Below are 56,818 nucleotides of genomic sequence, written 5' to 3'. Positions count from 1 at the left end.
ACTCCTGAAATTTGGCGAGAGCTCGCTATAAAGCGAGCTGCAAGACATAGATTGGAACTTATGAATTTAGACTACTTTAATCAAATTAAGATTATTGAAGAGAAGAATTTATAATCATGACATTAAAAGCTATCGCTAAAACAGTAATGTCTGTTCCTTATCATAGATTTTTTGCAAATAAAATAAGGCACGCTGTATTTAGTAGGTTTGCATTAAATGTAGATCAGAGAGATTTTCGGTTATTTACCTTGGACAATGATGCAATAGGTAATAAAGTTCGTGCACAAGGCGCATATGAGCCGGAGGTCTTGGCAGCAATTGATATGATTGCTAAGTCTTATCGGCTACACGACGGTGTTGCACTTGATGTCGGTGCGAATATTGGAAACCATGCTGTGAGTATGTCTCGTGTCTTCTCCAAAGTGATCGCATTTGAACCTGACCCAGTGATGGCCGCCGCATTAAATGCAAATAAGTTATTAAATGGTGCTAATATAAAGATAATAGAAGCTGCTTTGAGTGAAAACGCGGGTAAGGGGTTCCTGAGGCAGCTCCATCCTGGTCATTGTGGAATGCTAGAGTTGGTTTCAGGTAACACCTTAAATCCCAATGGATGTGAAGACACTTGCGTAACCCTGGCACGGGGGGATGATATATTGTGCAATGAAATTTCCACTGATGAACGTATAGTTTTTATTAAAATTGACGTCGAGGGTTCAGAACTAGACGCATTGAATGGTTTGATCGACTGTTTGACTCGTTTTCATCCAATAATATGTTTTGAAGTGCGTAATCCTGTTGAAGGCCAACAAGTAAAGGATTTTTTGGAATCAATTGGGTATGATGAGTATTATTCTATTAGTCGGTCACGTCTGAAAATTCAATATATTCACCGTCTCTTCACTAGTTCAGGACGTTGTAAGAATTACGCTCTGGAAAGCGTAGATCATTTTGAGGATCGACACTATGCGGCTGTTTTTGCGTTTGCTTCATCAAACACAGGTGCATGAGTGAAATTAAGTGGGAGAAAAACATCCTTGCTTAGTAATTTTCTGGCAAATGCCTTAAGAAGCAATCAAACTTTCGCTATTTTCATTCAGGTATTAAGGGTTATCCTGCTCTCCTTTTACCTAGTTGCAGGAGCTAGGCTACTTGGACCCGCTGGTTACGGAGAGTTGGCCACAACGGCTGCACTGACTGCAATTGGAGCTTGTTTGGTTGGCTTAGGTAGTGGAATTGGATTGGTTAGAATAAGCTCCCGCAACATCGCAGCATTTCCCAAGGTATGGGGAGAATGCATTGCAAGTCACTTTATCAGCAGTCTTGTAGTTCTTTGCATCTATCTTGCTTGCGCAAATAAATTTTTCCCTGAGTTGTGGCTTAGTAATGTATTGATTTATATAGGTGTGGCTGAAATTATATTTGTGCCACTCATTTTGGCTGTGGGCTATGCCTTTATGGCAAACGAGCTTTATAGGCTTGGATCTTTAATTCAGATCTTTCCCGCCGTCGCTCGATTTTTATCTGCAATTATATTATTGATGGTTTTTGACACAGTGAGTGTCGAGAGTTTTGCCATCGTAGTAATGCTGTCAGTGCTCATTTGTTTTGCTTGGGCCTTCATATTGGCTTATTTTTTCCTTCCAGCTCCCCTGTTTCCGGGTATTAAGAGGGTGTATTGGACTGGCTATAGCGTCGTTTACGCGAGCTCTAATCTATTGAATAATATTTCCAGTGAGGCTGACAAAATATTTGTCTATCGACTGACTTCGGCTGATCAGGCGGGCATTTATTCAGCTGTAATGCGTATCGTGGTTGCAGTTGCCACACCGTTTGGAGCAATTATCCAATCTAAAAGCCATTATCTGTTTTCTTTGGGGGATGGGATTTCTTCGCGCCATATAAAATTTCTACAGAATTATGCAATTATATTTTTTATCTACGGCGCTATAAGTGGCATTTTTATATTTGTAGTTTCTCCGTATGTTGGCGCTCTGCTCGGTGCTAGATTTAGTGGTGCAGAGAATATTCTTGCGATCATTTCATTATGGATTCCTGTTAATGGTTTTCGTCAACTGTTTGGGGGGTTGTTAACGACGGCTGATCGAGCATGGTATCGTTCTTTTGGAGATATCATTTCAACGATTGTATTTGCTGTTTCGGCGTCTGTCCTCGTTCCTATATGCGGCCTTGAAGGGGCAATAGCAGCAAGGTTGGCCGCTGAAATAATTGGTTTGCTTGTAATGATTATTATTTTCTTTCGTTCAAAGCGTGACTCGGTATGAATATCTCTCAAAGTTATCCTGAATTGAGTGTAATTATTCCGGTATTTAACGATGCGGGCAGTCTGTTGCGTTGCCTTCATGCATTATCGCTACAAAGAAATGGTACTCCTTCATTTGAGGTTGTTGTTGTTGACAATGCTTCCCATCCAGCTTTGGAAATTCATGAAGAATATTCGTTTCCATTGAAAATAGTGTATGAGCCTACACCGGGCTCATATTCTGCTAGAAATACAGGTGTAACTGCTTCAAGGGGAAAGATTTTAGCTTTTACCGATGCAGATTGCGTGCCTGCTTCGGATTGGCTATATTTGGGATATCTAAAAATCTGCGCAGGCAACCATGGTTTGATTTTGGGAGGAGAAGTAGTTTTTCAAATTGAAGAAAATCCTAGTGCGGTTGCTATGTACCAGTATTTAACAGGATTTGGTCAACAAACTAATGTGACGGAAAAAAAATTCTCGGCAACAGCCAATCTTTTCTGCACAAGAATTCAATTTAATAAAACTGGTTTATTTGAGCAAAGACTTTTGTCGGGTGGTGATCGAGAATGGTGTTGGCGTGCCCTCCTGCAAGGAGGGCATATGATGTATTTGCCCGATTTAATCGTAACTACTCGGGTTAGGTCTACCCTGAGAAGTGCTTTTAGGCAGGCACGTCGAGTTGCAGCAGGGCGACGTACCTTACGTGAGCTTGGCTTAACTCATATTGGAACTTCTGCTTTGAATAAGCAGCGCTCCCCTTTTCAAGCAATTTTATGGATCATTTCTAATAAAGATATTTCTATTTTTAATAGATTGAAAGTTCTTTGTATTGCTTTTTTAATTCGGGCTGTTGTTTTTTGGGAAACAGTAAGACTGGCGCTGGGTGCTAAGCCTGAGCGCTTGTAATTCATCACTTCAAAAATTTACGCGGGCTGTCTTTTTTGGCGAAAACCATTTTAAATAAATCGGTGCCTTAAAAATATCAATTTTTTTTGGATTCTATTACACTTTGGATTGGCTTGTTATATTATTAAGTTAATTTTATAAGCAAGCGGTGCTATAAATCTCGATGGCCGCATGGGTGAGGGTTCTGAAACTGCACTGAATTGTTTATTTATTGGTCAAGCCTAAAGACCAAAGACGAGCAAAGAGGTAGACGTTTTTGAAATTTCATGAGACTAACCCAACCTCGTATTAGATGATATTTAAGATCTTCTTGTATGCTTTAACATAGCTGCTAACCATCTGATCTGATGTGAAATGTGATTCTATGCGTTGACGAGCTGCAATTGAGATCTGCGAATAGAATTCCGAGTTATGGGCTAGTTTGCGAGCTGCTGCGGCAAATTCTTGTATATTATCTTGAGAACAAAGGATGCCATTCTCGCCGTCATTTATAATTTCTGGAATAGAGGATCCGCGGGTAGCAATAACAGGTAGTCCACAGGCCATAGCCTCGGCCGCCACTAAACCAAAGCCCTCGCTGCGGGACGGAAAAATAAATGCATCGGCATTATGCATTGATTTTGTGATGGCAATTTCTCCATTTAGTCGCCCTATGTTGTGCATATTTTTGGATTGAATTTTCTCGTCGATCGGCAGTAGTCTAGGTCCCGTATAGTAAAGTTCAAATTCATTCCCTAGTTGTTTCATGATTGGAGTTAGTACTTCAACCCCCTTTCGGCTTATCCAACTGCCTATATATAGTAAACGAAATGGGGTGCGTGTTTTTCTGTCGGTAGGCGGATGAAATAGTTTTGTGTCTACCCCGTTATATATTACATTCATTGGCACATCACATAATGTTTGCTTGGCCATTCTGGCGACGAAGTCGCTCACTGCAGTAACCTCACGCGCTTGCTGCATTATTCGCTTTTCATTTTCTGCAATCCAATGCCGATGATAGTTGGCGCGCAGCCAACCTTTGTACTGAAGCAGCGCAGGATCATGAATGGAATGATGTATTGTGGCGATGATTGGTAAGTTTTTCGGAACTAGGCTGCTGTGTAGCCAGGTATTAATATGACATATGTTGGCCCAACTTGGTGGTTGAGGTGTTTTGGTTGACCATGGCGCGTACTCCGCATGGAGGGGCAGCCAAGTAATCTCAGCTCGTAGCCCTTGTTCCTTTAAATCTGATACTAGGCGCTCTGTAAAAATATCCGTGCCAGTTCCAGTGCGTATTGTGGGAAACCATACGGCAGGCTGAGAAATCATTTTTAAATTGAAATATTTATATGGTTAAATTTTTCGGTGCGGCTCAGCAATCAAAATATATCATTGTCGATCTTTAACGCTTCTGATATCTGGTTTCCAAAGTTAGGCCAAGCAAATTTTTTTGCAAATATGTAACTTGATTTTTCCCAGCGATTTAGTCCGATTGAAATAATTTCTATCGCCATTTGTGCAAATGCATCATAATCTTCTGGGGTAATTAATTCACCTGAAAGACCGGGTGCGACGGCATCAATAATGCCACCTGTTGCAAATGCTAGCGTTGGTCTACCATGTGCTGCCGCTTCAACAGCGACCATGCCAAAACCCTCAGGGTCGCCATTGATTTGTCGAACGGGAAAAATGTGTAAACATGCATTCTCATAAGCGCATGCCAAATCTCCAGGGTCTGTAATTACCCCTAGAAATCTTATATTTTTACCTACGCCTGCTGCATCGGCAGCTGTTTGAATACTTCGGCGTGATTGTAATTTTGCATATAATGCATCCCCCGGAGCATCACCAATCACCGCTAAAATCACATCTGGACACGCTTTTACAATTGTTGGCAAGGATTTCTGAACAAACTCTTGTAAACCTTTTCGCGTAGTAAGGCGCCCGATAGAGATTAGTAATCTCGCAGATCCTAGGCTATGGCGTTTGCGCCATGACGTTAATGAATCAGTTGTTTGACCTTGAGTAGGTAAAGTCACGCCGGGGTGAACGATTTTTATTTCTTCGTTCTTTATCCCTATTTCGCTTGCCATCTTGGCGGTTGGGTAACTATTAGCGATTACGCAGTCCATTTTTCGGATGGACGGGTGCCAAATAGCTCGATAAACTGGATGCTGTACTGCTGCATCTAATCCGTGTAGATAGACGCATGCCCTTGCTCTAGCAAATTTGGAAGCCAAAAGGGCTGCAGGTGCGGTTAATCCACTTCCTGCCAGTACAAATTGTGGCTTCCATGAGCTTGCTATTTGCATTGCTTGCAAACATGATGACATTAGAAATCGAGATAATGGTTTCAGTGCGACTTCTGTCACTGATACATTTGCGGGAGCGAGAGCAGCCGAACCTGCCGGGGAAATAATATGAACATCTGCTTTGCGTGATAGTTCATCTGCGATGTGCCAATTAAGTCGCTCCATTCCCCCAATCAATGGGGGCAGATTTCGAGTAATAATAAGAATACGTTTGCGAGACATTGATCAGGCTGCAATGATGGATTCGCTTGGAATTAGGCGGCCTCTGGTGTCTATTATCAATTGACTATTTTTTTGAATTAGATCGTAGTCAAATTTATCGTGGTCGGTTGTAAGCACGATGCAATCGAAATTTTTTATATTTTCCGCTGTTAATATCACTGATTCGAGATCGAAATAGTATTTTCTTGTTCGCGGGAAAAGTGGAATGTGAGGATCGCTATAATCTACTTTGGCTCCTTTTGTCTGAAGTAGATCTATGATAACTACTGCTGGAGACTCTCTTGTATCATCTATATTTTTCTTATAGGCTAAGCCTAGTAAGAGAATTTTGCTTCCATTAATAGATTTGCCTTTGTTGTTAAGGGCATCAGCTATTTTGTTGACAACCCAATGGGGCATGTAGTGATTGATTTCACCTGCCAGCTCAATAAATCGAGTGTTCACGTCATACTCGCGTGCCTTCCAGGTGAGATAATAGGGGTCGATGGGGATGCAGTGCCCACCAAGACCTGGTCCGGGCTTATAAGGCACAAATCCAAAGGGCTTCGTCGCTGCAGCTTCTATGACCTCATGGATGTTGATCCCCATCTTGTCTGCCACGATCTTCATTTCATTGACCAAGCCGATGTTCACGCTGCGATGAATGTTTTCCAGTAACTTGGTCATTTCAGCAGCTTTTGGACTGCTGACTGGTACCATGGTTTGAATGGCATATTCATAGAGGCCGATGCCAAGTGACAAACAGGTGGGTGTCATCCCCCCGATAATTTTCGGAATATCCTTGGTCCCGTAGTGAGGGTTTCCTGGATCTTCTCGCTCGGGCGAAAAAACCAAAGCGCAGTTTTGACCCGGTATGAGCCCTCGTGACAACAAGCGTGGCGCGAGAATTTCTTCAGTTGTGCCAGGCCACGTCGTGCTTTCCAAGCTCAAAAGCTGGCCCTCGCGCATATGGGGAAGCGCAGCCTCTACAGTGTTGATGATGAAGCTCAGGTCGGGTTCTCGGTGTTTGTTCAGCGGTGTTGGCACACAGATGATCAATGCGTCGACCTCTGATACGCGTCCAAATTCGCTTGTCGCATTGAATCCTTGCGCTTGCGCATGAGCAATTGTTGATGTGGCAATGCGCTCGATATAGCTCTTTCCGGTGTTGATCGCATTGACCTTGACCTGATCGATGTCAAAGCCTAGTACCTTAATGCCTACTTCCGAGAAGCGTAATGCTAGTGGAAGTCCTACATAACCTAGTCCAAAAATGCCAACGGTGGCTTGGCGGGTTGCGATCTTCTCTTGCAATGCCGCCAGTGCAGGCGTTTTGCACAAATCCATGGATGGAGCGTTTGACATGTGAAATGATTTATATTGATCTGATAGTTCAATCGGCGGGGCTATGCAACATATGTGCCCGACTTGCCCCCTTGCTTCTCCAGCAACCGAACACCACCAATGACCATCGCTTTGTCTACCGCCTTGCACATGTCATAAATCGTCAGCAGCGCGATCTGTGTGGCGGTGAGCGCTTCCATCTCGACGCCGGTCGGGCCTACGGTCTCGGCGCGGGTGTGGCAGCGGATGGCTTGCTGCGCCGAAGCTATCTCGAACTCCACTGACACTTTCGTCAACGCAATCGGGTGGCACAACGGTATCAGCTCACTGGTCTTCTTCGCCGCCATGATTCCGGCGATGCGGGCAATGCCCAGCACGTCCCCTTTTTTGGCAGTGCCCGCAGCAATGATGTCCAAGGTGGTCGCCTGCATGGTGATGAAGCCCTCCGCGATCGCTATGCGGTGGGTGTTAGGCTTAGCGCCTACGTCGACCATATGGGCCTGGCCCTGGGCGTCGAAATGGGTGAGTTCAGTCATAGTGCTTCCGTGTTCAATGCGTCACAAGCTGCAATACAGGGTGCAACTTGTGCAGTGGTGCTTCATCATACGTGTTGGCGTTCATGCATGATGGCGGGGAGCGCGCCCCGGGCTGGCTCTCGCCTTGATGCAGATTCAGCCTCTGTTGCAGCACGGATTATTGATGTCTACATGGTTTTTTAAACGCACAGCATGTGCATTGCTCGCGGCCCATATGGCGGCAGTGGCCGCCCTGGCCCCCCTGCAGGCGCGGGCCGATACCAGTTTGCCGGCGATGGGCGAGGGCGCCGAGATGACCACCAGCGAGGAGCGGCGCCTGGGGGATGACATTGCGCGCGAGATCTACCGCGATCCGCAGTTTCTGGATGACGCGATTCTGTATGAGTACGTCAACGGCATCTGGCAAGAACTGATGCTGGCGGCGCGCCAGCGCGGCACCTTGACGTCTGAACTGCAGGAACGCTTTGCCTGGCAGGTGATGCTGATCCAGGATGCGACCGTGAACGCCTTTGCGTTGCCCGGCGGCTTTATGGGGGTGCAGACGGGTCTGGTGGGTGTGGTCGGCAGCCGTGATGAGCTAGCCTCGGTGCTGGCCCACGAGATGAGCCATATCACCCAGCGCCACATTGCGCGCATGCTGGCCCGCCAGTCGCGCATGACGCCGGTGATGATTGCCGGCATGATCCTGGGCGCGTTGGCCGCGAGCAAGAACCCGGCTGCAGCCCAGGCGCTGATGGTGGGCAGCTCGGCTGCGGCCATCCAGTCGCAGCTGAACTTCTCACGCGATATGGAGCGCGAGGCGGACCGCACCGGCATGAGCCTGATGCCGCCTGCCGGCTACTCGCAAGCGGGTTTTGTCAGCATGTTTGAAAAGCTGCAGCAAGCCAACCGCATGAACGACAACGGCAGCTGGCCCTACCTGCGCACCCACCCGCTGACGACCGAGCGCATTGCCGATATGCAGTCACGCTTGCCGGCCGGTGCTGCACGCAAACCGCAGGACACGGGTATGGTGGCGCAGATGATGTCGGCCCGGGCCCGCATACTGTCAAAGCCTGAGCCCCAGGTATTGCACCAATGGGTGCAATTGACCACGGCGGCCGATTTTGCCAACCGCTCATTGGAGCAGCGGGCAGGTGTCTGGTATCTGGCCGCCATGTCCCAAAACCAGCTGGGGCGCCATGCTGAAGCGTTGGCCGCATTGGACCAGCTGGATGCCACCGTGCAGGCCCATCCCGATGCGATGCGCCAGGCGCAACTGCTGCGCGCTGATCTGGCATTGCGCAACCGCCAGCCGCAGGATGCGTTGGCGGCGCTGGCCAAGATCCAGCCACTCAAGCCCCCAGCCAGCAAGGCAGGTAGCACCTCGGTGACCGTCAGCAATGCGATGACTGGCTTGGTCAATGAGGCGGTGATCACGCAGGGCTCGGACAAATCGCTGAGCATCCAGGACAGCAGCCGCGATGTCTTGCTGCCGGAGGTCAAGGCCGTGGTAGGCGACGATGCAGGCCAGAGCAGTGACCGGCCCGAGCTGGTGCTGGCTGCACAGGCCTTGGCGCAGCTGCCTGCCACAGGTTTGACGGCCTATGACGGAGTGTTGCGCCAGACCAGCAGCCGCCTGCAGACCCTGGTGGTGCAGTGGCCCAAGGATGCGGGGGCTTGGCTTGCATTGTCATGGGTGCTGCGCCAGCAGAACCAGCCGCTGCGCTCCATCCGTGCGGAGGCCGAGAGCCGGGCTGCACAGTATGACTATCCCGCAGCGGTAGACCGCCTGCGCGCCGGGCAGGACATGGCACGCAACAGCCCCAACCGCAACGACTACTACGAGGCCTCGATCATCGACACCCGCTTGCGCGAGATGCAATCACTTGCCAAGGAGCAGGCGGCCCGTAAGTGATTCGATGACGAGGCTGATGATGGAGTAGAGCACCGAGCCGATCAGCGCAGCCCAAAATCCGTGCACCACAAAGCCGCTGCCTGCGATGCCGGACGCGGCCCAGAACATCAGCGCGTTGATGACAAAGATGAACAGACCCAAGGTCAGGATGGTGACGGGCAGGGTCAGCACGATCAGCACGGGCCGCACTATCGCATTGCACAGCCCTATCAGCAGCGCTGCAATCAGCGCCGCGCCAAAGCTGCGGACTTCCACGCCACTGTAGAGGTAGGCGACACAGAGCAGGGCGACTGCGGAGAGCAGCCATTTGAGCAGGATCTTCATGCGGACATAGCTTACTGCATAATTTCGCGCAGGTCATGTGCAGAAGACAGACGCGCATGGCACATAAATGGGTGAAGGAATGAGGGAAAAATTCAAAGCGGCCGGAATTCATTTTTTGGTGGGCCTGGTGCTTCTCAGTGCCGTGTTCTGCCTGATCTACTTTGTCTGGTACCCGGCGCCTTTCTACCAGCTCTCAGGTGGCCAGGACCTGATGGAGTTGATTTTTGGCGTAGACCTGATTCTGGGACCGCTGCTGACCTGGGTGGTCTTCAACAAAAAAAAGCCGTTGCGCACCAACCTCTTGGATGTTGCCGCCATTGCCTGTGTGCAGCTGGCAGCGCTGGGCTATGGCGTCTACACCGTGCTGCAGGCGCGGCCGGTCTTTCTGGGGTTTGAGTACTACCGCTTTCGCGTGGTGCATGCCAATGAGCCCGATCCGCAGGAAATGCGCAAAGCCATTGCGGTGATTCCCCATGGTTTGCCGCTGTGGGGCCCGAAGATGCTGGGGCTGCGCAAGCCCGCAAACAATCAGGAACAAACCAGTTCCACCATGCTGGCATTGGGCGGCATTTCCGAAGCTGCCCAGGCAAATCTATGGGTGCCCTATGAGAAGGTGGAACCCAAGGTGTTGGCACAGGCGCATCCGGTGCAGCGTCTGATAGACCGCTTCCCGAACCAGGCTGACAAGATCCAGAAGCTGCTGGCCGACCACCAGTTGGCATTAGAAGACGCGGTCTATGTGCCGCTCATTGTCAAGGATGCATTCTGGACAGTGGTATTGGACAAGAACCAGTTGGACAAGCCGTATTACCTCGACATCGACTCGTTCGAGAACTGAAAAGCATAAAGCGCCCGAAGGCGCTTTTGTGGGGTGGTGCGGCTGATGGCTTACGCGCCGTCGAGCACCAGGCTAAAACAGATACCCAGAATGCCCAGCAGCGAACCTGCCAGCTTGGCAGGGCGTGGCACAAAGTCGGCTGATGGCGGCTCGGAGATGGCCTTGGGGCGGCGCCAGTCCAGCACTTCGGCCTCGGGGTACTCGGCATGCAGTTGGGCGGTCATTTGCTGAACGCTCACTTCCGAGATATGGGTCGAGACGCGGGCGCGCTGCAACTGAGCGCTTTGCGGGATCAGGCCCTCAAACAGGTTCTTGGCCCACTTGTTGCGCCACTTTTCGAGGGTGCTGCGATTGCCCCAGCGGCTGGCCCTGCGGGTGATCTTGGGGGCGCAAGCCACCAGCACCCAGTGCTCGTCGTTGATGGTTGCGCGCTCGTTCAAGCGCTGCAGGGCAAAGGCGGCATCATCTACAAAGACTATTTTTACGTTCATCCAAGTGGCCTAAGTGGGGCTGGCAGCGTGGGGCTGCCAGCGGTGGTGATAGAGGGCGGGTATAGGCTTAGTGTACGTTGGCCGCCGGGAGTTCCTTGGCTTTTTTGCCGGCCAGCCATTTGCCCAGCACCAGCACGATCAGTGCGCCAGCGGCAGCGGCAGCATAGTGCAGGGTCTTGCTCTGGTCGATCTTGAACATCCAGGTCCACTTGTCCGGGTTGGCAAACACGGGGTCGGACACCAGCATGCCACCTGCAATCCAGCCCAGCAGCATGCCGCCGGCGGTGATGACCATTGGGAAGCGCTCCATCAGCTTGATGACCAGCTGGCTGCCCCAGACGATGATCGGGATTGAGATCAGCAGGCCCAGGATGATGAGCAGCATGTGGTGCTCGTCACCGGCGTTCTGTGCGGCGCCGGCAATGGCGATCACGTTGTCCACGCTCATCACCAGGTCGGCCACGATGATGGTCTTGATGGCGGCAAACAGGCGGTCGCTGCCCTGGATGTTGCCGTGGTCTTCGTCTTCAGGCACCAGCAGCTTGATGCCGATCCAGAACAGCAGGATGGCGCCGACAAACTTCAGGAACGGCAGGGCCAGCAGGAACATTGCGAACGCGATCAGGATGACGCGCAAGATGATCGCGCCAGCGGTACCGAAGATGATGCCTTTGCGGCGCAGGTCAGGGGGCAGCTTGCGGCAAGCCAGTGCAATCACCACCGCGTTGTCCCCGCCGAGCAGGATGTCGATGATGATGATTTGGCCCAGTGCAATCCAGAAGGGCGCGTGCGTCAGAAAATCCAAGTCCATGTAAGCACCTAATTTTTGAAAAAGCGGCCCATGCACCATGCACAGACCAGCCAGTAGGGTGTCGTTACAAGTCAGGGAGGCGACGTGGTTCGGCGTTGACGCTAGAAATGGCCAACAGCCGGGGCAGTAGCTTCGAAAGACCTGTGGTGCGGCACCATGGTTTTCAAAGGTCTTGCTCAGATCATGTGGGCCATGAACCTAACGCGCCGGAAGCCGTGAGGCTTCGTACTGACGACGCATTACATGTCGCTGCGCTTGCCGCAGGCAACGCACCGACGGGAGCTACTCCCCTTCGTCAGCGCGTATTGGAACACAAACACGGCGCTTTGGGGTGACAAAGACCGGGCCAGCGCACAGAGTATTCCCGCATGTTTGTGTTTGCCCACACCTGTGGATAACAAGCTGTGAACAAGTGGGTGCGGGCTGGCGTTTGGTGGTTTGGTTGATGCAGGGCTATCATCCCCGCAGCTATGGAATCCATCCACCTGAATGATCTGGAAGCGGCCATCAACCACTGGCGCCAGCGCGCGCCCAGTGGCCCGGGTGCGTCGCTGTCACCCCAGGTTGCTGTGCTGGCCGAGGTGTATGCGCGGATGGTCTACCAGCGCCAGGATGCGGTGGAGGCCCGCGAGCTGGGGGATGCCGCGATGCGGGCCTGGCTGGATTGGTGGGAGACCACACCGGACACGCCCTGCATCGCCATCTGCTCCACCAGCCAGGGCGATGAGGTCTGCAAGGGCTGCGGCCGCAGCTTCGACGAGGTGCAGCACTGGCTGGCCTACACGCCTGTGCAAAAGCGGGCGGTGTGGCGGCGCATCACCGCGCAGGGCACGGCCTGGCGCTTCAACCGCTATGCGGAACGTGCGCGTTCCGCAGGCGGCATCATTTCCAGCGGATAGGTTCTACAAAGACGGTGCCCTTGTCGCTGGACAAGGTCAGCTGGCCTTCCTGGATGGTGGCCTGCAGCTGCATGCTGCGCTCGGCCAGGTCGGCCAGCGATTGCGACACCTCCGTCGGCAGGCGGAACACTTCGAGCTTTTCCTGGCGCGCGAGCTTGCCTTCCAGGCCCTTCCACCAGATCTCGGCCGCATGGTTGAAGCAGTAGACCAGCATATGGTCCGACTTGTTGCAGGCCTTGGTGATCGGCTTTTCTTCGGGCTGGCCCACTTCGATCCAGATGCGCTTGGCGCCGGTGAAATCGGTCAGGTGCACATCGGGGTTGTCCGGGTCGGACAGGCCGGCGCCAAAGCCCAGCGTGCCGTCGCCGTTGCATAGGTCCTGCAGCTGGTGCGCGTTCAGGGCCAGCGCCACCAGGCGCACCATCATGCGCTCGTCGGTTTCGCTGGGGTGGCGCGCCAGGGTCAGGTTGTGGTCGGCGTAGTAGTTGTGGTCGATATCGGCAATCGACAGATTGGCCTTGTAGATCGTGGATTTGATAGCCATGGGGCAGGGTCTGGTGACGAAGCCTGGGCTTCGGGGGTGAATCCGGCGCGCCCGGCAGCCGCATTGCGGTCCGCCGGGCGGTGAGAGAAAAGGCAAGAGGCCAGGGTGTACCTGGCCTCTGGGGGCGCACGGGCTTAAACGCGCTGGGCCAGCTCGGTGGCCTTGCCGATGTAGCTGGCCGGGGTCATCGCCAGCAGGCGTTCCTTGTCGGCCTGCGGGATCTCCAGGCTGTTGATCAGCTGGTGCAGGTCTTCGGCGCGCACCGTCTTGCCACGGGTGACTTCCTTGAGCTTTTCGTAAGCGCCTTGCACGCCATAGCGGCGCATGACGGTCTGGATCGGCTCGGCCAGCACTTCCCAGGCATTGTCCAGGTCTTCGGCCAGGCGCTCTTCGTTCAGCTCCAGCTTGTTCAGGCCGGTCATCAGCGAGGTGTAGGCCAGCGCGGCATAACCGGTGGCCACGCCGATGTTGCGCAGCACGGTGGAGTCGGTCAGGTCACGCTGCCAGCGGCTGATCGGCAGCTTTTCCGACAGGTGGCGCAGCAGTGCATTGGCCAGGCCCAGGTTGCCTTCGGCGTTTTCGAAGTCGATGGGGTTGACCTTGTGCGGCATCGTGGACGAGCCGATCTCTCCAGCCTTCAGGCGCTGCTTGAAGTAGCCCACCGAGACATAGCCCCAGATGTCGCGCGACAGGTCGATCAGGATGGTGTTGGCGCGGGCAATGCCGTCAAACAGTTCGGCCATGTAGTCATGCGGCTCGATCTGGATCGAGTAGGGCTGGAAGGTCAGGCCCAGGCCCTGAGGTTCGTGCTTTTCCACGACGTTCTTGCTGAAGCTTTCCCAGTCGAAGTCGGGCCAGGCCGACAGGTGGGCGTTGTAGTTGCCCACCGCGCCGTTCATCTTGGCCAGCAGCTTGACGTTGGCAATGCGGTCCATCGCGCCTTGCAGGCGCACCACCACGTTGGCCAGTTCCTTGCCCACGGTCGTGGGGCTGGCGGTCTGGCCGTGGGTGCGGCTGAGCATGGGCACCGCAGCGTACTGGTGCGCCATCTCGCGCAGCTTGAGCACCACGCGGTCCAGGCCAGGCAGGATCACCTGGTCGCGGCCGGCGCGGATCTGCAGCGCATGGCTGGTGTTGTTGATGTCTTCACTGGTGCAGGCAAAGTGCACGAACTCGGCCGCCTTGAGCAGCTCTGGGCGCGCCTCGAACTTGCTCTTGATCCAGTATTCCACCGCCTTGACATCGTGGTTGGTGGTCTTTTCGATGTCCTTGATCGCCTGCGCGTCGGCTTCGCTGAAGTTGTTCACCAGGCCGTGCAGGTAGCTGCGTGCACCTTCGGACAGCGGCGAGAACTCGGCAAAACCGGCATCGGACAGCGCGATGAACCAGGTGATCTCCACCTGTACGCGGCGATGCATGTAGCCGAATTCGCTCATGATCGGGCGCAGGGTGGAGAGTTTGGAGGCGTAGCGGCCATCCAGCGGAGAAAGGGCGGTAAGGGAAGACAGGCTCATGGGCCGCTATTGTAGGAGCGGGGCGTTTGCCGCATCTACAGTCTGGATTTGCCTATTTACAATCTGCGGGTGCGGATACCCGCAAGGCCCTCCACGCCGTCTGCCGGCTGGAGGTCACCTGGTGACCGAACGGACACCACCAGCATGGGTTTTACTGCTATGAAATTGCTAGGAAGTCTGACCAGCCCATTTGTGCGCAAGGTGCGCGTGGTACTGGCTGAGAAAAAACTCGATTACCGCCTGGAGACGGTGGATGTCTGGGGCGACAGGGCGACGATTGCCATGGTCAACCCACTGGGCAAGGTGCCCTGCCTGGTGCTCGACGATGGCTCGGCGCTGGTGGATTCGCGCGTGATCGTCGAGTACCTCGATACCCTGTCCCCCGTAGGCCGTCTGATTCCCAGCCTGGGCCGCGAGCGCGCTGAAGTGCGCAGCTGGGAGGCGATGGCCGATGGCGTGCTCGATGCCGCCGTGCTGGCCCGTATGGAATATGCCTTTGCGGGCCGCACCGAGCTGCAGCGCAGCCCCGCCTGGGTGGAGCGCCAGCTGGGCAAAGTCTGGGCCGGGCTGGACGCGATGAGCCTGGGCTTGGGCGAGAAGACCTATTTTGCCGGCAACGGCATACATATCAGCCTGGCCGACATCGCCGTCGGTTGCTGCCTGGCATGGTTGCGGTTCCGCTTCCCGGAGCTGGACTGGGCAGGCCGCTACCCCCAGTTGGCCCAGCTGCTCGATCGCCTGGAAGCCCGGCCCAGCTTTGCGGCGACCCAGCCCCAGGGCTGATCCACAGCGCTTCTCTGCGCAATGCTCTGCCGGGCTCTGCATGCCGGCTTGCCCGGGCCGCGTCCTCCCGTTTGGCGGCGGTCCGGCAACCCATTGCTGAATATTCTCCGGGCCTGCGGACGGTGGCTGGCAGCGCGCAGCCAAAAAAAGGCCCAGCCGTTGAGGGCTGGGCCTGGGTATAAAAAAAGTTGCGAAGCGTCCCGAAGTGAATGATAGAGAGGGAGGGAGGAGAAGCACTTCAGGTTTGCAGTCATGCCGTTAGGGCCTGAAAGACTTCGCAACATTAAAACCGGTATGAAAAACTATGCCTATCGCTTTCCCTCAGTACAGAGATGGATCGCCGGTTTAAGTTTCCAGCGCTGATGCTAAATGTATTGTAAACAAATAAATAATTTGTTTCTTTCTGTTATCATTTGTCGAATTAATGGCTGCCTGAGTCCTGATAGTACATTGTTTTGGTGGCGCTTGCACGTAAGTGAATGCTAGCGAATGGCAGCGTCACAGTATAAACCCTTATGAAAACCCGAGTTCCATCAGCCTTTCTACAGGGTTTATGTGCTCTGCAACACCGCCTTCCACAGCGTTCTTACCGTCTGTTGTTCCTCCAGCAACGCAGTCTCCGGCACCTGGGTGGGCGCCTCGTTCAAGCGGGCCAGATGCTGCACACGCCGCAGTGCGCGGTAGGCATTGGCCGCCGCCTCACCCATACCGGCAGGCAGCAGACCTGCGTTTTCGGCGCGGCGCAGCAGACTGATGTTCCCCAAGTTGGGCCGCAATTGGGGATTGCAAGCCGAATGCAGCAAAACCAGGTACTGCACGACAAATTCCACATCCATCATGCCGCCGACGCTGTGCTTGACATCGAACAGGCCCGCCGGCACCTTGTGGGCGCTGCGCACGCGCTCACGCATCGTCGCGATTTCACTGCCCAGCGCCACCGCATCCCGGGGCGCCGTGATCACCGCCTCGCGCACCGCGTCAAAGCGCGCTGCCAGCTCGGCACTGCCCATCACAAAGCGGGCGCGGGTCATCGCCTGGTGCTCCCAGGTCCAGGCGGTGTTGCTGCCGCGCTGCTGCTGGTAGTTGGCGTAGGACTCAAAGCTGGTGACCAGCAAGCCGGAGTTGCCGTTGGGGCGCAGCGCGGTGTCGATCTCGAACAGATCGCCCTCGCCGGTCTTGACGGTGAGCCAGCTGATCAGCTTGCGCACGAAAGCCGAGTAGACCTCGGGCGCGCGTTCGTCGTCGTCATCGAACACAAACACGATGTCCAGATCGCTGCCGTAGCCCAGCTCTTTGCCGCCAAGCTTGCCGTAGCCGATGATGCCGAACTGCGGCTCTTCGCGGTGGGCGCTCTTGAGCCGGCCCCAGCACCAGCGGGTCGTCACGCGCAGCACGGCGTCAGCCAGTGCCGAGAGGTCATCGGCCACCTGCTCGACGGTGATCTGCTGCTCGATGTCGCGCGCCAGGGTGCGGAAGGTCTCTGCATGGTGGGCGCGGCGCAGCAGGTTCAGCAGGTTCTCGTCATCATCTTCGGCAGTCGATTGCAGCGCGGCGCGGCGCCGCTCCAGATCGGCCTCAAACTCCTGCGGACTGAAACGCTCATGCATCAGCGCATCGCTGGCCAGCTCGTCGATCACGCCGGGATGCTGCAGCATGTAGCGGGCAGGCCATTTGGCGGCGCCCAGCATGTGCATCAGCTTTTCGTGCACGGCCGGGCGTTCCTGCAGCATCGCCAGATAGCTTTCGCGGCGCAGCAGTGATTCCATCCAGTCGGCCAGCCGCACTGCGGCGATCTCGCTCACCTGGCCCTGGCCCAACCACTGGGCGGTGCGCTGCAGCAGCAAGACCAGGCGGCCCCGGCCGGCATCGCTCAGGTAGCTGTAGCGGGGGTTGCGCTGCCACTGCAGCACGCGATCGCGCACCGCCTCGGGCAGCTTGGGCAGCACCGTTTCCAGCTCCGGGGCGCTGGCCGCTGCGCCCTTGGCGCCGCCGCACTGGCCGCTCTTGCAGGCCTCGTTGCCGCCCAGCAGCTTGTCAAACTCCTGGGCGACCAGCTCGCGGTGGGCATCGAGCTGGTGCAAAAAGCGGCACTCGTCGTCATAGCCCAGAGTCTGCGCCATCCACCGCAGGTCGTCATCGCGGGTCGGCAGCACATGGGTCTGCTGGTCGTCCAGGTACTGGATGCGGTGCTCCACCTTGCGCAGGAAAACATAGGCATCGGCCAGCGCCTGCGCTGTCTCGGGTGCCATCAGGCTGGCGCGCTCGAGCCGCTGCAATGCCTCCAAGGTGGCACGGCAGCGCAGCTCGGGGAACTGGCCGCCCCGCACCACCTGCAGCAGTTGCACGATGAATTCGATCTCGCGGATGCCGCCACGCGAGAGCTTGACGTCGTTGGCGCGCTCGGGATGGCCCGCGCTGCGCTTGGCCGCATGCTCGCGGATCTGGCGGTGCAGGCTGCGCAGCGAGTCGAACACGGCGTAATCCAGGTAGCGACGAAACACAAAGGGCAGCACCGCGCCGCGCAGCGCCTGCACATTGGGGGTGCGGATATCGGCCAGCGGTGCCACGATGCGGCTCTTGAGCCAGGCAAAGCGCTCCCATTCGCGGCCATGGGTCTGCAGGTAGTCCTCCAGCGCTGCCACCGAGATGGCGGCCGGGCCCGAGTTGCCATTGGGCCGCAGCATCAGATCGACGCGGAACACAAAGCCGTGTTCGGTGGTCTCTCCAATCAGCTGGTAGATCAGCTTGACCGCGCGGATGAAGTACTCATGGTTGCTGATCTTGCCCCGGCCATCGGGCTGGCCCTGGGTCTCGCCCTCTTGCTCATAGATATAGATCAGGTCGATGTCGCTGGACACATTGAGCTCGCGCGCGCCCAGTTTGCCCATGCCGATCACCCACAGTTGCACCGGGTTGCCCTCGGCGTCGCGCGGTGCGCCATGGCGGCCGTCAAGCTCTGCGCGTGCTGCGGTGCAGGCGGCGTCCAGTGCCAGCTCGGCCAGCTCGGTCACCCCTTGCGTGATGGTCTGCAGATCAGCCTGCGCGTCGCAGTCAAGATGCACCAGACGCTCCATGACCAGCTGCCGAAGAATGCGCAGCGCAGCGCCCAGCGCATACCCCTGGGCCTGCAGCGCCGCCAAGGTAGCGGCCATCGTTGCATGGCTGGGGGCACCACTGGGCAGCAGATCCAGCAAACCCTCGTAGCGGCGGTGCAGGCGCTGGATGAAGCGCGAATGCTCAGACAGAGGCAGGCTGGCCTGCGGGGGCGTGATATCCGTGTGTGCCATAGCGCTTTATCGACAATGTCCTGCGGCAGAACTGTTCAAATGCTCACATATGCGACGCGAGCGAGGGACTTGCCGCGGGTCATAATTTCGCTTTCCCCTAACTGATTGGACTCGATTGACTGTGCGCGCGCCCCGATTGCTTAAGCTCGCTGCCAAGCTGGTGCAATGGTCTGTGGGCTTATTGCTGGGCTTGGCGCTGCTGCTGGCACTGGCCGTGGCGGCGCTGCATTGGTGGATTGTGCCCCGTATCAATGACTTTCGCCCGCAAGTGGAATCTCAGCTGTCACAGGCGCTCGGCGTGCCGGTGCGCATTGACCGTCTGCAGGCCGAAGGCCATAACAGCCTGGTGCCGGCGATCGCGGTCAAAGGGCTGCGCATCGAGCAGCCCGATGGATCCACAGGGTTTACCCTGGATACGATCAAGGTGGCGTTGTCGGTGCCGTCGCTGCTGCGGCTGCGGACCGAGCAGATCGTCATCGACGCGCCGCAGCTGACGGTGCAACGCGCTGCCGATGGCAGTGTGCGCGTGGCCGGCGTGCTGGTCGATACCTCGCAGGACAGCAACAGTGGCAGTGCTGGCGACTGGTTGTTCCGCCAGCGCGAGGTGCTGCTGCAAGGCGGCAGCATCGTCTGGGATGACCAGCTGCGCGGCCTGCCCCCCGTCACTTTCAGCGATGTGCATCTGCTGCTGCGCAACCCGGGCCTGCGCCACGAATGGCAATTGCGCGTGCGCCCTCCCGAAGACTGGGGGGATACGCTGGAGCTGCGCGGCCGCATGCACCAGCCGCTGTGGGCGCTGCACGATGGCAACTGGAAGCACTGGAGCGGTCAGGTCTATCTCGAAGCGCTCCAGCTCAATGCTGCGGCGATGGCGCCCTATCTGCCGCCTGCGGTGGGTCTGCAGCAGGGCCAGGGCTCGGCAAGGCTGTGGCTGGATGTGACGCGTGGCAAGCTTGCGAACGGCACCGCCGATGTCGCCTTGCGCGATGTGGGCGTGCGCCGCCAAGCCACCGCTGCCGGGGATGACAAAGCGGCGCAGGGCTCGGTGCTGCTGCTGCGCTCGGTGCAGGGCCGCATCGGCGGCGCTGCCGATGACAGCGGCTTTCGCTTGCTGACGGAGAACCTGGCGGTCGAATCGGCCAACGGCGAGCAATGGCCCGGCGGCAGCGCCCGCATCAACCACGTCTATGCGCAGGGCAAGCAGCCCAGCGAGACCGAGGCCAGTGCCCAGTCGCTCGATATCGCCTCCCTGGCCCAGCTGGCGCGGCTGCTGCCCATCCCCGACAACGCACGCCAGTGGCTGCAGAGCAACCGGCCGACCGGTCTGATCCGCAGTGCATCGGCCCACTGGCGCGGTGATATCGACCGCTGGCAGGACTGGCAGGTCAAGGCCGATGTGGGCCAGCTGGCTTTTGGCATGCCGGCTGCGGCACCCAAGGCCAATGCAGCGCGTGACCGCCATGGCGGCCTGGTGCTGGCCGCCGGGCAGCCGCACGTCGGCCTGCGCGGGCTGGATCTGGCCATTGAGGCGCGCGCTGGCGGTGGGCAGGCCAAGCTGCGCTTTGCCGATGGCGCGCTCTACCTGCCTTCGGTCTTTGAAGAGCCGTTGCTGCCAATCACCTCGGCCAACACCGAACTGCAGTGGACGGTGCAGGGCGATCGCATCCAGATGCAGTCCGAACGGCTGGAATTCGCCAATCCGCATGCGGCGGGCCATGCGCGCTGGAGCTGGCACACGGCAGACCCGCAGAAGTCAGGCTCGCAATCGCGCTTTCCCGGCATTCTGGAACTCAAGGGCGTGCTTGACCGGGCCGATGGCACGCAGGTGCACCGATATCTGCCACTGCATATTCCGCCCGATGCGCGCCACTATGTGCGCGATGCCGTGCTGGCCGGCCAGGCCAGCAATGTGCAGTTCGAGATCCAGGGTGACCTCTGGGAAGTGCCTTTTCCCGATTCGCGCCATGGCCTGTTCCGTATCGTCGCGCCGGTGCGCGATGTGCGCTATGCCTATGTGCCCAACTCGCACCTGCACCCGGGCGACAAGCCCTGGCCCGAACTCCATCGCCTCTCGGGCGAGCTGGTGTTTGAAGGCAACGGCATGCAGGTCAACAAGGCCAAGGGCATTCTGGACGGCAACGCGCGCATCGTCGTCGACCAGACCAGCGCGCAGATTCCCAATTTCCACGAGACCCGCGTGCTGGTCAATGCGCAGGCCCGTGGGCCGCTGGCGGACATGCTCTCGACCGTGCGCGGCAGTGCCATTGATGCGCTGACCCAGCATGCGCTGGCGCAGACCCAGGCTGATGGCGATACCCAGTTGCAGCTCAAGCTGGACCTGCCGGTGCATGAGATGGCGCAGTCCAAGGTCGAAGGCAAGGTACTGCTGCCGGGCAACCGCATCCAGTTCCATGATGACTCACCGGTGGTGGAGAAGGTCACCGGCGCGGTACAGTTTTCCGAGCACGGCTTTGCGCTGCAGGATCTGCAGGGCCAGGCCTTTGGGGGGCCGGTGAAGTTTTCCGGCGGCATGGATGTCAGTGGCATGCCCGCAGGTGCGGACCATGGCCCCCGGCTCAAGGTGCGGGCCCAGGGCGTCGCTACGGCGGACGGTCTGCTGCGCGCCAAGGAGCTGGGGCCGGTGGTGCAGCTGGCGCAGTGGGCCCAGGGCCAGGCCGCCTACCAGCTGGACATCGGCATGGCCCAGGGCGTGCCGCTGGTGGAGGTGCGCAGCGATCTGGCCGGCATGGCGCTGGCGCTGCCGCCACCGCTGAAAAAAGCCGCCGACGAGATCTGGCCGACCCAGTTTGCCAGCACCGTGCCCGATGCCCCGCGCGCCGCGCTGGTGCGCCAGAACATGCAGCTGGAAGTGGGTGGCCGCCTGCAGCTGCGCTATGTGCGGGATATCAGTGCCGATGACAACATCCCTGACAAGGTCGTCAGCGGTGTGCTGCGCCTGGGCGCCGGTGCGCTGACCTTGCCCGCCAAGGGAGTGATTGCGGAAGTGCAACTGCCCCAGGTCGATGTGCAGGAATGGCAGGCGCTGGCCCAGCGCATCAAGGCCATGGCGCCGCCTGCGCGGGCCCCCGCTGCCGAGGGCGCTGCGGCCTCGCCGCCCGCCAGCGACGCGTACCAGGCTTTCCTGCCAGACCATTGGGATATTCGCCTGGGCACCGTGCAGGTGCGCGGGATCGACATCCATAACCTGCACCTGAGCGGCTCGCGCACGGGGCAGCGCTGGCGCAGCCAGGTCAGCTCCAGCCTGCTCGATGGCCAGCTGGAATACGAGCAAGAGGCCAAAGGCCCGGGCACCATCCGTGCGCGCCTGAGCCAGTTGCGCGTGGGCCAGGACGGCGCCGACAGCAAGCCCGGTGCCAGCCACGATGACGCGCCCGAGCAGGAGCCGGGGCAGTTGCCGGCACTGGATGTCGTGGTCGAGGACTTGCGCTGGCGCCAGCATTCGGTGGGGCGGCTGGAGGTGCAGGCGGTCAACCAGCGCCAGTCCGACAGCTCCTGGTGGCAGCTGAAAAACATGGTGCTCTCGAACGATGCCGCCAGCCTGCAGGCCAGCGGTGATTGGGGCGCCAAGCGCAGCAGCGCCGGCGGGCGCCGCACCGAGCTGGAAATGCGGCTGGACCTGAAGGACACCGGCGCGCTGCTGGCCCGCCTGGGCATGGCTGGCGTGGTGCGCCAGGGCAAGGGCGCGGTACAGGGCCGCATCGGCTGGACAGGCAGCCCGGTGAGCCCCGACTACAACAGCATGGATGGCAAGCTGCATGTCGATGTGGGCCAGGGCCAGTTCCTCAAGGTGGAGCCTGGTGCCGCCAAGCTGCTGGGCGTGCTCAATCTGCAGGCGTTGCCGCGCCGCCTGACCTTGGATTTCAAGGATGTGTTCAGTGCCGGTTTTGGCTTTGACTTTGTGCGCGGCGATGTGCTGGTGAGCGACGGCGTGGCCTCGACCACCAACTTGCAGATGAAGGGCGTCACCGCCGCCGTGCTGCTCGAAGGCCGTGCCAATCTGCGCGACGAGACGCAGGACCTGCATGTGGTCGTCATTCCCGAGTTGAACACCACGACGATGGCGCTGGTGACCACGGCCATCAATCCGGTCATCGGCATCGGCACCTTTTTGGCACAGGCGCTGTTCAAGGGGCCGTTGACGCAGGCAGTGACCCAGGAGTTCGAGGTCAGTGGCTCCTGGTCGGAGCCCGAGGTCAAGCGCCTCAACCGCCGCCAGGAAGCCGACCCCAACGCCATCGGCACGCCGCATTGAGCGCCCGGCCCCTGCTGCGCTGAGTCACCTTCGATATCCGCAAGTGCCGCCCCAGGTCGGAGCTTACGGATAATAGCTGCCAGTTTCTCTTGCAGGATGCATCGATGAAAGTAGCCGCACTCCAAATGGTGACCAGCACGCGCTGGGAGCACAACCGCGCACAGGCCTGGCAGTTGCTGCAGCAGGCCGCCGCCGCCGGCGCGGAGCTGGCGGTGCTGCCCGAGTACTTCTGTCTGATGGGCCAGCGCGATACCGACAAGCTGGCACTGGCCGAGGCTTTTGGCGAAGGCCCGATGCAGCAGTTTCTGGCTGACAGCGCCCGCAGCCTGGGCCTGTGGATCGTCGGCGGCACCCTGCCATTGCAGGGGCCCGATGCCGACCATGTCTACAACAGCAGCTGCGTCTACAACCCGCAGGGGGACTGTGTGCTGCGCTACGACAAGATGCACTTGTTTTGCTATGCCAACGAGCGCGAGTCCTATGACGAGCACCGGGTCATCGCGCCGGGCAGCACCCCGGTGCAGTTTGACCTGCCCAGCCGCGATGGCCACCGCTGGCGCATTGGTTTGAGCATCTGCTACGACCTGCGCTTTCCCGAGCTGTACCGCCTGCATGCGCAGGCCGGTGCGCAGCTGATGCTGGTGCCCAGCGCCTTTACCTACACCACCGGCCAGGCCCACTGGGAGCTGCTGCTGCGCGCGCGGGCCGTAGAAAACCTGGCCTATGTGCTGGCAGCAGCCCAGGGCGGCCAGCATGAGAACGGCCGCCGCACCTGGGGCCACAGCATGGCCATCAACCCTTGGGGTGAGGTGATGGCGCTGCAGGCCAGCGAGCCTGGCGTGGTGCTGGCCGAACTGGATTGGGCGCAGCTGCAGCGCTGGCGCCAGCAACTGCCGGCCTTGCAGCACCGCGTATGCTGATGGCGCATTGGGCGCAGGCACTGGCGCAGCGCTGGCACCAGAGCTGGCGCCGCTGGTCATTGTGGTCGGCACTGGTGCTGCTGGTGGCAGGCACCCTGGTCACCCAGGTCTGGCTGGCGGGGCGCTATGAGATCTCCGAAGTGCAGCAGCGCCTGGACCGGGAGGCCCAGGATGCCGTCAGCGACATCCGCAGCCTGTTCAACGACAACGTCAACCGCCTGCGCAGCATGCCACGCTATGACAGCGATGTGATGGCCTGGCAGTCGGCGGCCGCGACCATCCTGCGCAACCAGCGCGATCTTGCCCATATCGAGTGGCGCAACCCGCAGTTGCAGATCGAGGCCAGCGAGGAGTCGCCTTATCTGAGCCTGCAATGGTCGGCGATTGACCGCACCGGCATGAACACCGAGAGCCATACCGCCTGCCTGCGTGCCCGCAATACCGGTGCCGCCTCGTATGCGGGCAGCTATTTCCTGTCGCAGGGCAATGGCACCGGGCTGGAGCTGCTCGAGCTGTGCGTGCCGGTGATCACTGGCGACCAGTTGCACGGCTTTGCCGTGGCCACCTACATCCTGCAGAACGTGCTGTCGGACCTGGTCAACGAGAGCCTGCGCCGCAACCATGAGCTGTCCTTCACCGAGACCGATGGCACGCGCCTGGCGATCGTCAGCACCCCGCGGCGCGGCACGCGGGTGTTCACCTCCAACCAGCTGCTCGATCTGCCCGGCGTGGCGCTGATGCTGCGGGTGGACAGCTGGCATGCGGCGCCGAACGTCTTCCCAAACGTGCTCACCGCGCTGGTCACCGGCATGTCGATCGCGCTGATCACCGTGCTGGTGGTGCTGGTGCGGGACAACCGCCGCCGCTTGAAGGCTGAGCGCGACCTGGGCGACGCACTGGCCTTTCGCAAGGCGATGGAGGACTCGCTGGTAACGGGGCTGCGCGCGCGCGATCTGCATGGCAAGGTCACCTATGTGAACCCGGCGTTTTGCGAGATGGTGGGGTTCTCGGCCGAGGAGATTCTGGATCCGAGCAAGGCCACGCCTTATTGGCCGCCCGAGATGGCGCCTGAATACGCACGCCGCCAGCAGATCCGCCTGTCGGGCCATCTGCCACCGCCGCGCGAGGGCTATGAGTCCACCTTCATGCACAAGGATGGCCGGCGCTTTCCGGTGCTGATTTTCGAGGCACCGCTGATCAATGCCGCCGGTCTGCATACCGGCTGGATGAGCGCCTTTGTCGACATGAGCGAGCAGCGCCGGGTCGAGGAACTCTCGCGCGCCTCGCAGGAGCGCCTGCAGGCCACCGCGCGGCTGGCGACGGTGGGCGAGATGGCCTCGCTGCTGAGCCATGAGCTCAACCAGCCGCTGGCCGCCATCTCCAGCTATGCGACGGGCATCATGAACCTGCTGCCCGAGGGCGCTTCGCCCGATGAGGTGCAGGAGCACCTGCCCGATGTACGCATGGCCGTGCAGCGCATGGCCTTCCAGGCCGAGCGCGCGGGCAAGGTCATCAAGAGCGTGCACGGCTTCGTGCGCCGGCGCGACCAGTCGCGCGAGTTTGTGCAGGCCTCCGAGCTGATGGATGCGGTATTGCCCTTGGTGCGGCTGCAGGCGCGTAAACTCTATGTCGATGTGGCCACCGAGCTGGCGCCCGGCTTGCCGGCCGTCTTCTGTGACCGGACCATGGTCGAGCAGGTGCTGCTCAACCTCAGCCGCAACGGCATGCAGGCCATGGACTATGGCGGCACGCACCCGCGGGTGCTGCAGATGCTGGTACGGCTGGCGCCCAGCGGCGATGGCCGGGCCTGGGTGGAGTTTGTCGTGGCCGATGTGGGCGAGGGAATCACCGAGGAGGTGGCCGCGCGTCTGTATACGCCGTTCTTCACCACCAAGGACGAGGGCATGGGGCTGGGGCTGAGCCTGTGCCGCACCGTCGTGGAGCAGCATGGCAGCCATTTGCGCTACCTGCCCAACCAGCCCCGTGGGACCATCTTCAGTTTTACCCTGCCAACCTGGCGCAACGATTGAAAGTTCAGAGATGCAGCCGCTAGTGAATGCGACCGTGTATATCGTCGATGATGATGCCGAGGTGCGCGATGCGCTGGCCTGGATGCTGCGCTCGCGCCGTTTGCTGAGCGAGAGCTTTGCGTCGGCCGAGGCCTTTGAAGCCATGCTGCGCAGCCGCCCGCCGCAGGTGGACCCGGCCTGCGCTCTGTTGGATGTGCGCATGCCCGGCATGAGCGGGCTGGCGCTGTTTGATCGCCTGGTCGAGATGGATGTGATTGCCGCCTTGCCGGTGATCTTCCTGACCGGCCATGCGGATGTGCCGACAGCCGTGGCCACCGTCAAGCGCGGAGCCTTTGATTTTTGCGAAAAGCCGTTCTCCGACAATGTGCTGGTCGACCGCATCGAGCATGCGCTGCAGGCATCGAGCGCTTACCTGGAAACCTTGCGCTCGCAGCAAGGCGTGCGTGAGCGCGTGGCCGAGCTGACAGACCGCGAGCAGGCGGTCATGCGCCTGGTGATCGATGGCCTGCCCAACAAGCTGATTGCCGATGAATTGACTATCAGCGTGCGCACGGTCGAAGTGCACCGCGCCCGGGTGTTTGACAAGATGCAGGTCAAATCAGCGGTGGAGCTGGCCAACCTGCTGCGCGACCTGGCCTGAGACAGCCGCCAGCGCAAGGCCCGCAAAAAAGGGCGCCAGTCCCACTGGCGCCCTTTGTGCATTCCGCACAGCCTGGTATTAGCGGCCTTGCTGCACCTCACCCACATAGATCTCGACGCGGCGGTTGTGCGCGCGGCCGGCCGGCGTGTCATTGCTGGCCACGGGCTGGCGCGAGCCCATGCCCTGTACTTGGATACGCGCGCCGTTCACGCCGCGCTGCGTCAGGTAGTTGCGTGCGCTCTCGGCACGGGCCAGCGACAGCGGGTCGTTGATGCCGTCGTTGCCGGTACTGTCGGTGTGGCCGATGATGCGCACCTGGGCGTTGGGGTTGTTGCGCAGGCCTTCGGCAAAGCGGTCCAGGATGGGGGCGAAGTTGCCCTGGATGTCCGAGCGGTTGGTCTGGAACGAGATGTCGCTGGGGATGTCGAGCTTGAGCTGGTTGTCCGGCGTCTGGGTCACCACCACACCGGTACCCTGGGTGGCTTGCTCCATCTCCTGCTTTTGCTTTTGCATGTGCTGCGACCAGATGTAGGTGCCCAGTGCGCCGATGCCCGCGCCGATGACGGCGCCCGAGCCTGCATGGCCGCCAGCAATCGCACCGACGGCAGCGCCGCCCAGGGCACCCACGCCGGCGCCGGTGGCCGTCTGGCGTTGCGTGTCGGACATGTTGGCGCAGCCGCTCAGAATGGCCAGGCTGGCAACGGCAGAGACTAGAATTTGTTTACGCATGCTTGAACTCCTCTGATGCAAGGGCATCCCCGGAAATGGGGACGGCCGTGGATGCAAATTGTGGGCAGTAGAACTGCCAAATGCCAGAGACAAAGTTCAAAAATGGTAAAAATGACGGCAATGAGCGGCCATGTCCTACGATTTGCGCAAGCTAGTCGCGAGGAGGCTGCTCATCTTTGCTTACGATTTCCCCTTTTTTGCGACCGGCAAACATCGTCCACCAGACGATCGCCACCAGTATGACCAACGCCAATAGCGCTTCCAGCAATATCAGTCCCATCGGTACCCGCTCCTTACGTACGCTGTCGATGGCTGCGATTGTAGGAATTCTGGCCGCCTGCTCCAGCCAAGTCCCTTTGGACCAGCCGTCTTCGCCGACCACCCGCCCGCCGGTATCGGGCAGCATCGAGGTGCTGCCACCCGATGCCAATGAGCCGCTGCCCCCGGCGATCCAGCAGGCCAAGAGCCGCTGGGTGCCGGTGCACTGGTCGTCGGTGCCCGGTCTGGAGCAGGACAACCTGGCCGATGCCTGGAATGCCTGGATCAAGAGCTGCAGCCGCCCGCCCGCGCCGTTTGCGCAGTTCTGCTCCGAGGTGCGGCGCATGAGCCTGGCCTCGACCGAGGAGCAGCGCGCCTGGATGGTGTCGCGCTTTCAGCCCTACCGCGTCGAATCGCTTGACGGCAACCCCGACGGCATGCTGACCAGCTATTTCGAGCCCATGCTCGATGGCACGCGCCAGCCAGGCAACGGCTATTCGATCCCGTTGTACCGGTCGCCGGCCACGCTGGGCTCGCGCAAGCCCTGGTTCAGCCGCCAGCAGATCGAGACCCTGCCGCAGGTGCAGGCCGAGCTGCAGGACAAGGTCATTGCTTGGGTCAACGACCCGGTCGACGCGATGGTGCTGCACATCCAGGGCTCGGGGCGGGTGCGCATCCAGGAAGCCGATGGCTCGGTGCGCCTGATCCGCGTGGCCTATGCTGCCACCAATGACCACCCCTACAAGAGCATCGGCAAGTGGCTGCTGGACCAGGGCCTGGTGCGCGATGCCACCTGGCCGGGCATCAAGGCCTGGATTGCCGCCAACCCGACCCGTGTCAATGAGCTGCTCTGGAGCAACCCGCGCTATGTATTCTTCAGGGAAGAGCCGCTGTCGCCACTGGATGCCGAGTTTGGCCCCAATGGCGCCCAGGGTGTGCCGCTGACCCCGGGCCGATCGATTGCGGTGGACCGGGGCAGCATTCCCTACGGCACGCCTGTCTGGCTGTCTTCCACCGGGCCCACCGTGCAGCTCAACCGCCTGGTGATGGCGCAGGACACGGGCAGTGCCATCCTGGGTGCCGTGCGCGCCGACTACTTTGCCGGCTGGGGCCATGAGGCGGGCGATTTTGCCGGCCGGGTCAAGCAGCCGCTGCGGCTGTGGGTGCTGTGGCCCAGGGGCGTGGCCAAGCGCTGATCTCCGCAAATAGTAGCCACCCAGGCCAGCCGCCCAGGCTGGCCTTTTGCATGGTGGCGGCTCGGATAGGAAAGGGGATCAACGCGAAGGCGTGCCCTTGGGGTTTGCCGTCATCGGCAGCGGCAGGGCGCTGCTGGATTTGACCTCGCCCAGCGAGAAGGTGGTGTGCACGTCTTTCACGTTGGGCAGGTGCAGCAGCACGTTGCGGATAAAGCTGGAGAAGCTCTCCAGGTCCTTGGCGACCACCTGCAGCTCGAAAGTGCCCGCGCCGCTGATGTAGTGGCAGGACGTGACCTCGGGCAGCAGGCGGATCGATTCCTCCATGCGCAAGGTGATGTCGGCGGTGTTCTGCGCGGCATCGACGCGCACAAAGGCCAGCACACCGAGGCCGAGCTTGTGGCGGTCCAGGGTTGCGTGGTAGCCGGTGATGTAGCCGGCCTCTTCGAGCGCACGCACCCGGCGCCAGCAGGGCGCGGCCGACAGGCCCACACGCTGGGCCAGTTCGGCATTCGTCAAACGGGCGTTTTTTTGCAGCTCGTAGAGGATGGCCCAGTCGAATTTGTCAATTTGGTTCATTTATTGTCATTATTGAGCAAGATTCTTTCAAATACTAGGTAAACCCCGGCAAGGAAAAGAATACTTTATTCTCGCTGCCCGTCATACACTGCAGCGATGAAGGCTGGGGTGTTTTGCCCCGCCTGCTGGACTTGGTTCCAGCTTCTTATAACGCCCCACAATCCCGGACCTGCCACAAGCGGCCACCGGGGGCTCTCCCCAGGAGACAAGACGATGAATGCCTCACTCCCCGAGTCCGTCCGCAAAGCGCTGGAAACCGTCACGCTTGAGGATAAGTACGCACTGGCCCATGGCCGTGCCTTCATGAGCGGGGTGCAAGCCCTTGTTCGCCTGCCGATGCTGCAGCGCCAGCGCGATGCATTGGAAGGTCTCAACACCGCAGGCTTCATCAGCGGCTACCGTGGATCGCCTCTGGGCGGCTACGACCAGGCGCTGTGGGCGGCCAAGAAGCACCTCAAGGACAACAACATCGAGTTCCAGCCCGGCGTCAACGAAGAACTGGGCGCCACCGCCGTCTGGGGCACGCAGCAGCTCGACCTGTATCCGCAGAGCAAGAAGTTCGACGGTGTCTTCGGCATCTGGTACGGCAAGGGCCCGGGCGTGGACCGCAGCGTGGACGTGTTCAAGCATGCCAACATGGCCGGCACGGCCAAGCACGGCGGCGTGATTGCGCTGGCCGGCGATGACCACATCAGCAAGTCCTCGACGGCGGCCCACCAGAGTGACCATATCTTCAAGGCCGTGGGCTCGCCGGTGTTCTTTCCCTCCAGCGTCCAGGACATCCTGGACATGGGCCTGCATGCCTTTGCGCTGAGCCGTTTCTCCGGCGTCTGGTCGGGCATGAAGACGATCCAGGAGATTGTGGAGTCGTCGGCCAGCGTCTCGGTGGACCCGGACCGGGTCAACATCATCACCCCCGATGACTTTGTGATGCCGCCTGGCGGCCTGCACATTCGCTGGCCCGATGCGCCTCTGGAGCAGGAAGCGCGTCTGATGGACTACAAGTGGTATGCGGCACTGGCGTATATCCGTGCCAACAAGCTCAACTACAACGTGATCTCCACGCCGAATGACCGCTTTGGCATCATCGCCAGCGGCAAGGCCTTCAATGACACGCGCCAGGCGCTGATCGACCTGGGCCTGGACGATGACACCTGCCGCCAGCTGGGCATCCGGCTGCACAAGGTCAACGTCGTCTGGCCGCTGGAGGCCTCCATTACCCGCGACTTTGCGATGGGTCTGCAGGAGATTCTGGTGGTCGAGGAAAAGCGCCAGATGATCGAGTACCAGCTCAAGGAAGAGCTGTACAACTGGCGCTCCGATGTGCGCCCCCATGTGCTGGGCAAGTTCGACGAGATCGAGGGCGACCACTCGGGCGGCGAGTGGTCGGTGCCCAACCCCAGCAACCACTGGTTGCTTCGCCCGAAGGCCGACCTGACCCCGGCGCTGATTGCGCAGGCGCTGGCCAAGCGCCTGAAGAAGCTCGGCGTGCCCGACGACATCGTGCGCCGCATGGATGCGCGCCTGCAGGTGATTGCCGCGCGTGAACAGGGTCTGAAGGACAGCAAGCAGGAGTCGGTGGACCGCCTGCCCTGGTTCTGCAGCGGCTGCCCGCACAACACCAGCACCCGCGTGCCTGAAGGCAGCCGCGCGGTGGCCGGCATCGGCTGCCACTACATGGTCAACTGGATGCCCGACCGCAACACCAGCACCTTCACGCAGATGGGCGGCGAAGGCGTGACCTGGGTCGGCCAGGCGCCGTTCACCACCGACCAGCATATTTTCTCGAACCTGGGCGATGGCACCTACTTCCACAGCGGTTTGCTGGCCATCCGCCAGAGCATTGCCTCGGGCGTGAATATCACCTACAAGGTGCTCTACAACGACGCGGTGGCGATGACCGGTGGCCAGCGCGTGGGCGAGCGCCCCGAGGGCCACTCGGTGCTGCAGATCATGACCAGCCTGTTGTCCGAAGGGGTCAAGAAGCTGGTCATCGTCAGCGACGAGCCGGAAAAGTATGACGGCGTGCAGCTGGGCGCCGGTGTGACCGTGCACCACCGCGACGAGCTCGACCGCATCCAGCGCGAGTTCCGTGAGCTCAAGGGCACGACGGCCATCATCTACGACCAGACCTGCGCGACCGAAAAGCGCCGCCGCCGCAAACGTGGCACGCTGGCCACGCCGGCCAAGACCGTCATCATCAACGAGGCGGTCTGCGAAGGCTGCGGCGACTGCTCGGTGCAGTCCAACTGCCTGTCGGTGGAGCCGGTCGAGACCGATTTTGGCCGCAAGCGCAAGATCAACCAAAGCACCTGCAACAAGGACTTCTCCTGCGTCAAGGGCTTCTGCCCGAGCTTTGTCACCATCGAAGGCGGCCAGCTCAAAAAGGCCAAGAAGGAGAAAAAGGGCGATATGGCCAAGCTGCCTGCGTTGCCCGATCCCGTCCTTCCCGTGGCCACCCAGGCCTGGGGCATTGTGGTGGCGGGTGTGGGCGGCACGGGTGTGATCACCATTGGCTCGCTACTGGGCATGGCCGCCCACCTGGAGGGCAAGGGCGTGGTCACGCAGGATGCGGCCGGTCTGGCGCAAAAGGGCGGCTCGACCTGGAGCCATATCCAGATCGCCAACTCGCCCGACGCGATCTACACCACCAAGGTGGACACCGCCAAGGCCGACCTGGTCATCGGCTGCGACCCCATCGTCGCGGCCAACAAGACCACGTTGGCTGCCATGCAGCAGGGCCGTACCTTTGTGGCGCTCAACACCCATGGCGCGCCCACGGCGGCCTTCGTGCACAACCCGAACTGGCAGTTCCCCGAGGCGGGTTGCGAATCGGCGATCCTGGCGGCCGTGGGCCAAGAGGGTGTGGGCATGTTCGATGCCGAGCACATTGCGACCCAGGCGCTGGGCGACAGCATCTATACCAACCCGCTGATCCTGGGCTATGCCTGGCAAAAGGGCCGGGTGCCGCTGTCCCATGCCGCGCTGATGCGGGCGATGGAACTGAACGGCGTGCAGGTGGACAACAACAAGGCTGCGTTTGAATGGGGCCGCCAGTGCGCCGCCAACCTGCCCCAGGTGCAGGCCATGTTTGCCGCCCAGCAGGTGATCCAGCTGGTCAAGAAGCCCTCGTTGCAGGAGCTGGTGGCCAAGCGCGTGGCTTTCCTGACCGATTACCAGGACAGCGCCTATGCCGCCGACTACGAAGCCTTCGTGAACAAGGTGCATGCGGCCGAAGCCAGGCTGGGCAGCAGCACCCGCCTGTCGCAAGCGGTGGCGCGCTACCTGTTCAAACTGATGGCCTACAAGGACGAGTACGAGGTGGCGCGCCTGCACACCACGGCCGAGTTCAGCGAGAAGATTGCCAGCATGTTCGAGGGCGACTACAAGATCGTGCACCACCTGGCGCCACCCACCACGGCCAAGCGCAATGACAAGGGCGAGCTGGTCAAGAAGGCCTACGGCGGCTGGATGCGCAAGGCCTTTGGTGTGCTGGCAGGACTCAAGGGCCTGCGCGGCGGCGCACTCGATGTCTTTGGCCGCACCGAAGAGCGCCGCACCGAGCGCGCACTGATCCAGGAGTACCGGGCATGCATCGAGGAGCTGCTGCAGCGCCTGAGCGCCGAGCGCCTGGCGCTGGCGGTGGAAATCGCCAGCATCCCCGAAGACATCCGCGGCTACGGCCATGTCAAGGAACGCCACCTGGCCGCCGCCCGCAGCAAATGGCAGCAGCTGATGGCACGCTGGCGTGCGCCTGCCGATGACGCAGCGGCAGCCGCGGCTGCTGCCAAGCCCGAACCGGCACAGGTATGAAGCCCGGTTGACGGGTGAAAGGGAGTGGATCGAGCCGCCTGTGCGCCAAGCCAGGCGGCTTTTTTGTCAGCGGCTGCAGCAAACGGGCGTGACAAATTTGTCACAGCGCGTGGAGCAGGGCGGTGCTCGCGGCGACTTTGGCGCGTAAATACCACTTAAGCGGCAGTATCTGCCATAGTGGCTTCTACCAATGCGCTGGCATGAAAGCTGCTTAATTCCATGAAAACAACCGGAAAAACCAGAGGCATCCAAGGTATTGCCTGGGTGTTCGCAGAGGGGCACGCATACAATGCTTCTCTTTGGGTCTTGGTTTTGGTCATCCAGGCAAGGCCTGCATCCACGTTGGGAGCTTCATTTGTTTATCTCTTCTGCTTTTGCCCAGACCGCACCGGCTGCTGCTGCCTCCGGCGGCATGACCTCCACCCTCACCAGCATGCTGCCCTTGGTGCTGATGTTTGTGGTGCTGTATTTCCTGATGATCCGTCCTCAGATGAAGCGCCAAAAGGAAGCCCGTGCCATGATCGATGCGCTGGTCAAGGGCGACGAAGTGGCCACCAATGGGGGCCTGGTGGGCCGCGTGGTGGGCCTGGACGAACAGTTCCTGCAAGTAGAGTTGGCCCAGGGCGTGGTCGTGCAACTGCAGCGTGGTGCTGTGGTGCAGGTGCTGCCCAAGGGTACGCTGAAGTAATCCATCGTTGAAACAGCAATTGGCGCAGCATGGCTGCGCCTTCTATTTTGCGTAAGGTAAGAGCGCGATCATGAACCGTTATCCGGTCTGGAAGTACGCGATCATTGTGATCGCGCTTCTGGTAGGGGTTGTTTACACCCTGCCCAACTTTTTTGGTGAGGCGCCTGCTGTCCAGGTCGCCTCGGTCAAGGCCACTGTCACCGTGGATTCTGCATTGCAGCAGCGCGTGGAATCGGCGCTGGCCGATGCCGACGTCAAGCCGCTGAGTATCGCGCTGGAAAACGGTTCGATCCGCGCCCGCTTCGACAAGGAAGACGAGCAGCTCAAGGCCAAGGGCGTGCTCGAGCGCGTGCTGATCCCGGACAGCAACGACCCCTCCTATGTGGTGGCGCTGAACCTGATCTCCCGCTCGCCCGCCTGGCTTACCGCCCTGCATGCCAAGCCCATGTACCTGGGTCTGGACTTGCGCGGTGGCGTGCACTTCACCTTGCAGGTGGACATGCAGGCGGCGCTGACCAAGCGCACCGAAGCGCTGACCAGCGATGTGCGTCTGGCGCTGCGCGACAAGAAGATTCGCCACGGCGGTGTGAACCGCGAAGGCCAGTCGCTGGAAGTGCGCCTGCAAGACGAGGCCACCGCCACGACGGTGCGCAACCTGATTGTGGACACCATGCCGGACCTGCAGGCCAATGTGGTCAGCACCGGCGGCGCCTATGTGGTGCGGGCCAACATCAAGCCTGAATCGCTGCGCAGCGTGCAAGAGCAAGCGCTCAAGCAGAACATCACGACCTTGCACAACCGTATCAATGAGCTGGGCGTGGCCGAGCCGGTGATCCAGCAGCAAGGCTCCGACCGCATCGTGGTGCAGCTGCCCGGTGTGCAGGATCCGGCACAGGCCAAGGACATCCTGGGCCGTACCGCTACCTTGGAAGTGCGCATGGTCGACGACAGCTCGGACGCACGCGCGGCCGAAATGGGCACCGGCCCCGTGCCGTTTGGCTCTGAAAAATACAGCGACCCGCATGGCCAGTCCATCGTCGTGAAAAAGCAGGTCATCCTGACCGGCGAGAACCTGAACGACGCGCAGCCCGGCTTTGACAGCCAGACCCATGAAGCGACCGTCAACCTGACCCTGGATGGCAAGGGCGCGAACATCTTCAAGGACGTCACGCGCGAGAACATTGGCAAGCGCATGGCCATCCTGCTGTTTGAAAAGGGCAAGGGCCAAGTGGTGACCGCCCCGGTGATCCGCTCCGAAATCGGTGGCGGCCGCGTGCAGATCTCGGGCAGCATGTCGACCAAGGAAGCCAGCGATACCTCGCTGCTGCTGCGCGCCGGCTCGCTGGCCGCGCCGATGGAAATCATCGAGGAATACACGATCGGCCCGAGCATGGGTAAAGAGAACGTGGAAGCCGGTATCAAGAGCATCGTGGGGGGCTTCATCGCGATTGCCGTCTTCATGTGCATCTACTACATGGTCTTTGGCGTGGTCTCGACCATTGCGCTGGGCGTGAACGTGTTGCTGCTGCTGGCCATCCTGTCGATGCTGCAGGCTACGTTGACCCTGCCGGGCATTGCCGCCATGGCGCTGGCCATCGGTGTGGCCATTGACTCGAACGTGCTGATCAATGAACGGGTGCGCGAAGAACTGCGCGCCGGTGCGTCACCCCAGGCGGCCATCCATGCCGGTTATGAACATGCCTGGCACACGATTCTCGACTCCAACGTCACCACCCTGATCGTGGGCCTGGCGCTGCTGGCCTTCGGCTCCGGCCCGGTGCGCGGCTTTGCCGTGGTGCACTGCATCGGCATTTTGACCAGCATGTTCTCGGCCGTGTTCTTCTCGCGTGGCCTGGTCAACCTCTGGTATGGCCGCCGCAAGAAGCTCAAGAGCGTGTCGATCGGCCAGGTCTGGAAGCCCGAGGGCGAAGACCACCGCTCCGTGGCATCTGCTAAACGTTAAGGAGGAAGACCATGGAATTCTTCCGTATCAAAAAAGACATCCCTTTCATGAAATACGCGTTGGTGCTCAACGCGATTTCGGTCATCACCTTCGTGCTGGCGGTGTTCTTCCTGACCACCCGTGGCCTGCACCTGTCGGTGGAGTTCACCGGCGGTACCGTCATGCAGGTGGCCTACGAGCAGCCTGCCGATGTGGGCAAGATCCGCGAACAGGTCGCCTCGCTCGGCTACCAGGACATCCTGGTGCAGAACGTGGGCAGCGCCGACCGCGTGATGATTCGCCTGCCGATTGAAAAAGGCGTGACCACGGCCCAGCAGGGCGAGAAGGTCATGGGCGCGCTGAAGGCGGCCGACCCCGGCGTGACCTTGCTGCGCAGCGAGTTCGTGGGCCCCTCTGTGGGTGAGGAGCTGGTGCACGGCGGCCTGATGGCGCTGGCTGCGGTGGTGCTGGGCATCGTGATCTACCTGGCGATGCGCTTCGAGTGGAAGTTCGGTGTCGCCGCTGCCATTGCCAACTTGCATGACGTGGTGATCATCCTGGGCTTCTTCGCCTTCTTCCAGTGGGAGTTCTCGCTGGCCGTGCTTGCCGGTGTACTGGCGGTGCTGGGGTACTCGGTCAATGAATCGGTGGTGATTTTTGACCGGATCCGCGAGGCATTCCGCAAGTTCCGCAAGCTCAGCACGCCCGAAGTGATCGACCACGCCATCACCTCGACGATGAGCCGCACCATCATCACCCACGCTTCGACCGAGGCGATGGTGCTGTCGATGTTTCTTTTTGGCGGCGCCAGCTTGCATTACTTTGCATTGGCGCTGACCATTGGTATTCTTTTTGGTATCTACTCGTCGGTATTCGTGGCCGCGGCCATCGCGATGTGGCTGGGCGTCAAGCGGGAAGACCTGGTCAAGGTCAGCCAGAAGGACCTGGACCCGAACGACCCCAATGCCGGGGCCACGGTATAAAGATCGATAAAGGGATGGGATTTCTGTGGCTGTTGCACCTTCGCATCATCGCAGCTGGCAAAAAAAGCTCGCCCGTGAAGCGCGGCTGAGATTTGTCGGTGGTTTGTGCGCGGGTCTGCCCGGGGTGGCGGCGCGCTTGCGCGCCGAGCTGCTCCAGATCATCGCGCGGCCCAGCACCGATCCCTCCCGCTCGCATGTGGCGCTGTCTGCCGCGATTGCCGAGTTTGACAGCCGCCAGCAAGCCTGGCTGGACAGCGCCAACAAGCTGCTGCGCCAGAGCCTGCTGGCTGGCGAGCCGGCCCCCGAGCCGGTGGCTGCGCCCCCGACCATCACCAGCTTGGAGCTGGTCAGCAACGAAGCCATCGAGGGGCGCATCATCGCCTCGCGCCTGGCAGCCCAGCTGCTGGAGCTGGTCGCAGCCGAGCTCAACAGCGTGCGCCGCGTGACCCAGTTTCTGGAAGACCAGGAGCTGGGCCCCGCCGACGCCCTGCGGCCCGAGACCTGGTGCCTGCGCCTGATCGAGGCCTGGGAGGCGGCAGGCCTCAGCCGCAAGACACTGGATCTGCTGTGGGCGCCGATGCTGGAAATCCTGGCACCGCTGGGCATCAGCGTCTACACGGCGGTCCGGCGCTTCTACGACGAGCAAGGCGCTGCCACCGAAGACGAGCTGCGCAGCTACCGCATCAAACGCACGGAAACCGAACGCCCCGCAGCGGCTGCCGCCGCCATGGCTGCCGCTGCTGCCCAGCAGTTGGCGGGTATGGCGGCAGCACAAGCGGGTGCGGTCTCCGGTGTCGCCAGCATGCCCTCGGGCTTGATGCCGGCAGGCGGTGCCGGTTGGGCCGCGATCGGCGCAGCGCGCCAAAAGAGCCAGGGCGTGCTCGCGCAGCTGCGCGGGTTCTTGCAGGGCGTTGCCGGTAGCCGCTCCAATGGTGGCCCCACCTCGGTGCGCGCATCGCTGGGGGCAGCGGGTGGCTATGTGATCTCGCCGGCGCTGCAGCACGCACTGGTGTCGCCGCCCACGGCGATCCAGTCGGCCTGGTTCCATACCGCGCCGGCCGATGACGATATGGACGCCGTCCAGGTGGTGGCACCGGTGGCGTTGGCGGTGCGCCAGCAGTCCTCGGCGCTCAAGAGCGTGGCCTCGTCCGACGAGGAAAAGGCGATCATCGAGATCATCGCCTTGATGTTCCAGAGCATTCTGAACGAGGACCGCATTCCGGCCGGTATCCGCATCTGGTTTGCGCGCCTGCAGGTGCCGGTGCTGCGCGTGGCGCTGGCCGAGCCGGCGTTCTTCAACGACACCGAACACCCGGCGCGCCAGCTGATCGACCGCATGGGCGCTTGCGTGCTGGGCTTTGAGGCGGCCGCGCTCAATGGCACGACGTTGGAGGCCGAGGTCAAGCGGGTCGTGCAGGTCATCGAGCAGTACCCGGACACCGGCAGCCGCGTGTTCCAGCTGGTGCTCAAGGAATTCCAGAAATTCCTCGAAAAGAACCTGACCGGCCAGACCGCGACCGCGCGCGAACTGGTCAGCCTGGCCCAGCAGATCGAGCAAAAGGAGACGCTGGCCATCCAGTACACCATCCAGCTGCGCGACATGCTGCTGGAGATGCCGGTCGACAGCGATGTGCGGGAGTTCCTGTTCAAGCAGTGGTCCGATGTGCTGGCGATGTCGGCGATCCGCTTCGGTGCCGAGCACGAGAACACACAGAAATTCAAGAAGGCGGCGCTGGACCTGGTCTGGTCGGCATCGGCCAAGCCCAGCAAGGAAGAGCGCGCCCGGGTGATCCGCCAGCTGCCGCTGTTGCAGACCGTGCTGCGCCAGGGCCTGACCCTGTCGAACATCGTCGGCGAGCGCCAGGACGAAATCATCAAGAGCCTGATGGATATCGTGGCCGAGGCCTTCCTGGCCAAGACCAATGAGATCCCGCAGGAGCGCATCATTGCGCTGGCAGAGCGCCTGGCCCATCTGGAAGACGCACTCGACGAGGTGGTGACCGAAGAGTATCCGCTCAGCGCCGAGAGCATCGAGCTGATGCTGGGCATCGACACCAGCAGCATCCAGGTGATTGCCGACGATGGCGCGCTGGTGCAGCCCGAGGTACTGGAGTGGGCGAAGAATCTGTCGCTGGGCAACTGGTTCCTGCTGGACCACAATGCCAGTCCGCTGCAGGTGCAGTACGTCTGGCACAGCCAGCACAAGCAGCTGCACCTGTTTGCAGCGCTGAGCGGCTCCTGCTTTCTCTTCCAGATGCGGCGCATGGGCCATTACCTGCAGGCCGGCCTGCTGCTGCCGCGCGATGCCGAAGGCATCACGGCCCGTGCCGCGCGCGATGCGCTGGCCAAGATCGAGGCCAACCCCGAACGGCTGTTGCAGTAAGCGGCTGCGGGTCTAGCCTGCCGCCAGGCGCTGGAACAAGCCGCCCGGCAGGCGCGCCACCCGGCCTTGCAGCTCCAGCTCCAGCAGCTGAATCTGCAGGCGGGCGATATCGATGCCGGTACGGCTGCACAGGCTGTCCAGATCGACCGGGTCAAAACCCAGTGCCTGCAGCAAGCCCTGGTCTTCATGCCTATCGTTGCTGGCCGCTGCGCCAGAGGTATCCACCGGCGCAGGTTCTGCGGCTGGCACCCGGGCCGCAGCGCCCAACGCAGGCAGTTCTTCCAGAATATCTTCCACCGATTCCACCAGCTTGGCGCCCTGGCGGATCAGCGCATGGCAGCCTTTGCTCTGTGGCGCATGGATGGAGCCGGGGATCGCAAAAACCTCGCGCCCCTGCTCGCTGGCCAGGCGGGCGGTGACCAGCGATCCCGAGGCGGTCGCAGCCTCGACCACCAAGGTGCCGCTCGCCAGACCCGCTATCAGGCGGTTGCGTTTGGGAAAGTTCTGCGCCAGCGGGGGTGTGCCCAGGTGGTATTCGCTGACGATCCAGCCCTGCTCGGCAATCTGTGCAGCCAGCGCATGGTTGGCGCGGGGGTAGACCCGGTCAATGCCAGTGCCGATCACGGCGATGGTGGCGGGCTGCCGGCCGGTTGCAGCTTCCAGCGCACCGGCATGGGCAGCGGCATCGATGCCCAGCGCCATGCCGGAGATGACGGTGATGCCCTGGCGCACGAGGGTCTGGGCAAAAGCACAGGCATTCTGCACGCCCTGTGGCGTGGGGTTGCGGCTGCCGACCATCGCCAGCGCCTTGTGCGGCCATGCGAGACCTGGCCCCTCGAACCAGCGGGCATGGCCGGTGATGTACAGCAACACGGGCGGGTCGGCGGTTTCAAGCAGCGCGGGCGGGTAGCCGGCGTCGCCCAGGGTCAGCACATGCCGCACCAAAGGTGCTGGCGCGCTGGCCAGCCAGCTCCAGGTGGTGGCCTGCAGCGCCTGCAGCTCAGCGCTGGGGTTCAGCAGCGCCCGCGCTTGCGCAGGTGTGATGCAGCTCTCCAACTGTGCCGCAGTCTGGGCCAGTACCGCACCCGGCAGGCCAAAGCGCGCCAGCAGACGCCGGATGCCGGTGTTCCCCAGGCCAGGGGTTGCTGCCAGGCGTATCCAGTCGTGCAGCTCTTGTTCGGTCATGGGGCCAGCGCTGCGGTGCCGTCCACTGCGTCAGGGGCGGTAGTCGGGCGAGATCAGCGCGTCGCCGACCTTCACCCCTTCCTTGGCTTCAAGGATCAGCGCGTAGGACACCTTGTCGAAGGTGCGGAAGACCATGGCCAGGCCATTGGCTTCGTTGGGCAGCTTGATGACGGTCTGGTCGCTGTCGGTCTTGTCCTTGATGCGCGCGCCGCGTGTCATCAGGCGGAAGACATGGCCGAGCTCGACACCGTCGGCCTGGCCACGGTTGATCGCGATCACATTGTTGCGCGATGCATAGGCCACGCTGTTGCTGCCGTAGATCGACATCACGCTGCCCTGCAGATGCTCATCGGGCGCATGCGGCACATAGCTGGTGACCTGGATGCGCGGCATCGGCAGCAGCTTGTCGCCGACGCGGATTTCCTCCTTCACTGCGGTGATATCGAGCGATGCGGGCACCGGATCGGTGTGCGCATTGCCCTTGGCGTCCAGGGTCGTCTCCTGGCGCTCGCCCGCCATCAGTTGCACCTTGCCGAGGTACTGCGCTTCATAGCCCAGGATGGCATTGGTTTCCGGGTCGGTCATCGGCACGGCATTGCGGAACACGCGGTAGTACTGGCGCTCCTGCCCCATCTCCAGCGACTGGTCGGCCGAGCGGCCATAGACACGGTCGCCGGGCGACAGCAGCGCGCGCTCTTGCGCGGCACCGACCAGGCGCGGGGCTTTTTCGCTCTCGCCGGCGGACAGCACCTCGGGCTCCACCAGGAAGGCCTCGATCAGGCGCTGGTTGACAGCCGGCAGCGCGGTGCCGGACAGGCTTTCGCTGCGCACGCGTGGCGAGATGCGGATGACTTCCTCCTCGCCCGAGCGCGACGTGACCAGACGCGCCATGCCATTGCGGCGTTCCAGGTACAGGGTCTGGCCGGGGTAGATCAGGTGCGGGTTGGCAATGGTCTGCAGGTTCATGCCCCACAGCGCGGGCCAGCGCCAGGGTTGCTGCAGGTAGACGCGCGAGATGTCCCACAGGGTGTCGCCACGCTTGACGACATAGGTATCGGGTGCATTGGCGGCCAGCTCGGCCTCGGGGATGCCCTGCGCCGCCACTTGCTGGGCGGTGCTGCGTTGCTGCGCGGTGACCGGCAGCTGCGCAGCCGGCGTGGCGGCCCAGGCACTCAGGCCGGCGCAGGCCATGCAGGCGGCTGCAATGGCGCTGCTGCGCAGCTGGTGGAACAGGGGCGTGGTGGATGCTCGCATGGCCGGGTGACTCCCTCTCAGTCGCTGGCAGGCCACAGTGGGCCTACTGTCAATGTTTGTAATTGCCTCTGATTCTCGGGCCAAGCCCTTGATCGATCAATGATTATTGCAAGGCATCCGGGCATTGAAGCGCAAAAGTGGCGAAAATAACGACATTCACAAGTGAAAACTATGTCTATCCTCCCGATTCTCTGCTACCCCGATCCCCGTCTGCACAAGGTCGCCAAGCCCGTGGCCGTGGTCGATGACCGCATCCGTACCCTGGTCCAGGACATGCTGGCCACCATGTACGACGCCAGCGGTATCGGCCTGGCAGCCACGCAGATCGACGTGCATGAGCGCGTGGTGGTGATCGATGTCTCTGAAGAGCGCAACGAGCCGATGGCCATCATCAACCCGGAAATCATCTGGGCCAGTGACGAGAAGCAGGTCGGCGATGAGGGCTGTCTGTCGGTACCCGGCATCTACGACGGCGTGGAGCGTTCGGTAGCGGTCAAGATCAAGGCGCTCGACGAGCACGGCAACAGCCGCGAGATCGACGCCGAAGGTCTGCTGGCCATCTGCATCCAGCATGAGATGGACCACCTGCTGGGCAAGGTGTTTGTCGAGTACCTGTCGCCGCTCAAGCGCAACCGCATCAAGTCCAAGCTGGTCAAGCAGCAAAAGCGCGAACTGGCCGACGCCAAGGGCTGATATGGGCACCACGCGATCTTCACGGAGCTGGCTGCCTGGCCGCGCGTGGGGCGCGATGGCCTTGCTCATCCTGTGCGCGGCCCTGGCTGGCTGCGCCTATCCGACCCAGTTCAAGCCCGGCACCCCGCAGCAGGAGGTGCTGAGCAAGCTGGGGCCTGCCAATACCGTCAAAAAGCTCGATGGCGGCGGTGAGCGCTGGCTCTACACCACCCAGCCGATGGGGCGCGAGGCCTACCAGCTGCAATTTGGTGCCGATGGCCAATTGCAGACGACCACCCAGGTGCTGACGGCCGGCAACTTTGGCGCGATCCCGCTGGGCCAGTTCACGCAGCAGCAGCTGCTGCAGGATTTTGGCCCGCCGATGGAAATCACCCGGGTCTGGAGCTTCACGGGACAGGTCTGGACCTACCGATTCTGGGACAATGGCATCAAGCGATTCGCGCATGTGCACGTCGATCCGCAAGGTGTGGTGCAAAAGCTGATGTTCATCGATGAGCCCCTGCCCGAGCCCCGCCAGCGTGACTGAGTGCCGCTGTGCCTGGGCGGATCGCCGCTTGCCCCTTACTCCCCCTGAAAAGACATGAAAGTAGTTTTCGCCGGCACGCCGGAATTCGCCCGTGTGGCGCTGGAGCAGCTGCTGGCCGCCGGTCATGAGGTGCCGCTGGTGTTGACCCAGCCGGACCGGCCCGCCGGCCGAGGCATGAAGCTGCAGGCCTCCCCAGTCAAGCAGTGCGCGCTGGCGCACGGCATTGCCGTCAGCCAGCCGCTCAGCCTGCGCTTGGATGGCAAATACCCCGAAGAAGCGGCCGCCGCGCGCGCAGCGCTGCTGGCCGCCCAGCCCGATGTGATGGTGGTGGCGGCTTACGGATTGATCCTGCCGCAATGGGTGCTGGACTTGCCTGCCAAGGGCTGTCTCAACATCCACGCCAGCCTGCTGCCGCGCTGGCGCGGTGCCGCACCCATTCACCGTGCGATCGAGGCCGGTGACGCGCAGACCGGCGTCACCATCATGCAGATGGACGCGGGTCTGGATACCGGCGACATGTGCCTGGTCGAGGCGCTGGACATTGCCCCCCGGGACACCACCGCCAGCCTGCACGACAAGCTGGCAGCGCTGGGCGGCCGCATGCTGGTGCAGGCGCTGGCCTTGAGCCACGAAGGCCGCCTGCAGCGCGAGCCGCAGCCGGCAGAAGGCATCACCTACGCGCACAAGATCGAGAAGACCGAAAGCGCGATCGACTGGTCAATGGGAGCGGAACAGATCGATCGCCGCGTGCGCGCCTTCAACCCCTTCCCGGCAGCCTCTACCCACGTGGGAGACGAGGTGGTCAAGATCTGGGCGGCGCAGCCCGAGCGGCATTCGCCCGCCGAGGCCGTCCCCGGCCAGGTGCTGGTGGCGGATGACCAAGGCATCGTGGTGGCCTGCGGCGAAGGTGCGTTGCGCATCAGCGAACTGCAGCGGCCCGGTGGCAAGCGCTTGCAGGCCGCAGATTTTCTGCGCGGCCATGCGCTGCAACCCGGCCAGGTTCTGGGCGACGGCAGGCCATCCGTGGCAGCTCCATGAGCCTGCACCACCGGCGCCGCGCGATCGACCACCCCAGTTTCCGTGCCGGCGTGGTCGACATGTCGGGCACGGCCGTGGGCATTGCGGCCTGGGCGCTGGTCACTGGCGTGGCGATGGTCAAGGCGGGTATCTCCGCGCCCATGGCCATCTTCATGTCCCTGGTGGTCTATGCCGGCAGCGCCCAACTGGCGGTGCTGCCGCTGATGGCGATGGGCTCGCCGATGTGGGTGGTCTGGTTCACGGCGGCCTGCGTGAACCTGCGCTTTGTCATTCTGTCGAGCATGTGGCGCAGCTATTTTGCGCACCTGCCGCTGTGGCACCGCCTGTGCATTGGCTATTTCAGCGGTGATGTGATCTTTGTGGCCTTCATGCGCCGCTACACCGCGCCGGTGGCCAAGCCCCAGCAGGTGTACTACTTCTGGGGCGCCTCGTCGCTCAACTTCATCACCTGGCAGGGCTTCTCGATCGCCGGCATCCTGCTGGCCAATGTGGTGCCGCTGGAGTGGGGCCTGGGCTTTGCCGGCGTGCTGGCGCTGTTGGGCGTGCTGTACTCGATGCTGATCGACCGCGCCACCAAGGTAGCGGCGCTGGTGGCCGCGACAGCGGCGATTGCGGCCTACGGCATTCCGCTCAAGCTCAACATCCTGGTAGCAATTGCCTGCGCCGTCACCATCGGCCTCCTGGTCGAGGCGGTGGACCAGCGCGGCCGCAAGCCCAAGATCGTGGTCGTCGCCAAGAACAAGCCGCTGCCGTCGCCCGGGCCCGAGCAGCCCGACGATGGCACGACAGCCGTGCCCGTGCGTGAGGAGCATGTGCGATGAGCCAGGACGACTGGGATCTGCTGTACCAGCTGACCGCCATTGTGGGCCTGACCGTCATCACCGTGGTCACCCGTGCGTTCTTCATGATCCCGAAGAACGAGCTGCCGTTGCCCGACTGGCTCAAGCGCGGCCTCAAATACGCACCGCTGGCGGCCCTGATGGCCGTCATTGCGCCGGAGCTGTTGATGGTCAAGGGCGAACTGACCAAGACCCTGCTCGATGCCCGCATTCCGGCAGTGATCTGCGCGACCATTTATTACTTCAAGAAGCGCGGCATCCTGGGCACGATTGTGGTGGGCATGGCGGTCTACCTGCCTTTGCATATCGGCCTGGGCTGGTAAACCTGCGAAGAGACGCCGGCGCGACCGCCAGCTTGGGAGAGGCTGGGCAGGCCTCTACAATGGCGGCCATGCTCGGCCGCTCCCAAGGCCTGTGCCCCAGTTTCTAGACTCTTTGGTAGCCATTCCCATGAACATCCTTCGTTTCTCCGACCTGTGTGCCCAAGGCAAGGTGCAAGGCCAACGCGTTTTCATCCGCTCCGATCTGAATGTGCCGCTCAACGACGCGGGCGAGATCACCGAAGACACGCGCGTGCGTGCGTCGGTCCCTGCGATCGAGATGGCGCTGAAGGCCGGCGCTGCCGTGATGGTGACCAGCCACCTGGGCCGCCCCACCGAAGGCGCCTTCAAGCCCGAGGACTCACTCGCCCCCGTCGCCCAGCGCCTGGGCCAGCTGCTGGGCCGCGAAGTGCCGCTGATCGCCGACTGGGTCGATGGCGTCAACGTGGCACCCGGCCAGGTCGTGATGCTGGAGAACTGCCGCACCAATGTCGGCGAAAAGAAAAACCTGCCCGCGCTGGCGCAAAAGCTGGCCCGGCTGTGCGACATCTATGTGAATGACGCCTTTGGCACGGCCCACCGCGCCGAAGGCACGACCTACGGTATTGCCGAGTACGCGAAGACCGCCTGCGCCGGCCCGCTGCTGTCGGCCGAGATCGATGCCATCACCAAGGCACTGGCAGCGCCAGCGCGTCCGCTGGTGGCCATCGTCGCGGGCTCCAAGGTGTCGACCAAGCTGACCATCCTGCAATCGCTGTCCAGCAACGTGGACCAGCTGATCGTCGGCGGCGGCATCGCCAACACCTTCATGCTGGCTGCGGGCTTGAACATCGGCAAGTCGCTGGCCGAAGCCGACCTGGTCGGCGATGCCAAGGCGGTGATCGATGCGATGGCCGCTCGCGGTGCCGATGTGCCGATTCCGACCGATGTGGTCGTCGCCAAGACCTTTGCTGCCGATGCCGAGGCGACCATCAAGCGCGCCACCGATGTGGCCGATGACGACCTGATCCTGGATATCGGCCCGGAGACGGCCGCCCGCCTGGCCGAGCAGCTCAAGAAGGCCGGCACCATCGTCTGGAACGGCCCGGTGGGCGTGTTCGAGTTCGATGCGTTTGCGCACGGCACCGAAACCTTGGCGCAGGCCATTGCCCAGTCGCCCGCGTTCAGCATTGCCGGCGGTGGTGACACCTTGGCCGCCATCGCCAAGTACGGCATCGAAGACAAGATTGGTTATATCTCCACCGGAGGTGGTGCGTTTTTGGAAGTATTGGAAGGCAAGACCTTGCCAGCTTTCGAAATTCTGCAAAAGCGCGCCGCAGGCTGAGCTTTCAGGGCGGGCAAATGACCGTTCCAAAGTGTGAGCAAAAACAACAAAATGCATGGCTCTGTTCGCACTTTGGATCGTTTCTCTTGTCTTGGCACCACCACATCTACAACAATGGATGCAAGCCTGGGCGGGTGTTGGCCCGTCGGCTATCTAATTCCGAGGAGGGAAACATGGCTTTGAAAAAGACCATCGGAGCGGCGGCGCTGGCAAGCGCCGTGCTTGCGTTGACGGGTTGCGCGGTAGAGGCGCCCGTTCCATACGGCGCCAACTATGCGCAGCCAACCCAGATGAAGGTGCGTGCCGCAGGCCACTGGGACCTGATGGCCAGCGAAGTGGTCGCTGACACCCTGGCGACGCTGGAGCGCAATGGTCTGAACGCCAAGACGCCCTTGTATGTGGCCCTGCCACAGAACGCCAGCGCCTTTGACAGCGTGTTCCACGACCTGGTCGTGACCAAGCTGGTGCAGCATGGCGCATCGGTCTACACCACCCCGGGCCAGCAACTGGAGGTGAGCTACGACGCCAAGATCGTGCACCACAACCTGCAGCAGGCTGGCAACTGGGCCTATGAAGGCGACAACGGCCAGGCCATCGCTGGCGTGAGCCCGACCATCGGCACCGACTACCAGGCCGCCACCATCGCTGGCGCTCCGGCTTACTCCGAAGTGCTGCTGACCACCACGGTGCTGCGCCAGGGCCAGTACGTCGCGCGCAAGTCCAACGTCTACTATGTCGACAACGCCACGGTTGGCCAGTTCGCCAAGACGCAAGCCTACCGCGCCGTCAACATGAAGGTGGTGAACCAATGATGCGGCGACTGACCACCCTTGCTGCTGTGGCCTGTGCCACTGTGCTGGCGGGTTGCGCCAGCTGGACCGAGCCTGCCCAGCCCGTGAGCACGGTGCGCAGCGAGCCTACCTACCAGTCCGCCGATGCCAGCATCTTCCTGGCCAACAGCCAGGATGCGATCAACAAGCTGACCGCCTCGGTCGCGCCGCAGTCGACCGGAACCGGCCCGGTGCTGGTGGCCACCGTGGTCAACGTGAACAACATGGGCGCCTCGTCGCCCCTGGGCCGCACCTTGTCCGAGATCTATGCCAACCAGATGGCTGCCCGGGGCTTCTACGTCAAGGAAGTCAAGCTGCGCACCGATCTGTATGTGCGCGAAGGCACCGGCGAGCTGCTGCTGTCGCGGGAGATGCGCGACATCGCCCGCAGCCAGAACGCCTCGATGGTGCTGGTCGGCACCTTCTCGCCGGCGGCCAACTTCACCTACGTCAGTCTCAAGCTGGTGCGTACCGAAGACAGCCGCATCCTGTCGGGCTACGACTATGCCTTGCCCAACGACCGCGATGTGACCCGTCTGCTGAACGCGCCTCGCTGATCCCCTGCCGGGCCCGCGCCCGGCTGCTACAAAGAACGCACTCCCCTTGGGCAGTGCGTTTTTTTTATGGTCGGAACGGCCGGCGTTGACAGCCGCCATCACAGGCTGGCAGAATCCAGCCTCCCTCCTGGCGCGACATTCGATCCCGTCGGCCTGTGTGTTTCCCAGACCCGCTGCCGGCTTCAGGTTTTCCAGTCCCGATCTGCGCGCCTGCGTGCTTCTTGCACACCTCCCCGCCAACGCTGCGTTGGCACATCTTTGATGGATCAGGTGCCGAACCTTGTCGTTCGGCGCCACGGCATCCGTCTGTCTTTTTCCTATCCCTTTCTCACTCTCTCACGTCTGGAGCTTCGAATGATGATTCGTCTGTCCAAGTCCGCCATGGTGCTGGCCATGGCTTTCTTCGCCACCTTGGTGGCTTTTGGCAATATCACCGACTACGCCACCAACTTTGCCTTTGTGCACCATGTGTTCCTGATGGACACCACCTTCCCCGGCAACGGCATCATGTACCGCGCCATCGAGGCGCAATGGCTCCACCGCCTGGGCTATGCCGGCATCATTGCGCTGGAAACGCTGACGGCCGTGCTGTGCTGGATCGGGGGCAGCAAGCTCTTGCGGGCCCGCCATGCCGATGCCGCCGGCTTTCGCGCCGCCAAAAAATGGGCGATTGCGGGGCTCACCCTGGGCTTTCTCACCTGGCAGGTGGGCTTCATGTCGGTGGGCGGCGAGTGGTTTGGCATGTGGATGTCCAAGGAGTGGAACGGCGTGCCCGATGCCTTCCGCTTCTTCATCACCTTGCTGCTGGTGCTGGTCTACCTGACGATGGACAACGACAGCCTGGCCGAACCCGTGCCACCTGCAGCCCGCTGATACCAGCGGCCCAGGACGGCCTCGTGCAGGCTCAGCCGCGTGCCCGGCTGGGCCAGAGCACCGAGGCAATGGCCAGCACCATCAAGGCCACCGCGGTCCAGTCCTGCCAGTGCAGGATCTCACCCAGCCACCAGGCGCCGCTGAAGACGCCGAGCACGGGGATCAGCATCACGCTCAACGTGGACGCCAGCGGTGGCAAGGTGCGCACCAGAAAGAACCAGGCCACCTGGGCAAAGCCGATCACCAGCACGGCATTGAACAGGATGGTGCCCCAGGCCACCGGGTCGGGCGCATGCCAGCGTGGACGCTCGAGCACCGTGGCCAGCAGGCACAGGCAGGCGGTGGTCATCACCGTCATCCAGAAGGCCAGGGTCAAGGTAGCGGCCGGGATGCGGGTGCGGCGCAGCAGCTGGGTGCCCAGCGCCCAGCTGGCCGCCGCCAGCAGCATCAATGCCACGCCGGTGGGCTTGCCGCCGAGCTTGTCCATCTCATTCCACAGCAGCAGCAACACGCCGCCAGCGGCAGCGGCCACACCCATCCAGGCGCGCGGGGGCAGCCGGTCGCTGAAGAACAGTGCGCCCAGCGCTGCTGAAAAAATAGGCATGGTGTAGCCGAGGATGGCCGCCCGGCCACTGGGCAACAGCGGGATGGCCACGATGATCAGCGTGTGCCACATCACCATGTTGAAAAAACCCAGCACCAGCAGCGGGCCCCAGTAACGGCGCTCCAGCCGGAACGGCACCTTCAGCGCCACCAGGCCCAGCGCCAGCAACGGCAGACCGATCAGCATCGACAGCGCGCGAAAGCTCAGCGGCGGGAAGTGCTGAACCCCTGTTTTCATCACCGGCCAGTTCAGGCCCCAGACCAGGGTCAGCAGGCCCAGGGTCACCAGTTGTTGTCTCGACAGCGTAGGCATGGGCTGCGATTGTGCCTGCAATCCCCGTGTGACGCAGTCAGCCCTGCGCAGAGCGGGGCCCCTGGCCAGCTTTTACAATAGCGGCCATGCCTTTCATCGACCAGCTGCGCGCCGCAGCCACCCAAAACAACTCCATGCTGTGCGTGGGCCTGGATCCGGAACCCAGCCGCTTTCCCGCCACGATGCGCGGCGATGCCAGCAAGATCTATGATTTTTGCGCAGCCATCGTCGATGCCACCCATGACCTGGTCAACAGCTTCAAACCGCAGATCGCCTATTTTGCCGCGCACCGCGCCGAGGACCAGCTGGAAAAGCTGATGGCCCATATGCGCCGCGTGGCCCCGCAGGTGCCGGTGATTCTCGATGCCAAGCGCGGCGATATCGGCTCGACCGCCGAGCAGTACGCCAAGGAAGCCTTCGAGCGCTACGGCGCCGATGCGGTGACCTTGTCGCCGTTCATGGGCTTTGACTCCATCACGCCCTATCTGCAGTACGAAGGCAAGGGCGCCTTCCTGCTGTGCCGCACCTCCAACCCCGGCGGTGACGACCTGCAGGCCCAGACCTTGGCCGACGTGCCCGGCCAGCCGCCGATGTTCGAGCATGTGGCGCGCCTGGCCCAAGGCCCCTGGAACACCAATGGCCAGCTCGGCCTGGTCGTCGGCGCTACCCGCCCGCAAGAGATCGAGCGTGTGCGCGCCGTCGCCCCGCACCTGCCGCTGCTGATTCCCGGCGTTGGCGCACAGGGCGGCGATGCGGTGGCCACCGTCAAGGCGGCCCGCATTGGCGGCGGCCCGATCATCATCAACTCCTCGCGCGCCATCCTGTACGCGAGCAGCGGCGAAGACTTTGCCAGCGCCGCGCGCGCCGCTGCGATCAAGACCCGCGATCTGCTGAACGCCGTGGAATAAACACACCCCAGGCCCAGGACAACAGGGTCCGTGCTGCACGCTGGCACGGACCCTGCTTCTTTTCCGGGACAGTGCGCGGGCCTCTTGCGCTAAGACACAATGCGGCCTGCCGCTTTTCCTCTGACGACGCTCCCACCCGCCACAAGGATTCCCGATGCTCCCAGCGCTTTTTTCTCGCCCCCGCCTTGCGGCCACCGTCGGTCTGATGGCATGGGCGGCCAGCATGGCGGCAGGCGCCCAAGCAGCTGCGCACTACCCGAGCAAGCCCATCACCTTGGTGATTGCCTACCCGCCCGGGGGCAGCACCGATGCGGTGGGCCGCCTGGTCGGCACCGAGCTGGCGCAGCGGCTCAAGCAGCCGGTGGTGATCGAGAACCTCGGCGGTGCCGGCGGTGCGATCGGCGCGCAGAAGGTGGCCCGGGCACCCGCCGATGGCTACACCCTGCTGCTGGCGGCCAACAACGAGATGGCGATTGCACCGCTGATCAACAAGGCCATCAAGTACCGCGTGTTTCAGGATTTCACGCCCATCAGCTTGGTGGCGACGCAGCCGATGGTGCTGGTCGCGTCGCAGGCCAGCGGGGTCAAGAACACGCAGGCGTTCCTCAGCCTGCTGCGGCAGAACCCCGGCAAGTACAGCTATGGCAGCTCGGGCGTGGGCACAGCGCTGCATATCGCCGGTGAGATGGTGCAGCAGGCCGGCGATGTGACGATGGCCCATGTGCCGTACAAAGGCGTGGCTCCGCTGACCAATGACCTGCTGGGCGGCAGCCTCGAATTTGGCGTGTTTGTGCTGTCCTCGGGCCTGCCGCACATCCGTGCCGGCAAGGTGGTGGCGCTGGGCACGACCGAGGCCAGGCGCTCCCCCGTGACGCCCGATATCCCTGCGTTAGCCGAGACTTCGGCGTTTGCCAAGGTCGATATCAACAGCTGGTTTGCGCTGATGGGCCCGGCCAAGCTGCCACCCCACGTGCTGGCTGCGTTGCGCGGGGCGCTGGCCGACACGCTGCAATCGCCAGGTTTTCGGGCCAAGCTCGAAGCCAGTGGCAACGTGGTGGCCGCACCGGGCCAGGACATGGGCGCTTTCTTGAAAGCCCAGGTGGGCAAGTACCAGCAGATCGTCGAGGCTGCGAAGATCGACGACCGCTGAGCTAGCGCCGCGCCGCCTGCAGCCAGCGGCCGCCCCAGACCACGACCACCAGGGCCAGCACGACAAACACCGCGCCGGCCCATTGCCAGGCCGTCACCGTCTCGCCCAGCACCAGCATGCCGGTGGTCAGCCCGATCACGGGCACGCAGAGGCTGAAGGGCGCCACGCGGTTGGCGGAGTAGCGCTGGATCAGCTTGGTCCACAGCCCGTAGCCGACGATGGTGGCCACCCAGCCCAGGTAGGCGATGGAGGCCCAGGCCAGCCAGGGGATCTGCTGCCAGGTCTCGGCATGCAGCCACTTGCCGACGCTGCCCTCGTCCAACCAGGCGCTCAGCCCGATGAAGGGAATGATCGGCATCAGGCTGCTCCAGGCGATAAAGCTCACCGGGTCGTAGCGGGCGTTTTCCTTTTGCGCCAGGCGCACCACCACGTTGGAGCAGGCCCAGGAGGTGGCCGCGCACAGCACCAGCAGCAGGCCAGCCAAGGTGGTGCCACCGGCGCCATTGCTGCGCAGCTCATTGATCAGCAGGCAGGCCAGGCCCAGCGCCGCAATGCCCATGCCCGCCACCAGCGGGCGGCCGGGCCGCTCGCGCAGCAGCACCCAGGTCCAGACGGCGGTAAGAAACACCTGGGTCTGCAGCACCACGCTGGCGAGCGACGCCGTCATGCCCACCTTGAGCGCGGTGAACAGAAAGCCGAACTGGCCTACGCCTTGCAGCAGGCCAAACAGCACCACCCAGCGCCAGTGCACGCGCGGTGGCTTGATGAACAGCACCAGCGGAAAGGCTGCGCACAGGTAGCGCAGGGCACCCAGCTCGAACGGGGTCAGGCTTTGCAGGCCCCATTTCATGATGACGAAGTTGATGCCCCAGACCACCACCACGACCAGCGCCAACGCGAGGTCAGTGGGGCGGAACGGGGCGGGGGAGCTGGAAGCAGACATGGCTGGAGGCGCTGGTGTGCGCAGCGCCGGATGTTATTCAAAGTTTTCCAGCAGTGTGCCAGCAAGCGCGGCTGCGTGCTGGCACTGCGCTATTCAGAGCCTCTAACACGGCCCAGCAAACCGCAGGTTTGCGGTTGAGACGAGGCACCCTGCCGCAGGCAGTACAACGTACGACAAGGCTGGGTAACGACGTATCAAGGGTTGTGTTGGTGGCTCTCAGCGCAAGTTGCGCGTGGGCGACAGTGCCTCAGGCTGCACACCCTGGCCTGCCAGCGCCGGGTCCAGCGGCTCATGCAGGGCGAGGTTGCGCGCCAGCAGTCCGTAGCCGTAGGCGCTCTGGATGCCGTAGCCGCCCTGCGCGGCCACCCACAGAAACTGCGGCGCCTGGCCATCCCAGCCGATCACCATCTCGCCATCGGCGACAAAGGAGCGCAGGCCCGCCCAGCTGTGGCCGGGGCGGCGGATCTCGAAGTGGCTGGCCTGCATGATGCGGTCAATGCCTTCGGCAATGTCGAGCATCTCGGGCTGCACATCATGCGGGTGGGTGGCATCGGCATTGGCGGGCGAGCCCAGCAGTTGGCCGGCATCGGGCTTGAAATACCACTGCTCTCCAATATCGATGACGGCCGGCCAGTGCTGGCCGTCCATGCCCTCGGGCACCGCAAAGGTGAAGGCGCTGCGGCGCTTGGGTGTGAGGCCAATCGCAGCGGCACCAGCCATCTGGCCCAGTTCATCGGCCCAGGCACCGGCGGCATTGACGACATGGCGGGCCTGCAGCTGGCGGCCATCGGCCAGGCCGATCTGCCAGCGGCTGGCGCCGGCATCCCAGTGCAGGCTCTGCACCCGTGCATCGTTCCACAGCTGGCCGCCGCGCCGGCGCATGCCCTTCAAAAAGCCCTGGTGCAGCGCATGCACATCGATATCGCGGGCGCCGTCGTCGGTAAAACCGGCTTCGAGCACCTCGGTGTTCAAGGCCGGCAAGAAGGCTTTCAGTTCGGTCTTGTCCAGCCAGCGGGCGCCGGGCGAATGCTGGCGCGCCTCGTCGTAGGCGGCTTGCAGTGCGGGCAATTGCTCGGGTGTCGCCACATACAGCACCCCCCGGGGGCTGACCAGCGCCTGCTCGGCAAAATCGGCCGGCGGCTGCTCGTAAAACGCGCGGCTGGCCCGCGTGAGCGCTTGCACCTGGGCTGGGCCATAGTGCTCTTCGAACAGCGCGGCCGAGCGGCCGGTGGTGTGGTAGCCGGGTTGGGATTCCTGCTCCAGCACCAGCACCTGGGCGCTGCTGGACAGGTGCCAGGCGGTGGCGCTGCCGGCCATGCCGGCGCCGATGACGACAAAATCCCAGACGGCCGGGCGGGCGGCGGCAGAGGCTGACGGGGTGGGGGTGGCCGAAGGGGAACTGTTGGGGGTATCCATGGTCAGCATGGTAAGGTCAGTGACACTTCGCAAAGGGCAAACATGAGACAGAAACAGGCACGCAAGGGTTTTCATGCATGGGCGCTGGGCGCCAGCGGGCTGCTGGCCGTCTGTGCGGCCAGCACTGCGCAAGCACAAACGGTGGCGCCCGCGCTGCCCCAACCCACGGTGGTGGGCAGCGGCTACCTCAACCCCTGGGCCATTGCGCCGTTGCCGGACAAACGCTTTTTGCTGACCGAGCGCGGCGGCAAGCTTTGGCTGCTCGATGCCGATGGCCGCAAGCAGTCCGAGCTGCAGGGCGTTCCCAAGGTGGTCGATGCAGGCCAGGGCGGCTTGCTCGATGTGGTGGCCGACAGCCAGTTCGCCAGCAACCGCCGTATCTATTTCTGCTTCAGCGAAGCCGGGCCCCAGGCCGGCACCAACAGCACGGCGCTGGCCACGGCGCGCATTGCGGCCGATGAGCGCCAGCTCGACGAGGTCAAGGTCCTGTTCAGCCAGCGCCCCAAGGCCAAGAGCAATGCCCACTTTGGCTGCCGCATTGCCGAGACGCCTGACGGCAACCTGTTCCTCAGCCTGGGCGACCGCTTCTCGTTGCGCAACGATGCGCAGACCCTGAACAACCACCACGGCAAGCTGGTGCGCATCGCCAAGGATGGCAGCGTGCCCAAGGACAACCCCTATGTGGGCCGCCAGGATGCGCTGCCGGAAATCTACAGCTATGGCCACCGCAACAGCCAGGGCCTGGCCGTGGCCGCCGATGGCAGCCTGTGGCAGCACGAGCACGGCCCGCAGGGCGGCGACGAGATCAACCGGCCCCAGCCCGGCAAGAACTATGGCTGGCCGGTGATCACCTATGGCGAGGAATACGGCGGCGGCAAGATCGGCGAAGGCACGCAGAAGGCCGGCATGGAGCAGCCCTTGCACTACTGGGTGCCCAGCATTGCACCGTCGGGCATGGCCTTTGTCACGAGCGACCGCTATGGCCCGGCCTGGAAAGGCAGCCTGTTGGTCGGTGGCCTCAAGTCGCGCAGCGTCGCCCAGCTGACGGTCAAGGACGGCAAGGTGACGGGCGAGAAGCGGCTCTATGAATCCCTCGGTGAGCGCATCCGCGATGTGCGCCAGGGTGCCGATGGCCTGGTCTACCTGCTGACCGATGGGCCCGATGGCAAGCTGATCCGCCTCACGCCATCGGGCACTTAAAGCTTGCGCTTGAAACCCAGATGGCTGGGCACAAAGCCCAGCTTTTCATAGAAACGGTGCGCATCGGCCCGGCTTTTGTCGGTGGTCAGCTGCACCACCGCGCAGCCCCGCTCCCGGCACTGCGCCACCGCCCATTCCAGCATCTGCTGGCCCGCGCCGGCGCCGCGCAGTTCTGCCGCAATGCGCACCGATTCGATCTGGCCACGCCAGGCGCCCGTGTGCGACAAGCCGGGCACAAAAGACAGCTGCAGGGTGCCGACCACCTGCCCGTTCAACTCCGCCACCACCAGGCGCTGGTTCGCATCGGCGCAGATCGCATCAAAGGCCGCGGTATAGCGCGCATCGGGCGGGTCGGTCAGCACCTCGCGCTCGCGGCCCAGCGCATCATCGGCCAGCAAGGCGATGATGGCGGGCAGGTCGGCAAGGGCTGCGGTGCGGAACATCAGGTGGGTCGGCATCGCTGTGGCGCTCCAGGTCGTGGTGGTTGCATCGCCCAACAGGCTCAGCGCTTCAGGTAGGGCGCCAGATAGCGGCCAGTATGGCTGGCCGGGTTGGCCGCCACCTGCTCGGGCGTGCCCTGGGCCACCAGTTGCCCGCCACCGGCGCCGCCTTCCGGCCCCATGTCGATGACCCAGTCCGCCGTCTTGATGACGTCGAGGTTGTGCTCGATGACGACAATCGTGTTACCCGCATCGCGCAGCTGGTGCAGCACCTTGAGCAGCAGGTCAATATCGGCAAAGTGCAGGCCGGTGGTCGGCTCATCGAGGATGTAGAGCGTGCGGCCGGTGTCGCGCTTGGACAGCTCCTGCGCCAGCTTGACGCGCTGGGCCTCGCCGCCCGACAAGGTGGTGGCGCTCTGGCCCAGGCGGATATAGCTCAGGCCCACATCCAGCAGGGTTTGCAGCTTGCGGGCAATGGTGGGTACATCGCGGAAGAAGTCGTGCGCATCCTCCACCGTCATCTCCAGGATCTGCGCAATATTGCGGCCCTTCCACTGCACCTGCAGGGTTTCGCGGTTGTAGCGCTGGCCGTGGCAGATGTCGCAGGGCACATAGACATCGGGCAGAAAATGCATCTCCACCTTGACCATGCCATCGCCCTGGCAGGCTTCGCAGCGGCCACCGGCTACGTTGAAGCTGAAGCGCCCCGGGCCATAGCCGCGCTCCTTGGCGGTATTGGTCTCGGCCATCAGCTCGCGGATGGGGGTGAACAGGCCGGTGTAGGTGGCCGGGTTGCTGCGGGGCGTGCGGCCAATCGGGCTTTGGTCCACATTGATGACCTTGTCGAAATAATCCAGGCCTTCGATCTCCCGGTAGGGCGCAACATCGCCCTGGGCGCGGTTGATCTTGTGGGCCGCTGCGGCATACAAGGTGTCGTTGACCAGGGTCGACTTGCCCGAGCCCGAGACGCCGGTCACGCAGGTGAACAGGCCGACGGGGAAATCCACCGTCACATCGCGCAGGTTGTGGCCGCTGGCGCC

Annotated in this window: 50 protein-coding genes (2 of these 50 only partly in view); 30 read left to right on the top strand and 20 right to left on the bottom strand. The window is 61.8% G+C overall.

The genetic code is table 11. The features are described 5' to 3' along the window. The 4 genes in view from AB7A72_RS12685 to AB7A72_RS12670 are tightly spaced (at most 27 nt apart) and all read left to right on the top strand, a layout consistent with a single transcriptional unit that may run on beyond the window. A protein-coding gene (locus AB7A72_RS12685) for a glycosyltransferase family 4 protein (RefSeq protein WP_369460185.1) crosses the window boundary here: on the top strand, window positions 1-114 show its 3' end. It extends 1,089 nt beyond the left edge of the window; the window shows 114 of its 1,203 coding nt (coding positions 1,090-1,203); its start codon lies off the left edge, out of view; the stop codon is at window positions 112-114. A 2-nt stretch (window positions 115-116) separates the two neighbouring features. Further along, window positions 117-1,010 carry an FkbM family methyltransferase gene (locus AB7A72_RS12680; protein ID WP_369460184.1) on the top strand — a complete coding sequence of 298 codons (894 nt, stop codon included), beginning with the start codon at window positions 117-119 and terminating at the stop codon, window positions 1,008-1,010. 27 nt (window positions 1,011-1,037) lie between these two features. Next, complete coding sequence (locus AB7A72_RS12675) at window positions 1,038-2,285, top strand: oligosaccharide flippase family protein (RefSeq protein WP_369460183.1); 1,248 nt, start codon at window positions 1,038-1,040, stop codon at window positions 2,283-2,285. Further along, window positions 2,282-3,172, top strand: a complete 891-nt coding sequence (locus AB7A72_RS12670) for a glycosyltransferase (RefSeq protein WP_369460182.1) — start codon at window positions 2,282-2,284, stop codon at window positions 3,170-3,172. The genes AB7A72_RS12675 and AB7A72_RS12670 overlap by 4 nt, the downstream gene beginning before the upstream one ends. A 288-nt stretch (window positions 3,173-3,460) precedes the next feature. Here the strand turns inward: AB7A72_RS12670 and AB7A72_RS12665 are convergent, their stop codons facing one another. Genes AB7A72_RS12665 through moaC form a run of 4 tightly spaced genes read right to left on the bottom strand, consistent with a single transcriptional unit; the run spans window position 3,461 to window position 7,547 of the window. Further along, entirely contained in the window at window positions 3,461-4,483 is a 1,023-nt protein-coding gene (locus AB7A72_RS12665) for a glycosyltransferase family 4 protein (RefSeq protein WP_369460181.1), read from the bottom strand. 50 nt (window positions 4,484-4,533) lie between these two features. Next, window positions 4,534-5,688, bottom strand: a complete 1,155-nt coding sequence (locus AB7A72_RS12660; protein WP_369460180.1) for a glycosyltransferase family 4 protein — start codon at window positions 5,686-5,688, stop codon at window positions 4,534-4,536. A 3-nt stretch (window positions 5,689-5,691) separates the two neighbouring features. Beyond that, window positions 5,692-7,014 carry a nucleotide sugar dehydrogenase gene (locus AB7A72_RS12655; RefSeq protein ID WP_369460179.1) on the bottom strand — a complete coding sequence of 441 codons (1,323 nt, stop codon included), beginning with the start codon at window positions 7,012-7,014 and terminating at the stop codon, window positions 5,692-5,694. A gap of 59 nt (window positions 7,015-7,073) precedes the next feature. Next, window positions 7,074-7,547, bottom strand: coding sequence for a cyclic pyranopterin monophosphate synthase MoaC (gene moaC / locus AB7A72_RS12650; protein ID WP_369460178.1), 474 nt, complete (start codon window positions 7,545-7,547; stop codon window positions 7,074-7,076). 199 nt (window positions 7,548-7,746) lie between these two features. Here moaC and AB7A72_RS12645 point away from each other — a divergent pair, with 199 nt between their 5' ends. Beyond that, complete coding sequence (locus AB7A72_RS12645) at window positions 7,747-9,444, top strand: M48 family metalloprotease (protein WP_369460177.1); 1,698 nt, start codon at window positions 7,747-7,749, stop codon at window positions 9,442-9,444. Here AB7A72_RS12645 and AB7A72_RS12640 read toward each other — a convergent pair. Next, a complete protein-coding gene (locus AB7A72_RS12640; protein WP_312411909.1) occupies window positions 9,412-9,768 on the bottom strand; it encodes a phage holin family protein in 357 nt (118 codons plus the stop codon). The genes AB7A72_RS12645 and AB7A72_RS12640 overlap by 33 nt on opposite strands. Before the next feature lie 67 nt (window positions 9,769-9,835). Here AB7A72_RS12640 and tfpZ point away from each other — a divergent pair, with 67 nt between their 5' ends. Further along, window positions 9,836-10,606, top strand: a complete 771-nt coding sequence (gene tfpZ, locus AB7A72_RS12635) for a TfpX/TfpZ family type IV pilin accessory protein (RefSeq protein ID WP_369460176.1) — start codon at window positions 9,836-9,838, stop codon at window positions 10,604-10,606. A 50-nt stretch (window positions 10,607-10,656) separates the two neighbouring features. Here tfpZ and AB7A72_RS12630 read toward each other — a convergent pair whose 3' ends face one another. Both AB7A72_RS12630 and AB7A72_RS12625 read right to left on the bottom strand, forming a co-directional pair. Then, window positions 10,657-11,097, bottom strand: coding sequence for a hypothetical protein (locus tag AB7A72_RS12630; protein ID WP_312411903.1), 441 nt, complete (start codon window positions 11,095-11,097; stop codon window positions 10,657-10,659). 67 nt (window positions 11,098-11,164) lie between these two features. Further along, a complete protein-coding gene (locus AB7A72_RS12625) occupies window positions 11,165-11,908 on the bottom strand; it encodes a TerC family protein (RefSeq protein WP_230779765.1) in 744 nt (247 codons plus the stop codon). 470 nt (window positions 11,909-12,378) lie between these two features. Between AB7A72_RS12625 and AB7A72_RS12620 the strand changes: the two genes are divergently transcribed. After that, window positions 12,379-12,807, top strand: coding sequence for a DUF3717 domain-containing protein (locus tag AB7A72_RS12620; RefSeq protein ID WP_369460175.1), 429 nt, complete (start codon window positions 12,379-12,381; stop codon window positions 12,805-12,807). Here the strand turns inward: AB7A72_RS12620 and AB7A72_RS12615 are convergent. After that, window positions 12,791-13,351 carry a YaeQ family protein gene (locus AB7A72_RS12615; RefSeq protein ID WP_021026607.1) on the bottom strand — a complete coding sequence of 187 codons (561 nt, stop codon included), beginning with the start codon at window positions 13,349-13,351 and terminating at the stop codon, window positions 12,791-12,793. The genes AB7A72_RS12620 and AB7A72_RS12615 overlap by 17 nt on opposite strands. Before the next feature lie 134 nt (window positions 13,352-13,485). After that, a complete protein-coding gene (gene purB, locus AB7A72_RS12610) occupies window positions 13,486-14,865 on the bottom strand; it encodes an adenylosuccinate lyase (RefSeq protein ID WP_239809822.1) in 1,380 nt (459 codons plus the stop codon). 159 nt (window positions 14,866-15,024) lie between these two features. On the opposite strand from purB, the gene AB7A72_RS12605 reads away from it, so the two are divergent. Beyond that, complete coding sequence (locus AB7A72_RS12605) at window positions 15,025-15,648, top strand: glutathione S-transferase family protein (RefSeq protein WP_369460174.1); 624 nt, start codon at window positions 15,025-15,027, stop codon at window positions 15,646-15,648. A gap of 551 nt (window positions 15,649-16,199) precedes the next feature. Here the strand turns inward: AB7A72_RS12605 and glnE are convergent. Continuing rightward, complete coding sequence (gene glnE / locus AB7A72_RS12600) at window positions 16,200-18,935, bottom strand: bifunctional [glutamate--ammonia ligase]-adenylyl-L-tyrosine phosphorylase/[glutamate--ammonia-ligase] adenylyltransferase (protein WP_369460173.1); 2,736 nt, start codon at window positions 18,933-18,935, stop codon at window positions 16,200-16,202. Window positions 18,936-19,071: 136 nt separating this feature from the next. Here glnE and AB7A72_RS12595 point away from each other — a divergent pair, with 136 nt between their 5' ends. From AB7A72_RS12595 to AB7A72_RS12580, 4 genes are all read left to right on the top strand, one after another. Then, complete coding sequence (locus tag AB7A72_RS12595) at window positions 19,072-23,208, top strand: YhdP family protein (protein WP_369460172.1); 4,137 nt, start codon at window positions 19,072-19,074, stop codon at window positions 23,206-23,208. Between the two features lie 104 nt (window positions 23,209-23,312). After that, entirely contained in the window at window positions 23,313-24,128 is an 816-nt protein-coding gene (locus AB7A72_RS12590) for a carbon-nitrogen hydrolase family protein (RefSeq protein ID WP_369460171.1), read from the top strand. Then, window positions 24,128-26,158 (top strand): two-component system sensor histidine kinase NtrB, encoded by a 2,031-nt coding sequence (locus AB7A72_RS12585; RefSeq protein WP_312528279.1) that lies wholly within the window; start codon window positions 24,128-24,130, stop codon window positions 26,156-26,158. Before AB7A72_RS12590 ends, AB7A72_RS12585 begins: the two co-directional genes overlap by 1 nt. Before the next feature lie 10 nt (window positions 26,159-26,168). Then, on the top strand, window positions 26,169-26,798 hold the full coding sequence (locus tag AB7A72_RS12580; RefSeq protein ID WP_239809817.1) for a response regulator transcription factor: 630 nt from the start codon (window positions 26,169-26,171) through the stop codon (window positions 26,796-26,798). 78 nt (window positions 26,799-26,876) lie between these two features. Here the strand turns inward: AB7A72_RS12580 and AB7A72_RS12575 are convergent, their stop codons facing one another. After that, window positions 26,877-27,527, bottom strand: a complete 651-nt coding sequence (locus AB7A72_RS12575) for an OmpA family protein (protein ID WP_133856321.1) — start codon at window positions 27,525-27,527, stop codon at window positions 26,877-26,879. Window positions 27,528-27,678: 151 nt separating this feature from the next. After that, complete coding sequence (locus tag AB7A72_RS12570) at window positions 27,679-27,807, bottom strand: hypothetical protein (protein ID WP_021026473.1); 129 nt, start codon at window positions 27,805-27,807, stop codon at window positions 27,679-27,681. 28 nt (window positions 27,808-27,835) lie between these two features. Between AB7A72_RS12570 and mltA the strand changes: the two genes are divergently transcribed. Beyond that, window positions 27,836-28,981 (top strand): murein transglycosylase A, encoded by a 1,146-nt coding sequence (gene mltA, locus AB7A72_RS12565; protein WP_373449129.1) that lies wholly within the window; start codon window positions 27,836-27,838, stop codon window positions 28,979-28,981. A gap of 78 nt (window positions 28,982-29,059) precedes the next feature. Here the strand turns inward: mltA and AB7A72_RS12560 are convergent, their stop codons facing one another. Then, complete coding sequence (locus AB7A72_RS12560; RefSeq protein WP_021026471.1) at window positions 29,060-29,557, bottom strand: Lrp/AsnC family transcriptional regulator; 498 nt, start codon at window positions 29,555-29,557, stop codon at window positions 29,060-29,062. 213 nt (window positions 29,558-29,770) lie between these two features. Between AB7A72_RS12560 and AB7A72_RS12555 the strand changes: the two genes are divergently transcribed. The 5 genes from AB7A72_RS12555 to AB7A72_RS12535 all read left to right on the top strand — a co-directional run bounded on the left by AB7A72_RS12555 (window position 29,771) and on the right by AB7A72_RS12535 (window position 39,366). Next, a complete protein-coding gene (locus AB7A72_RS12555; protein WP_312450878.1) occupies window positions 29,771-33,370 on the top strand; it encodes an indolepyruvate ferredoxin oxidoreductase family protein in 3,600 nt (1,199 codons plus the stop codon). Between the two features lie 355 nt (window positions 33,371-33,725). Next, complete coding sequence (yajC, locus tag AB7A72_RS12550) at window positions 33,726-34,058, top strand: preprotein translocase subunit YajC (protein WP_021026469.1); 333 nt, start codon at window positions 33,726-33,728, stop codon at window positions 34,056-34,058. 70 nt (window positions 34,059-34,128) lie between these two features. Beyond that, on the top strand, window positions 34,129-36,021 hold the full coding sequence (secD, locus tag AB7A72_RS12545; RefSeq protein ID WP_312527983.1) for a protein translocase subunit SecD: 1,893 nt from the start codon (window positions 34,129-34,131) through the stop codon (window positions 36,019-36,021). A gap of 11 nt (window positions 36,022-36,032) precedes the next feature. Next, entirely contained in the window at window positions 36,033-36,983 is a 951-nt protein-coding gene (gene secF / locus AB7A72_RS12540; protein ID WP_239809813.1) for a protein translocase subunit SecF, read from the top strand. 25 nt (window positions 36,984-37,008) lie between these two features. Next, window positions 37,009-39,366 (top strand): DUF1631 family protein, encoded by a 2,358-nt coding sequence (locus AB7A72_RS12535; RefSeq protein WP_239809812.1) that lies wholly within the window; start codon window positions 37,009-37,011, stop codon window positions 39,364-39,366. A 12-nt stretch (window positions 39,367-39,378) separates the two neighbouring features. Here the strand turns inward: AB7A72_RS12535 and dprA are convergent, their stop codons facing one another. Together dprA and AB7A72_RS12525 are read right to left on the bottom strand one after the other, a co-directional pair. Beyond that, complete coding sequence (gene dprA, locus AB7A72_RS12530) at window positions 39,379-40,551, bottom strand: DNA-processing protein DprA (RefSeq protein WP_369460170.1); 1,173 nt, start codon at window positions 40,549-40,551, stop codon at window positions 39,379-39,381. Window positions 40,552-40,581: 30 nt separating this feature from the next. Further along, window positions 40,582-41,805, bottom strand: a complete 1,224-nt coding sequence (locus AB7A72_RS12525; protein ID WP_312450866.1) for a LysM peptidoglycan-binding domain-containing protein — start codon at window positions 41,803-41,805, stop codon at window positions 40,582-40,584. Between the two features lie 171 nt (window positions 41,806-41,976). On the opposite strand from AB7A72_RS12525, the gene def reads away from it, so the two are divergent. The 9 genes from def (at window position 41,977) to AB7A72_RS12480 (ending at window position 48,805) form a co-directional block, all read left to right on the top strand. Next, the gene (gene def, locus AB7A72_RS12520) at window positions 41,977-42,498 is read left to right on the top strand and encodes a peptide deformylase (RefSeq protein WP_239809809.1); all 522 of its coding nucleotides are present in this window, start codon (window positions 41,977-41,979) and stop codon (window positions 42,496-42,498) included. Between the two features lie 55 nt (window positions 42,499-42,553). Then, the gene (locus AB7A72_RS12515; protein WP_312411842.1) at window positions 42,554-43,024 is read left to right on the top strand and encodes a hypothetical protein; all 471 of its coding nucleotides are present in this window, start codon (window positions 42,554-42,556) and stop codon (window positions 43,022-43,024) included. 54 nt (window positions 43,025-43,078) lie between these two features. Then, window positions 43,079-44,062 carry a methionyl-tRNA formyltransferase gene (fmt, locus tag AB7A72_RS12510; RefSeq protein WP_369460169.1) on the top strand — a complete coding sequence of 328 codons (984 nt, stop codon included), beginning with the start codon at window positions 43,079-43,081 and terminating at the stop codon, window positions 44,060-44,062. After that, a complete protein-coding gene (locus AB7A72_RS12505; protein ID WP_133856333.1) occupies window positions 44,059-44,883 on the top strand; it encodes an AzlC family ABC transporter permease in 825 nt (274 codons plus the stop codon). The genes fmt and AB7A72_RS12505 overlap by 4 nt, the downstream gene beginning before the upstream one ends. Further along, window positions 44,880-45,224, top strand: coding sequence for an AzlD domain-containing protein (locus AB7A72_RS12500; protein WP_369460168.1), 345 nt, complete (start codon window positions 44,880-44,882; stop codon window positions 45,222-45,224). Before AB7A72_RS12505 ends, AB7A72_RS12500 begins: the two co-directional genes overlap by 4 nt. 127 nt (window positions 45,225-45,351) lie before the next feature. Next, window positions 45,352-46,545, top strand: coding sequence for a phosphoglycerate kinase (locus tag AB7A72_RS12495; RefSeq protein ID WP_239809805.1), 1,194 nt, complete (start codon window positions 45,352-45,354; stop codon window positions 46,543-46,545). Window positions 46,546-46,718: 173 nt separating this feature from the next. Next, window positions 46,719-47,357 carry a hypothetical protein gene (locus AB7A72_RS12490; RefSeq protein WP_369460167.1) on the top strand — a complete coding sequence of 213 codons (639 nt, stop codon included), beginning with the start codon at window positions 46,719-46,721 and terminating at the stop codon, window positions 47,355-47,357. Continuing rightward, a complete protein-coding gene (locus tag AB7A72_RS12485; protein ID WP_239809803.1) occupies window positions 47,354-47,932 on the top strand; it encodes a FlgO family outer membrane protein in 579 nt (192 codons plus the stop codon). The genes AB7A72_RS12490 and AB7A72_RS12485 overlap by 4 nt, the downstream gene beginning before the upstream one ends. A 354-nt stretch (window positions 47,933-48,286) precedes the next feature. Further along, the gene (locus AB7A72_RS12480) at window positions 48,287-48,805 is read left to right on the top strand and encodes a DUF2165 family protein (protein ID WP_369460166.1); all 519 of its coding nucleotides are present in this window, start codon (window positions 48,287-48,289) and stop codon (window positions 48,803-48,805) included. A 31-nt stretch (window positions 48,806-48,836) separates the two neighbouring features. Here the strand turns inward: AB7A72_RS12480 and AB7A72_RS12475 are convergent, their stop codons facing one another. Continuing rightward, entirely contained in the window at window positions 48,837-49,721 is an 885-nt protein-coding gene (locus AB7A72_RS12475) for a DMT family transporter (RefSeq protein WP_239809801.1), read from the bottom strand. An 86-nt stretch (window positions 49,722-49,807) separates the two neighbouring features. On the opposite strand from AB7A72_RS12475, the gene pyrF reads away from it, so the two are divergent. Together pyrF and AB7A72_RS12465 are read left to right on the top strand one after the other, a co-directional pair. After that, on the top strand, window positions 49,808-50,629 hold the full coding sequence (gene pyrF / locus AB7A72_RS12470; protein WP_239809800.1) for an orotidine-5'-phosphate decarboxylase: 822 nt from the start codon (window positions 49,808-49,810) through the stop codon (window positions 50,627-50,629). A 154-nt stretch (window positions 50,630-50,783) separates the two neighbouring features. After that, window positions 50,784-51,779, top strand: coding sequence for a Bug family tripartite tricarboxylate transporter substrate binding protein (locus AB7A72_RS12465; RefSeq protein ID WP_239809799.1), 996 nt, complete (start codon window positions 50,784-50,786; stop codon window positions 51,777-51,779). A gap of 1 nt (window position 51,780) precedes the next feature. Here AB7A72_RS12465 and AB7A72_RS12460 read toward each other — a convergent pair whose 3' ends face one another. Then, window positions 51,781-52,722 carry an EamA family transporter gene (locus AB7A72_RS12460; RefSeq protein ID WP_239809798.1) on the bottom strand — a complete coding sequence of 314 codons (942 nt, stop codon included), beginning with the start codon at window positions 52,720-52,722 and terminating at the stop codon, window positions 51,781-51,783. Between the two features lie 216 nt (window positions 52,723-52,938). Then, window positions 52,939-54,138: an NAD(P)/FAD-dependent oxidoreductase gene (locus AB7A72_RS12455; protein WP_369460165.1), complete on the bottom strand. Its 1,200-nt coding sequence runs from the start codon at window positions 54,136-54,138 to the stop codon at window positions 52,939-52,941. Between the two features lie 42 nt (window positions 54,139-54,180). On the opposite strand from AB7A72_RS12455, the gene AB7A72_RS12450 reads away from it, so the two are divergent. Beyond that, a complete protein-coding gene (locus AB7A72_RS12450) occupies window positions 54,181-55,338 on the top strand; it encodes a PQQ-dependent sugar dehydrogenase (RefSeq protein ID WP_369460164.1) in 1,158 nt (385 codons plus the stop codon). Here AB7A72_RS12450 and AB7A72_RS12445 read toward each other — a convergent pair. Both AB7A72_RS12445 and uvrA read right to left on the bottom strand, forming a co-directional pair. After that, window positions 55,335-55,796 carry a GNAT family N-acetyltransferase gene (locus AB7A72_RS12445; protein WP_312450834.1) on the bottom strand — a complete coding sequence of 154 codons (462 nt, stop codon included), beginning with the start codon at window positions 55,794-55,796 and terminating at the stop codon, window positions 55,335-55,337. The two genes, AB7A72_RS12450 and AB7A72_RS12445, sit on opposite strands and share 4 nt — an antisense overlap. Before the next feature lie 44 nt (window positions 55,797-55,840). After that, window positions 55,841-56,818 carry the 3' end of an excinuclease ABC subunit UvrA gene (uvrA, locus tag AB7A72_RS12440; protein ID WP_369460163.1) on the bottom strand. It continues 2,169 nt past the right edge of the window, so the window shows 978 of its 3,147 coding nt (coding positions 2,170-3,147); its start codon lies off the right edge, out of view; it ends in the stop codon at window positions 55,841-55,843.

Source organism: Comamonas sediminis (assembly GCF_041107495.1).
GTDB classification, from domain to species: Bacteria; Pseudomonadota; Gammaproteobacteria; order Burkholderiales; family Burkholderiaceae_C; genus Comamonas; species Comamonas sediminis.
The sequence above is the reverse complement of the archived record's forward strand: the minus strand, read 5'-3'. Positions and strand labels throughout refer to the sequence as shown.

Excerpts from the sequence above, each read along its gene's own strand:
- AB7A72_RS12680 (WP_369460184.1), top strand. The coding sequence starts at position 117 with ATGACATTAAAAGCTATCGCTAAAACAGTAATGTCTGTTCCTTATCAT.
- AB7A72_RS12670 (WP_369460182.1), top strand. The coding sequence starts at position 2,282 with ATGAATATCTCTCAAAGTTATCCTGAATTGAGTGTAATTATTCCGGTA.
- AB7A72_RS12665 (WP_369460181.1), bottom strand. The coding sequence starts at position 4,483 with ATGATTTCTCAGCCTGCCGTATGGTTTCCCACAATACGCACTGGAACT.
- AB7A72_RS12660 (WP_369460180.1), bottom strand. The coding sequence starts at position 5,688 with ATGTCTCGCAAACGTATTCTTATTATTACTCGAAATCTGCCCCCATTG.
- AB7A72_RS12655 (WP_369460179.1), bottom strand. The coding sequence starts at position 7,014 with ATGGATTTGTGCAAAACGCCTGCACTGGCGGCATTGCAAGAGAAGATC.
- moaC (WP_369460178.1), bottom strand. The coding sequence starts at position 7,547 with ATGACTGAACTCACCCATTTCGACGCCCAGGGCCAGGCCCATATGGTC.
- AB7A72_RS12640 (WP_312411909.1), bottom strand. The coding sequence starts at position 9,768 with ATGAAGATCCTGCTCAAATGGCTGCTCTCCGCAGTCGCCCTGCTCTGT.
- tfpZ (WP_369460176.1), top strand. The coding sequence starts at position 9,836 with ATGGGTGAAGGAATGAGGGAAAAATTCAAAGCGGCCGGAATTCATTTT.
- AB7A72_RS12630 (WP_312411903.1), bottom strand. The coding sequence starts at position 11,097 with ATGAACGTAAAAATAGTCTTTGTAGATGATGCCGCCTTTGCCCTGCAG.
- AB7A72_RS12625 (WP_230779765.1), bottom strand. The coding sequence starts at position 11,908 with ATGGACTTGGATTTTCTGACGCACGCGCCCTTCTGGATTGCACTGGGC.
- AB7A72_RS12620 (WP_369460175.1), top strand. The coding sequence starts at position 12,379 with ATGGAATCCATCCACCTGAATGATCTGGAAGCGGCCATCAACCACTGG.
- AB7A72_RS12615 (WP_021026607.1), bottom strand. The coding sequence starts at position 13,351 with ATGGCTATCAAATCCACGATCTACAAGGCCAATCTGTCGATTGCCGAT.
- purB (WP_239809822.1), bottom strand. The coding sequence starts at position 14,865 with ATGAGCCTGTCTTCCCTTACCGCCCTTTCTCCGCTGGATGGCCGCTAC.
- AB7A72_RS12605 (WP_369460174.1), top strand. The coding sequence starts at position 15,025 with ATGAAATTGCTAGGAAGTCTGACCAGCCCATTTGTGCGCAAGGTGCGC.
- glnE (WP_369460173.1), bottom strand. The coding sequence starts at position 18,935 with ATGGCACACACGGATATCACGCCCCCGCAGGCCAGCCTGCCTCTGTCT.
- AB7A72_RS12590 (WP_369460171.1), top strand. The coding sequence starts at position 23,313 with ATGAAAGTAGCCGCACTCCAAATGGTGACCAGCACGCGCTGGGAGCAC.
- AB7A72_RS12585 (WP_312528279.1), top strand. The coding sequence starts at position 24,128 with ATGGCGCATTGGGCGCAGGCACTGGCGCAGCGCTGGCACCAGAGCTGG.
- AB7A72_RS12580 (WP_239809817.1), top strand. The coding sequence starts at position 26,169 with ATGCAGCCGCTAGTGAATGCGACCGTGTATATCGTCGATGATGATGCC.
- AB7A72_RS12575 (WP_133856321.1), bottom strand. The coding sequence starts at position 27,527 with ATGCGTAAACAAATTCTAGTCTCTGCCGTTGCCAGCCTGGCCATTCTG.
- AB7A72_RS12570 (WP_021026473.1), bottom strand. The coding sequence starts at position 27,807 with ATGGGACTGATATTGCTGGAAGCGCTATTGGCGTTGGTCATACTGGTG.
- mltA (WP_373449129.1), top strand. The coding sequence starts at position 27,836 with ATGGCTGCGATTGTAGGAATTCTGGCCGCCTGCTCCAGCCAAGTCCCT.
- AB7A72_RS12560 (WP_021026471.1), bottom strand. The coding sequence starts at position 29,557 with ATGAACCAAATTGACAAATTCGACTGGGCCATCCTCTACGAGCTGCAA.
- AB7A72_RS12555 (WP_312450878.1), top strand. The coding sequence starts at position 29,771 with ATGAATGCCTCACTCCCCGAGTCCGTCCGCAAAGCGCTGGAAACCGTC.
- secD (WP_312527983.1), top strand. The coding sequence starts at position 34,129 with ATGAACCGTTATCCGGTCTGGAAGTACGCGATCATTGTGATCGCGCTT.
- secF (WP_239809813.1), top strand. The coding sequence starts at position 36,033 with ATGGAATTCTTCCGTATCAAAAAAGACATCCCTTTCATGAAATACGCG.
- dprA (WP_369460170.1), bottom strand. The coding sequence starts at position 40,551 with ATGACCGAACAAGAGCTGCACGACTGGATACGCCTGGCAGCAACCCCT.
- AB7A72_RS12525 (WP_312450866.1), bottom strand. The coding sequence starts at position 41,805 with ATGCGAGCATCCACCACGCCCCTGTTCCACCAGCTGCGCAGCAGCGCC.
- def (WP_239809809.1), top strand. The coding sequence starts at position 41,977 with ATGTCTATCCTCCCGATTCTCTGCTACCCCGATCCCCGTCTGCACAAG.
- AB7A72_RS12515 (WP_312411842.1), top strand. The coding sequence starts at position 42,554 with ATGGCCTTGCTCATCCTGTGCGCGGCCCTGGCTGGCTGCGCCTATCCG.
- fmt (WP_369460169.1), top strand. The coding sequence starts at position 43,079 with ATGAAAGTAGTTTTCGCCGGCACGCCGGAATTCGCCCGTGTGGCGCTG.
- AB7A72_RS12505 (WP_133856333.1), top strand. The coding sequence starts at position 44,059 with ATGAGCCTGCACCACCGGCGCCGCGCGATCGACCACCCCAGTTTCCGT.
- AB7A72_RS12500 (WP_369460168.1), top strand. The coding sequence starts at position 44,880 with ATGAGCCAGGACGACTGGGATCTGCTGTACCAGCTGACCGCCATTGTG.
- AB7A72_RS12495 (WP_239809805.1), top strand. The coding sequence starts at position 45,352 with ATGAACATCCTTCGTTTCTCCGACCTGTGTGCCCAAGGCAAGGTGCAA.
- AB7A72_RS12490 (WP_369460167.1), top strand. The coding sequence starts at position 46,719 with ATGGCTTTGAAAAAGACCATCGGAGCGGCGGCGCTGGCAAGCGCCGTG.
- AB7A72_RS12485 (WP_239809803.1), top strand. The coding sequence starts at position 47,354 with ATGATGCGGCGACTGACCACCCTTGCTGCTGTGGCCTGTGCCACTGTG.
- AB7A72_RS12480 (WP_369460166.1), top strand. The coding sequence starts at position 48,287 with ATGATGATTCGTCTGTCCAAGTCCGCCATGGTGCTGGCCATGGCTTTC.
- AB7A72_RS12475 (WP_239809801.1), bottom strand. The coding sequence starts at position 49,721 with ATGCCTACGCTGTCGAGACAACAACTGGTGACCCTGGGCCTGCTGACC.
- pyrF (WP_239809800.1), top strand. The coding sequence starts at position 49,808 with ATGCCTTTCATCGACCAGCTGCGCGCCGCAGCCACCCAAAACAACTCC.
- AB7A72_RS12465 (WP_239809799.1), top strand. The coding sequence starts at position 50,784 with ATGCTCCCAGCGCTTTTTTCTCGCCCCCGCCTTGCGGCCACCGTCGGT.
- AB7A72_RS12460 (WP_239809798.1), bottom strand. The coding sequence starts at position 52,722 with ATGTCTGCTTCCAGCTCCCCCGCCCCGTTCCGCCCCACTGACCTCGCG.
- AB7A72_RS12455 (WP_369460165.1), bottom strand. The coding sequence starts at position 54,138 with ATGGATACCCCCAACAGTTCCCCTTCGGCCACCCCCACCCCGTCAGCC.
- AB7A72_RS12450 (WP_369460164.1), top strand. The coding sequence starts at position 54,181 with ATGAGACAGAAACAGGCACGCAAGGGTTTTCATGCATGGGCGCTGGGC.
- AB7A72_RS12445 (WP_312450834.1), bottom strand. The coding sequence starts at position 55,796 with ATGCCGACCCACCTGATGTTCCGCACCGCAGCCCTTGCCGACCTGCCC.